This window comes from Bifidobacterium pseudolongum subsp. globosum (assembly GCF_004155535.1).
Classification (GTDB): domain Bacteria; phylum Actinomycetota; class Actinomycetes; order Actinomycetales; family Bifidobacteriaceae; genus Bifidobacterium; species Bifidobacterium pseudolongum_C.
In genome coordinates this window covers 115,343-173,013 of sequence record NZ_RYUH01000014.1, presented here as the reverse complement: position 1 = coordinate 173,013, position 57,671 = coordinate 115,343, and the positions used below count along the sequence as shown (strand labels likewise).

The window sequence follows — 57,671 nt, the reverse complement described above, 5'->3', positions numbered from 1 at the left end:
CGATGCCCACATTCTGGGTAAGGGGAATCATGACGGGCAATGTCATGGCGGCCGCAAGCCAGTAGGCGGCCATGTTTTGCTTGCCGGCCCATATCTGCACGAAATACTGGCCCACCAGGATGAATCCGCCGTAGACATACCAGAAGAGCAGCATCTGGTAACGGCCCAATTGCGTCATCAGCACGGTGAGCTCATGGTTGTCGTCTGTAGTGGCCACAATGCGGTTGATCTTCGGAATGAACACCCCCGAGATGGTGGTGGATAGCGAGAAGAACAGATTCCTGACCTGGGTGGCGATTGAATACGTCGCCACCATGCTTGCGCCGGCCATGGCGCCCAGCAGGAAGTTGGGGACCTGATTGTTGACCAAGTCGAAAATCTGATTCAGCAGGATCCAAAAACTGAAGACCGCGATCGCTTTGAACAGGTTCTTGTCGAGATTGGTGAATACGAACCGCATATGGAGACGGCTGCGCGCGTAATGCGCGTTCAGTACAAGCAGTACCACATTGACGGAGAGGATCGCCAGCGAGACGCCTATGGCCCCGAATCCCATGAGCAAAAGCACCACGGCAAGGGCGGGCTGCGCCAACGTGGTGGCCAGCTGGCGTGTTTGTTGGAAGACGAAGCGCTCCTTGGCGGTGATGAACGATGTGTACGGCGTCGAGAGGAACGTGACCGCGATATTGATGACCATGATGACCATGAGCGAGCGGGCCAGATTGACTTCGGAGGGGTCAAGGCCTTTGGAGAAGAGCTGCTTGACGAATGCCACCAGGAACGCCCCGGCGATGATGCTGATGAGGCTTGCCGCGGCATAGATCAGCATGAACATGCCGTTGAGTTTGTCGATTTTCTCCTCTTCGTTCTGGGTGCGGTGAATCATATAGAACCGCACATACGACCCGGAGAACCCCGCACTGAGCAGCGTGAGCGCAAACACCACCGAGTTGGTCATCTGGAATACACCGTAGTCGTTTTGCCCCAGAAAATGGAGCAGCAACGGTGTATACATGAAATTGACGATGTTCTTGGTCAGGATATTGACGTAACCGAGAAGCGCGCCGGCTTTGCGTTGACTGGCCACCCTTCATCTCCTCTATGCTTGCCTTTATAGTAGCCTTTATTGAACCATAGCAATATGCGATGCCAAAAATCATCTGGAGTAAACCTACGTACATGGTTTTTCTATGATTGGGAATGCACGCCTGTGGACCATGGAGAGGAAGCGGCATGAAAGATATTTCGCGCGTGATGGAGGGGGGATACTGCATTGGATGCGGTGCCTGCCCCTTTGTGGATCCATCGATTTCGATGGTCATGGATGATGACGGAAAGTACCAGGCCAAGCCCGGTGCATCGGAACCTTCGGACAAAGCAAACGCGTGCTGCCCCTTCGCCAATGCCCGGTTGAATGAGGATGTGCTTGGCAAGCGCCTGTTTGGCTCGATTGATGGGATCCAGCACGATTCCGCCACCGGGTATTATCTGGAGAACTATGCAGGCTATGTGACTGCGGATGGATATCGTGACCGCGGCAGTTCTGGTGGCATGGTCAGTTGGCTTGCCGCGAAATTGCTGGAAATCGGCAAGGTGGATGCGGTCTTGCATGTGAAGCCGGCCGAAGACGAATCGATCATGTACGAATACCGCGTTTCCACGTCGGTCGAAGAGCTCAAAGAGGGCGCAAAATCCAAGTATTACCCGATTGAGCTGTCTGAAGTGCTGCAATATGTGGCCGACCATGATGGACGCTATGCGGTCATTGGCATTCCGTGTTTCATCAAGGCGATGCGATTGGTCGAGCAGGAAGACGAGGTCATCGCCGCTCGCGTCCGCTACCATCTGGGATTGGTGTGCGGCCACCTCAAGTCCACGTTCTTCGCCCTTTCGGAAGCATGGGAGAGTGGCATTCCGCTGCAAGACATCCGCATGGTCGATTTCCGGTACAAACTGCCCGGACGCAAGGCGACCGACTACGGCATTCAGGCCACCGGTGTGGTGGACGGCAAGACGGTGACCGTGACCAAGCCGACGCGTGAGCTCTCCACAACCAATTGGGGATATGGCTATTTTAAATACAACGCCTGCGAATACTGCGACGATGTGTTGGCGGAAACCGCCGATATCACATGCGGCGACGCTTGGCTCCCCCAATATGCCAAGGACGGGCAAGGAACCAATGTGGTGGTGGTGCGCTCGCTGGAAATGAAAGAGCTGTTGGAGCGTTTCGCCGATGAAATCCACTTGGAAGCCATCTCGGCAGACGTGGTGGCCCAATCCCAAGGGTCCGGCTTGCGCCACCGGCGTGAAGGAACCTCATACCGTCTGTATTTGAAGGATCAGGCCGGTGAGTGGCGCCCAACCAAGCGAGTGAAGCCCAGCAACCGCATACCGCACTGGCGCAAGGCGGTGTACAGGGAACGCTTGGAGTTGGTGCGGCAGAGCTTCATCGGATTCCACTTGGCCGAGCGTAGCCCCCAAGGCATGCAGGCGTTCAATGAACATATGGCGCCATATCTCAAGCGGTATAAGCGTGCCGACAATCCGTGGTATAGGCGCGTGGGCAAGAAGGCGAAGCAGCTTGTGCGCCGCGTACTGGGCAAGTGACCGGTAAGGGTGCGGCCCGGTGGGCGGGTTCCAGTGATTGTCGCAACACTTTGAGGAATCGGAGGTTGCGACGATGGGCTACGAGTTCGAGGGAGTTGTGTACGGACGGCTGCGTGACATGCAGGCCGCAAGGCGAGCCCGCTATGCGGAGCTGCTGAAGGCGGGCATGAACTTCACGCAGGCCGCGCACGCGGTCGGCGTCTCCAAGCGCACGGGCAAGGTGTGGCGCAACGGGCGCACCCGTTCGACCGGGCGTAACGAGAGGCCACTGGTTGATTGGTACGCTGGCCGCATGGGACCAGAACGAGACAGGCAGGCGGGCACGCGGCGCCATCTGAGCGAGGACGAGCACATCGAGATCGCCGACCTGGTGCAGGCCGGCGAGGGCGTGCGCGCCATCGCACGCAGGCCGGGGCGAAGCCCCTCGACCATCAGCCGCGAGCTTCGGCGAAACGCCCACCCGCGCGACGGCGTCTACCAGCCCCGGCGCGCCCACCAGATCGCCCGGTCGAGAAGGCCGCGGCCCAAGGAACGCAAGATCCGACCCGGCACCGCCCTGTACGACTACGTGGCCGCCGGACTGGAACACCACTGGAGCCCCGAGCAGACCGGCCGGCGCATGCTCCTCGACTTCCCTGATAATGAGGCCATGAGAGCATGTCACGAAACCATCTACCAAGCCATCTACGTGCAATGCAAGGGCGAGCTGCGCAAGGACCTCGCCAAGGCGCTACGCAAGGGACGCGCGGCCAGACGGCCCAGAAACGACGGTCAGTGCCGCCGGCCGCGCTTCCGCGAGCCGATGGTCATGATCAGCGAACGGCCCGCCGACGTCGCCGACCGGGCGGTCCCGGGCCATTGGGAGGGCGACCTGATCTGCGGGACCGCCAACAGGAGCGCCATCGGCACGCTCGTGGAACGCACCACCCGCTACACGCTCCTGCTCGCTCTGCCCGACGGCCACGACGCCGAACACGTCCAGCAGGCCATCATCGACAAGATGGGACGGCTGCCAAGGCCGTTGCTCAACTCGCTGACCTGGGACCAGGGCGGCGAGTTGGCCCTGCACCGCAGGATCACCGCCGCCCTGGACATGCAGGTCTACTTCTGCGACCCGCACAGCCCATGGCAGCGCGGCACCAACGAGAACACCAACGGCCTGCTCCGGCAATACTTCCCCAAGGGCACAGACCTTTCCGGATACAGCCAGGACTACCTCGACGCCGTCGCCGACGAACCCGACGACAGGCCGAGAAAAACCCTCGACTGGGCCAAACCCGCCGAAAGAATCATCGAGCTGTTCAACACCATACAATACGCTCAATAAAGCAAACAATCACAACGACGTGTTGCAACAACCACTAGAATCCGCCCACCGGGCCGCACCCTTACCGGTCACTTCTTGCGCAGACTGTGGATGATCCGGTAGGTGCGGTAATGGCCGCCAACGAGGAGTTTGAACCCCATTTCGTGTGCCAGCGAGTCGCTCGTGAGGTAGCGGTTCTTGCGCCACTGCGGGAAAGCGCGGTTCATCCAATCACGAATCTGTCGCAACTCTGTTCGGGGGAGGGGGCCTTGGTCACGCAGTATGTGACGTGGCTCCCAATACAGCACATGCTCAATGGCCTGCCATTCCACTTCAGGCAGGTATTCCTCTTCTTCGGGCCCCAATACCGCCAGGAGATGATCGAATCCCTGCGTGATGCGCAGGCGGTCCATGGCGGAGGTGGTTTGCATGACGCTATGGGGATTGCATACATAGTGGTATGGGTAGGCGTTGATGCCATAGATGGAAGAGGCCCGGATCAACAACGGAATGACGCTGACCAGGTCTTCGCCCACTGGAATCTCCCCATACAGTGAATCGGCGCGGAAGAGGTCTCGGGCGAAGACCCACGGCCATAGCTGTGCTGCCTTGCGCACCGCCTCGTGCTTGTCCAGCATCTCACTGTTCTGCATGGCCATGCCGTGGCGGAACAGTTCGTTGCCAGTGCCGTCGATGTAGATGTAGTTGTAGCCGTAGATATCCGCATGCACAGTGTGCATGGCCTGCAGCACCTTGTCGAATTCATAGGGGTCGAGATAGTCATCACTGTCCAGAAACGCGATATATTGGCCCTTGGCGTTGTGCACACCTGTCTGCCTGGCCGCGTTCTGCCCTCCGTTGCGTTTGTGCCGGAACATCGAGACAGAGGTCTTCAGGCGTTCCAGAAGTGCATGTACTTCGCGTTGATCGAGGTATTGCGAGGCGTCGTCGACGAGGATGACTTCCATGTCGCTGTACTGCTGATCGATGAAGGGTTGGAGTGCACGGGTAAGCAGGGAGACCGATGTGTTGTATACGGGAACAACCAAGCTGAGCATGGGGTGTTCCACATAGTGCTGCGACGTATAGACCAATTGTGTCATTGCACGACCTTCCGGGTTGTCTCTCGTCTGTATGAATTAATTGCCGAAGACGCTACAGGCGGAAGTCCTTCGGCTGCTCTATTTTTTGATGATAGCAAACGTGATATTGGGCGCGATGGCCGCGGAAAGGGAACGGCGGTGCGCCGTGTATACCAAAGGATACAGCCGTGGCCACGTTGGGCGATATCCCCATCATTGAATGGGGACGGGGGGATTCGGTGAAAAGAACAGAACCCTCGGTATCTTTGGATATATATTTATGGCATGCCAATTCTGCTATAACAGACCACATCTAGAGTTACACTTTATATCGCTATGTGTGCGTAATATGCGTGTGGATGGACGGATGTTGTAGGGGAAAGGCGGTGGCCACATGACCGGCGGCGACGCATGTCCGTGTACCCCATACGGGCGAATCTCCAGGCTTCTGCAGATGGAAAGGGGCACCATGCTGCCTGTGCTCGAGGAGGAATGGAAGTAAGTGTTCCTTTACCTGATAACGTTTGCGGTGGCGATTGGGTTTGCCTTCTGCTCAGACCTGTGCCAGCGGCAAATCTCGATTGCCAGACGTGACCTTGCCGGGCAGGATCTGCGCAATGCCGTTACTGCCGCAAAGATCGGCAGATACGTCTTCATCCTCTGCTCCGCCGCCGTACTGATCCTGCTTTCGGGCTTGCGGTACGACACCGGCGTGGATTACTTCTATTCGTATGTGCCGTCGCTGGAAACCGTACGAGCTGGGTCGGCTTCGCACTACGACCCACTGTTCAACTTCATCATCGCGTGCTTTGCCCGCTTGCAAGACAACCAGTGGTTCTTCGCGGCCATGGCGCTGTATACGGTCGGTATGATCTATTACGGCATCTGCCGGCGTGCCGAGTACATTGCGATTCCCGTCGCGTTGTACCTCGTGTCGTTCAATTACCTCCGTTCCTTCTGTTTTGTGGCGCAATACGTGGCGTTGGCAACGTTCTTTGTGGGGTTCACCGCGCTGCTCAAGAAGAAGTGGATTCCCGCCGGGCTTCTCATCGTGCTGGCTGTGTTGCTGCATCAGAGCGCGATCATCGTCGTGCCGTTCATGCTGATGTACTTCCTACGAACCAGATGGATGACGCTCATCTCGATTCTGCTGCCCATCCTCGCGTTGCTCGGGCAAAGCGCCGTCAGGGTCATTTTCGTGATGTTCGGGTCCAGCACCCGTTTCGATTACTACTTCGGCAGTGAATACGACATGGGGTACATGGACAACACATTGATCCTCATCAATTTTGCCGTGTTCGCAATGTTCCTGTTCGTGTACTACATGACCCAGGCTTACCAGGAGCATGACCGCAACCTCTCGTTCTACATGCTTGCACAGTCCCTCGCGCTGTCATTCTCGCTGCTGCAATCTGCCATACCGCTGGGGTACCGGTTCGTCTGGTTCTTCATGTTCCTGCAATGCCTCTCCATACCACTGTTCCTCAAGCGGATGTTCTCTGGTGCGGAGTATTACGTGATCAATACCGTCGTGATTGTGCTGTTCCTGGTGTGGATGATTCTGTACCCGCTGCAGGGCAGCTCGAATGTACTGCCATACCACCCCATTTTTGACCCGATGAGTTCATATTGAGCCTCATACAGAACATAGTGTGCATTATTTAGAATGTGATGAGGAAAGAAAAGGACGGGTACATGAGCAACAGCAAGATTCGCGTGGTGCAGGTCGTGGGCCAGATGAACGGCGGCGGTGTGGAATCGACCATCATGAGTCATTTCCGGTTCATCGACCGGGACCGATTCCACTTTGATTTTGTTGCGAATGCCGATTCCACGCACATCCCGTACGACGAGATAGCGGAACTGGGCGGCACCGTGCACACGGTGCACCCGTACCGGTCGTTCAGCAGATACAATCAGGACTGCGTGCGGCTCTTCGGAGAGCTGCGCCCGACGATTGTGCACGCAAACGTCAATGCGTTGAGCGTATTCCCCCTGCATGCGGCCAAACAGGCGCATGTGCCGATTCGCATTGCGCATAGCCACAGCACCGCCAGCCCGAAAGAGGTTTCGAAGACGGTCGTCAAAGACCTCTTGCGGCCGTGCTCCCGCATGTTCCCCACCCATTTGGCGGCGTGCGGTGAACTGTCTGCACGCTGGCTGTTTGGAAACACCGCGGTGAACAACGGGCGTGTGAAGCTGATCCGCAATGCCGTCGATCTGGAACGGTTCTCTGACGATGAAGGCCTGCGTAGGCGGATTCGAGAGGAGCTCGGGGTCGGCGACGCGTTTGTCATTGGGCAGATTGGGCGCCTGTGCTACCAGAAGAACCAGGGGTTCTCGCTGCGCGTGTTCGCTGAACTGCTGAAAATCCATACAAACGCCGTGCTGGTGTTGGTGGGAGGCGGCTCCGAACGTGAACAGCTCGAGCAGGAAGCCCGGTCGCTGGGCGTGTTTGACAAGGTGAAGTTCCTGGGGATTCGCAAAGATGCGCCGGCGCTGTACAACGCATTCGACGTGATGGTGTTCCCCTCCCACTACGAAGGCCTGCCGGTGAGCCTGATTGAGGCGCAGGCTTGTGGCTGCCCATCCCTGGTCTCCGACGTGGTGACGAAGGAAGTGCAGATTGTGCCGGGCATGATCGAATCGTTGCCTCTGAATGCCGGTGCCGCCATGTGGGCCAAGGCGTTGCTTTCCCTGGGGCTGCGGACGCGCGATGCAAGGTCGGCCGGTGGCCGGTTCCTGAAGAACGCAGGGTATGACATTCGCGACAGCTCGAAGGACCTGGGCGATTGGTATGAGACGTTGCTCCACGACATTGCCAAGTGAGGTGCGGTATATGGGCATGCAGGCGCAGGGTGGCAAACCCTCTGTTCTGGTATTTGAGGCCAGTGAGAATTGGGGTGGCGTCGAGTCGTTCATAGCCAACGAAATCTACCCGCTGCTTGGCGATTATGCCATTGATGTGGTAGTGCAGAACCGTGACTCGAATGTCAGCAAACGTTTGGAACGCATGGGCATCCGCACCGTGGAATGCGCCGGCAGTGTATTCTCGCCATCATACAAAAAGAATGTATTGAATATATTCAAAAACAATTACGACATTATACATTTCAACAAGAACTCATTGCTCAAGTTCCCGCCGATTCTTTGGGCCAAGCGGTATACGCAGAGCAAGGTGATCATTCATTCCCATAACACACAGCCCTCGTCGTCGACCCCCGTGGCGCACGTGCATTACCTGCTGCGCCCGTTCATTGTGCGTAAAGCGGATTGCCTGCTTGCATGCTCGCAAGCGGCTGGCGTGTACATGTTCGGCGATCAGCGGCAGTTCGAGCTGATTCCCAACGGTGTGGATGTGGAACGGTATGCGTTCAATGCGCAAGACCGCGAACGGATGCGCTCGGAACTGGGGATTGCTCCATCCACACATGTCTTCACCCATGTCGGGCGATTCAGCGATCAGAAGAACCAGCGGTTCCTCATTGAGATATTCGCCAAGTACCATGTGCACGACGCCGATTCGGTGCTGTTGCTTGTGGGCAACCACAGTGGCATGCTCAACGAGATGCAGCAACTGGCTTCGACGCTCGGGGTGGGCAGTAGCGTGCGTTTTCTGGGTGTCCGCTCAGATATTCCGCGACTCTACAGTGCGTCGGATCTGGCTGTCTTCCCCTCCAAACACGAAGGATTGCCTGTCACTTTGGTGGAGGCGCAGGCCAACGGGCTTCCCATCCTGGCTTCGCAAGCCATTACGAAAGAGACGGATATCGCCAATCTGATTCGGTTCGAATCCTTAGATCAAAGTGCCGAGCAGTGGGCCGCCCGCATGCAGCAGGAAATCCAGCAGCCAATTGCGCTTGAGGCGCGTAAAGGCTATGCGGACACTGTGCGCGAGGCCGGTTATGACATGGCTGACGGCATACGCCGGATGAAGGCGATATACAACCGCCTTGCACAATAGCCTGTGGTTATGGCTGAGGGGGGCGTCCCGGGGAATTCCCCGGGGCGCCCCCCCTCAGCCATAACCGGAACCTCAGGACTTGCGTAGATAGGTATACATGCGGTGCAGGAACACCGCCATATCTTGCCTGTTGAGGCTATTCCTGCCACGGAAGGTGCCGTCCGGGTTGCCTTGGGTGATGCCGGTGGAGGCGAGCCAGAGGATCTCGGTGGCTGCGAAGCTGCCCTTCTTCACGTCCTTGAACTTGGCGTAATCCTTCTCGGTCGGTTTGAATGATACGGCATTCTTATCGCCGGCCAAGTAGGCAAGGCGATAGAGGTAGATGGCCATATCTTGCCTGGTGAGCTTGTTGGTGCCACGGAAGGTGCCGTCCGGGTTGCCTTTGGTGATGCCGGTGGAGGCGAGCCAGAGGATCTCGGTGGCTGCGAAGCTGCCCTTCTTCACGTCCTTGAACTTGGCGTAATCCTTGGCGGATGGCTTGAATGTGGCCGCGGAGCCAATATTCTGCAGTGTGGCAAACCGGTACAGGAAAATGGCCATGTCCTGGCGCGTGAGCGTCTGCCCATACCCGTAGGTGCCGTTGCTGTTGCCCTGCGTGATCCGCATGGACGTGAGCCAGTCGATGTCGCTCGCGAACAATGCGCTCGTGGGCACATCGGTGAAGCGCTGGCGAACGGTCAACTTGAGTGAGGCCGTTTTGCCGCCCGCTGTGGCCATGACTTCGGTGGTCCCCGGCTTGATGGCGGTGACAGTGCCTTTCTGATCCACCGAGGCGATGGAAGCATCCTTCACCGACCATGTGATGGTCGGTTCCTTGGCATCGGCCGGAAGCGTGGAAGCCTTCAACGTTGCCTTCGCTTGCGTGTTGAGCTGTAGCGATCCATTGATGATCTGGTCGCCGCTGATGGCCACGGAATCGATCGGAATGCCTTTCTTCTCCACATAGATCGTGGTGGTGACGTTCTTGCCGCGGGACTTGCCTTGCACGGTGAACGAACCCGCCTTGCTGTATCGCTCGGCTGGAACGCTTTCCCACGTCACGCCCTCGTAACTGGTCTTCCCATCGCTCCATGTCGCCTTCGCATAGATCGGGAGTGTGGGCGCAGTGCCGACTTTGGTGGTCACGGAATAGGAGATGAGCGAAGACAGTGTGGCGTTGGTCACGGTGACCTTGCGGCCGCTCCACGTCTTGTTCTGCGCGTTGTCTTCCACATAATACTGGATGGCGTAGGTGCCCAGCGTATGGATATCCAGCGTGTTCTTGGGAATCTGGATGCGGTCTGTGATATCACCGTCCACGTTGTCGGTGGCCTTCACCCCATCCATCCAATCATAAGGCTGGCCGATGGTGGAATAGGTGTCGTACACGCCCGTGATGACCGGGGCGGTCTTGTCGGTCTGATTGACCGTGACCGGCTGGCGCACTTTGCCAGAGTACAAATAATTCCGGCTATCCGATTCACTGAAGGTGAAGGAGTACTTGCCGCTCCGAGACACGTTCGTCCAGGTCACGGTCCCGGTGGCTGGGTCGTATGTGCCGCCGGCCGGCGAAATGTCTTTTGGTGTGAGGTATTGCCCCATGCGGCCCTTGGCGGTGCGCACGCTCACCGTACCCCCGACGTTCACGGTGACGGGGTCACGCCACACGCTCTGCCCGTCGTTCATCGAGTATTCCGTGGGTTCCAGTTTCTGGAACGCCGACATGTCGTCGATGCCGTTGGATTCGAGCTGCAGCCTGTGCAGACCCGTGACATCGGCGATGGGGCTGACATCCGTGAAGAGGTTGCCCGAAACCCACAGGGCGTTCAGTGTGGGCCACTGCCGCACAACGGAGAAATCGGTGATGTTGTTCGAATAGATGTCTACCCACGCGAGCTTGGGCACGTTGGTGATGGTGGAGATGTCTTCGATGTAGTTGTTGCCCAATCCGAGGCCCCACAGGTCGGGTTTGTTGGCCAAGGCACTGACATCCACCACACGGTCGTTGTAGAACTGCACGTCGTAGAGCTTCGACAGCGAGGCCAGCGGGGAGATGTCGCTGATCGGATTGTCTGACATATGGATGCTGCGCAGGTTGACGAGATGCTCCAGACCCGAAAGGACCTTGATGCCGGTGTTGTTGGCGAGCACCTTGGTCACCTTCCCCAACTCACCAGCGGCCACCACATCGGAGGATGTGCGTCCAAGTTCCTTGGAGACCGCCGTGGCAAGGGCGGCGTCGGGGAAGCATTGCGCGAACGTGGAGGTGCCTTCCTGGCAGGTTGTCTTCGTGGCCTTCGTGCCAGCCGGGGCTTCACGCCATGCAGGGGGCGTGGCGGTATCTTCCGGCTCCACGTTTTCGGCGCCTGTATGCGTCACATTGGCCCGCACGATTCCGGAGAACGGCATGTCGCCGGACTGGCCGCCGCCCTGCGACTGGTATACGGCAATCAGACCGATGCCGCTGTACTGGTCCGCCTTCCACGTGATCTTTCCGGTGGAAGCGTCATAGGTGCCATTGCTGGCAATGGACATGGGCTTGATGTGTTTGCCGTCGTACCCGATTGGGGTGTCAACGCTGAATGTGGCACCAAAGTCGACGGTGACGTCGTATTCGATCACCTGGCCGGTCATCACCAAATACTGGGGAGGGTCCAACGTGATGTTAGCCGCGCTGAATACCTGGTTGCGGCTCAGATCGGCCCCCTTCATCTGCGTGAAGTTATTGATCACATCAACATTGGTCAATTGGTTTGAAGAGGCCCACAGGTATTCAAGATTCTTCGCACCGGCCAATGGATCGATCGAGGTGACGGAGTTATGGGCCAGATTGATGGTGGTGAGCTTCGTCAGGCCGCTGAGCGCGGAGACATCGCTGATATTGTTGTCTCCCAAACCGAGTTCCCGCAGATTGACAAGCGGGGCGAGGGGGCTCAGGTCGCTGATGTTGTTGTTGTACAGCCGCAGGTTCTCCAATGCGGAGAATACGCTCAAACCGGTCAGATCGGTGATGCTTGCATTGCGGGCATCCAAAGAGGTCAAAGCGCGCACATGGTTCTGCGTAATGGTGGTGGCTCCATTGGAGACCTTCAGCGTGTCCATCACGGCCTTGCGCAATTTGGCGTCGGGCAAGCATTGAGCAAAGCTGCTACTGCCCACCGTGCAGGTGCTGGCGGTGCCTTTGGCTTCTTCTGCGAAGGCCGGCGGCACGGCTGGGGTGGCGACAAGCGCAACGGCAAGCAGCATCCCCAGCAGAAGAGACAGCCGTCGAATCGTTTTGGTATACACGAGAATCCCTCCTTAATCTACAATCGTGCACACAGCGGCGCCGCGATTCTCGTTGTGACAGCGCATGCTGTATGGTTGTGCCTGAATCAATATGCAAGAAACCATTCTAATACAGTGGGATATGCGCAACAGCCTTTGTTTTGGAGGTGTTGTGAAAGAATGGCAGAAGAGAAAGGGCGGGGTCGAACAATGAGCCGGAACACCCCCTTAGTCAGTGTCATTGTGCCGGTCTACAACAGCTCGGCATATGTGCGCACGTGCTGCGATAGCGTGCTGCAGCAGTCGTACACCAATCTGGAATTGGTTCTGGTGGATGATGGATCCACGGATGAAAGCCCGGCTATCTGCGACGAATACGCCAAGCGATATGGCAACGTGCGGGTCGTGCATCAGCCGAACGGCGGTGAGTCGGCCGCCCGCAACACGGGCCTTTCCGTAGCCAAGGGCGAATACATCATGTGGGTCGACAGTGACGATTGGATTGGCCCCGATTGGATCGCCTCGTACATGGACCATGTTGCCAACCAAGCAGTGGATGTTGTGGTGGCGGGGCGCGTGACGGGCCGGTATGGTTACCCCCAGGCGCTGATTCAGTATCTGCTGAACCACATTGAGCACACCATCTGGATCAGTTGCGTTCGCCGAGACGTCTTTGACGGACTGAGCTTCAGCAACCACACCATTGGCTGCGACGCGTTGATGTTGACAAAACTGTTGGCAAAAGCTCATTCCACCTACGTCATGCCACGTCCTGAAGGCTACCATTACATGGACAATGAGGAGTCGGTGACTCGTGTGCACAATATCGGCACGCGTATGGGATGGCCTGCGCGCGCGCAGGACGAGCTGGATTTCATTGCCCACACGGCGCCGGAACTCATGTCGTGCGCTCGCTTTGACGTGATGCGCGGCGCCGGTGTGATATACCGCAATGTGAGGGCATTGCCGCTGCCACCGGAAGAGAAAGGGCGCAAGAAGGCGCTGTTGAAGCAATTGCGCCGCTTCATCATTGACGGTCTGACCCATCTGCCAGTGCGCTACATGTCGTTCAAGGACTATAAACAGGTCGTATTGACCATCCGCGACATGTGGTTCTGAGCCCGGGCCGGCTACTCCGCGTGCTCGGCTTTGCTGGGCTCGAGCGCTTGCGCGATGTCTGCGAATGCGTAGCCAATCTGGTCATGTGCATTCTGGAAGGCAGCGAATTCCTTGCGGTAAGGATCGTCAATGTCTTCTGCGGCAGGCAGCGCGTGCCGCACCATCGAAGCATTGTAGATGACCTCGCGCAAGCGGTTTTCCACGGTGTTGCTCTTGAGCAGATGGTGGTCGTTGAAGTACCTGCACAGGTTGGCGAAATCACTGAGCACGAATGTGCGTGTGCGCACACGTGGCGCCAGCGCGATGATCTTATTGCGCTGGCGCTCGGTGAAGCACAGAATCAGATCACTGCTCATCGCGAGTTGCGGGGTGAGGCGTTTGGACCGGAACCCGCTTGCATCGATGCCGTCGAGTTCCATGAGTCGGGCGCTCGACGGATCGATGGGGTTCTCGATGAGACCTTGCGTACCCGCGCTATCGGTCTCGATGTCGTCATGATGGAAGAACAGCGGGAACATGAGCTCTCCCATGGGTGAACGGCAGATGTTACCTGTGCAAACGAACAGCACCTTCATGTATTGGGCCCTCCTACGAATCCACTCGACTGCGCTTCATTGTGTGGCCGCTGCAGCGTTCTGGTCCTTGTACTTCCATCATCATAGAGCGCACAGCCTACGAAGATGTTTCTCCTCGGCGTACACCACCGACACAATCCTAGTCGTGCATCGCCTCCGCAAGCCACGCGTGCGAGCGCTCGCGGTGCTCTGCGAGCAGTCGATCGACATTCTCATAGTCAATCGTTGGCGCGAGGCCGGCGTCCATCATCACCGATTCGAGGTCGAACAGGCGGAACAGTGTTTCCATTCGCGAATTCATGCTGGATTTGCCGGTCATGTTCGCGCGATTGAATACAGTGAATTGCTTGTGGAACAGCATTGAGAAGCAGCATGCGTGGTATGAGTCGGTAAACACGTATTCGGTTTTGGAGAACAGCTCCACGAAGTCCTGCGGGCCGGCCAGATACGTCTGGGGGTCGCGCATGTCAAGAATGCGGCGGATCTTGCAGCCGTGTTTTTTGGCGTATTCCTGAATGTTCTTCTCCTGCTCGTCGCTCGGGTGGCCGAGGAAGTAGGTGAGTACGTATTTGTCGTCTTTGGGCACAAAACCCTCGGTGATGGCCTTCCAATCATCGGCGGTCAGCATGAGCGTGGGGTCAAGCACCACAGTGGCATCCAGACCTGTCATCTCCTTCACCAGTTCGGCGCCACGGAACTCGCGGACCGAAATTGCCTTGAGCTTCGGCAGATAGCGCTTGAAGATCGCCTGCGCGTCGTCATCGATTGAGGAGACCCCGAAACTCGCGGCATAGCTGATGACGGGGCAGCCGGCTGGCGCGAACGAGCCAAGTGCCAATCCAAGATCGCGCTTGGTAATCCAGTTGTAGTTCCAGATCTGGTCGGAACCAAGGACCACACGGTTGTACGTGGCGCCTTGTTTGGCGGTGAGCCCCTTGTAGTCGGTGAGCGTGAAGCGGTCATCGGGAATGTAGCGTTTGGTGAATGCGACGCATTTGCGGGTGCGCTGCAAGTCGAGCAGTTTCTGCCCTCGCACAATATTTGCGCGTAGACGTTTTGCTGTCTTCTTGCCACTGCGCACGAGCCTGTGTTTAAACGTGGGGAGATTGGACTGGAAACGGGCTGTTGTGGTCTTGCCGTACCCATCTGAGAGGAGCTGAGTCAGCGCATAATTCTGCAGTCTATTGCCGTAGTTTGTGTAATCGCTGATAGTGACGATTAAATTGGTCATAGGTCTCCAATCCTGCGAACGTATAGTGACATAATAAAGCAAACGGTATGAAGAGGGGGCGCCAAGCGGCAATGCGAGCGGAATCTTTACTGATTCCGTGGTTTAGCTGTGGTCCTCATGCATGAGTACGGCGCCGAAGTGGTGTTATATGCTGGGGTCACTTTACTGCATATGCTGCGGCAGCAGTATGGTGGTGGGCTATGAGTATTCCGCTGATTCTCGCTTCGAAATCCAAGCCACGCCGCGACATCCTGTTCCATGCCGGCATCTGCCCCACCATTCGCGTGTCGCATGTGGACGAAGACGCCGTGCTCGCCAGAGCGGCCGACGAACAGGGCGTCTCTGTGGACGAGTTGCCGATCGACACCAAGGTGATGCTGCTCGCGGAAGCCAAGGCGTTCGCCGTATACGAGGCCTATCTTGCGGTCGCCAAGACCGCGCGCGAGGCAACGGGAGAACGTGTGACCGGACGCCCGCTCGACGCCGTGACTGCGGATGACCCGGCCGCGGCGCTCGCCGACGATGCTCGTGCCGAAACACAGACCCGCGATTTTTCCAGTGTGCGGATTCCGCGCACCGAGGAGCCGCTGCAGCAGGCGCTCGCCGCTGAAGGGCGCGGGCTGACTGCAGTTGGGGTGGGACCGCTCATTTTGGGTTGCGATTCGATGTTTTTGCTCGATGGCAAGGCGTATGGCAAACCGCATACGCCGCAGGTCGCGCGCGAACGCCTGCGCCGGATGAGCGGTGCGACCGGAGAGCTGTGGACCGGCCACTGCCTGATTGATTTCACGACCGGCCGCGTGGCGAAGGACGCAAGCAAAGCAACGCTACACTTCAGCGAGTTCTCGGACGCGATGATCGATCGGTACATCGCCACCGGTGAACCACTTGAAGTGGCCGGATCATTCACGCTTGACGGTTTCGGTGGCGCATTCATCGAGGGTATCGAGGGTGACCCCAGCGGAATCATCGGCCTCAGCCTGCCACTTGCGCGCCAGTTGACCGAACAGTTGGGCATCGAATGGACCGACCTGTGGAATGTGACGCGCGATGAGCGTTTTGAAGTGGCTGCGCCGAACAACGGTGGCAAGCTGCCGCCGAAAGAGAACGTGCGCCAGCCTGGCGATGGCTGGGTTGAGTGTGCGTGCGGCCGCAAACATTGGGGCACCAACGGCGCTGCGGGTGTATTGCTCGCACGCAGGGATGCACAGACCGGCGAGGTGACGCATATCGTGATGCAGCACCGCGCGGCGTGGAGTGCAGAGGGCGGCACATGGGGGATTCCCGGTGGGGCCATTGCCGATGGCGAGAATACGATCGAGGGCGCGCTGCGCGAATCGTTTGAAGAGGCGAACATCACACCCGAAGACATCGAAGTGGTCGGCTCGTATTGCGAAGACCATGGCCCGTGGAGCTACACCACGGTGTTCGCGTTCGAGAAGCCAGGCCACGAGGTGCACCCCAAGGCGAACGACGATGAGAGCATGGAGATTGTATGGGTGCCGATCGATGAAGTGCCCGACCGCAAGTTGCTCACCGCGATGCGCACTGACTGGCCGAGCTTTGAGCGGCGTCTGCGTGCGTTGGCGGCGGAATATAAGGGCGAGTGAGATATTACTGGTGTGGTATTGGGAAGTGACCGGTAAAGAGCCACAAGGCTGTTAATCAGCGATGGGGTCAATGATGAGATATGCGAAATGGAGTGTATAAGGTGTACAGCAGCACTTTGTTAAGGGAGAGGTGCTGATATAGTAATCACCTGAATGCTAGGCTGAGGCTGTGCCTTGGTCTATGGGTTGGTAAGAAGCGAGGCAGAGGATGTTAGGTATAGAAGGGGGCGGACGTGCACGACATCACAACTGAGTCGGCGCATTTTAGTGATAATGAAAGTAATTATGTACTGGAATCCCATTCTTCGCATGAAGAGTCTTTTTCTCCTTATAGCGTTCTTATGAGTGTATATGCCAAAGAACGCGCCAGTTATCTTCGTGAATCTTTGAATAGTATGCTGGACCAGACCATGGTGCCCGAACAGATTGTTGTAGTGGAGGACGGCCCCCTCACTTCGCAGTTGACTGAGACACTTGAGCAATTCCAAAAACGGTACCCTGAGGTGTTCACCATTGTGCCTTTACCCCAGAACAGTGGTTTGGGTACTGCGCTGGCACGTGGTATTTTGGCATGCCGAAACGAAATAGTGATCCGCATGGATTCAGATGATTATTCTTTCCCGCAGCGAGCGCAGAGGGAAATAACTGCCATGGAGCAGCAACGGCTTGATATTGTGGGATCCCAGATAGTTGAATTCATCGATAGCCCGACTACTCCGATTTTCGAGTCCAATCTTCCCTGTACGCAAGAGGGTATTACGGCATATTCAAAACGACGTAATCCATTTCGGCATCCTTCGGTGGCATTCCGGAAAACAAAAGTCTTGTCGGTGGGGAATTACAGTAAAGAGTACCTATATTTTGAGGATTGGGATCTCTTTAACCGCATGTTGGCTGCAAATTGCAAAGCCGCCAACATAGATGAACCTCTAGTGGCGATGCGGGTTAGCCCGAACTTCTATGAGAGGCGTGGTGGTTTAGAATATATTGGTCATATCTGGAAATTCAAGTATGCACAGTATCGAAAAGGGTACTTTAGCTTCCTTCAATTCATCACTACAGTAACGCCACACATTGCTGTATGTATTCTTCCCAATGGAGTTCGTTCCCTAATCTATGCAAAACTGCTTCGGAAAGGAGTACGTCGATGACTGAGAACCAGCAGACAGTCGCTGTAATGACTCTGCACAATTCCCCCAACTATGGTTCTTGCCTGCAGACCTATGCCACGCAGACGGTTCTTTCTGACGTAGGCGTGACTCCTCGAATCATTGATTACTATCGCGAGGATGCAATTCCGGAGAACGAAACGGATCGTGCTCTGAATGGGCAATTAGTCAAAAAGATGCCGATATTTCGTTTACCTGGAGTGAAGGCCTTGGCCCGGATCCCGGTGAGCCGGATTGTCGCGCGCCGCGCCGCGCCGTTAAATGAATTCCGTCGTTCGCGCCTCGCTTTGACGGATCACAAGTATTACTCCTACGAGGATTTAGAAGCTGACCCTCCTCAGGCCGATATTTACTGCACTGGTTCAGATCAGGTCTGGAATAGCGTATGGAACAAAGGTTTCAACAAAGCCTTCTATCTTGAGTTTGCGCCAGCAGAGGCAAAGCGCATTGCGTATGCGGCCAGTATTGGGAAGTCATCGTTAGAGGAATGGGAAAAAGCCCCGATGCGCGAGGCTCTTCTGAAGTATTCGCATATTTCAGTGCGAGAAGAAGAAGCTGTGGAACTCTTGGACTCCATCGGTGTTCATGGAGCGGTTCCCGTGATAGATCCCACGCTTATGCTTGACCGAAGTGCATGGGGTCGTATCGCGAGCAAGGAGTCCGTGCCCGAACAGCCCTATATCCTTATCTACCAGCTCAATAAGAATCCAGAATTCGACCAGTATGCGCAAAAGTTGAGCAAGAAGTTGCATCTACCGTTGTACCGCATTGCATACGGGGTCCATGAGAAAAGAAAAGGTGAACATACCATTGTCTGCCCTAAGGTGGAGGAGTTTCTTGGGCTCTTCATGAATGCTGAGTATGTTCTCACTGATTCATTCCACGGTACTGCATTTTCTTTGAATCTTGGACGTAAATTCGTCTCCATCAGTCCAGGACGTTTCTCTGGCCGCATCATGAACCTGCTCAAAATGACAGGGGTCACAGATCATTATCTTGAGGATTATCGCGATGTAAAGATTGCTGACAATCCTATTGATTTTGGCTATGTTCAGAGTGTATTCAAAGACAAGCGGCTCAGAGCGGAAACATTCCTTCGTAATGCAATCAAGGAATGACTATGACTAGTTGTGGGAGAATACATGTATACAGAAATTAAATCTTATCAAATCATCATTCAATTGCTCAAAGAGCATGGAATTCGCCATTGTGTGCTTTCGGCGGGTTCTCGAAATGTGCCATTTGTGCATTCCGTGGAAGAGGACCCATTTTTCACCTGTTATTCCATCACAGATGAGCGTAGCGCTGGGTATTTTGCGTTGGGGCTTTCGCAGCGTTTAAACGAGCCTGTAGTCATTTCCTGCACTTCTTCAACGGCCACGTGCAATTATTGGCCACCAGTTGCCGAAGCCTTTTACCAGAAAGTTCCATTGATTGTTCTGACTGGTGACCGGGATTACGAGATGCTGGGACAGTGGGAAGATCAAATGATCGATCAGGTTAATATGTTTGATCGTCATGTGCGCAAATCGGTGAATTTGCCAGTCATTCGAGATGATGATGATTATCTGTATTGCTGCCGCTTGGTCAACGAGGCATTACTGGAGTTGGACCATAACGGTACCGGCCCGGTTCATATCAATGTACCAATGAAGTATTATAGCACGTCTTTCCCATTGCGACGGCTTCCAGAAGTTCCTGCTATTGAAAGGTTGGACTGGGACTCCTCCCGGGATGATTGGATGAAGAAGGTTAGGAAACTGGAGAAGGCTAAGCGCATTCTTGTTGTTTGTGGTCAGGAGAATTGCGTATCCCCTGAACAGCAAGATCAGATGAGTGAGTTCTTCCATGCGTTCAACAGTGCTTTAGCTGTTGATTACATGTCGAACGTGGAATGTGAAGGCATGTTTAACCCATCGGTCTGCATGGATACGCGGTTCATCAGTGATAAGAAATTCAATGAACTGCTGCCTGACATCGTTATATCATATGGCGGGATGATTTTCTCTGGCTTGAAAACTATGCTACTGAGGAACCATGGGAAATTCGAGCATTGGCTGATTCAGCCTGACGGAATGGTGTGCGACCCGTTCAAAAGTTTAACAACCATATTCGCGTGTAAACCTGACTATTTCTTTGATTTCTTCGTGGAAAACACGATCGAAGAAACCGTTAATGACAGGAAGTACTATCAAGAGATCATGTCTTATGCTCAGACAGTAAAAGACTATGATTTCCCTTGGTCCAATGTATATGCAATAAAGAACATGGTAACCCGAATTCCTTCTGGTTCGTTGCTGCATCTGAGTATTAATAGTTCCATCAGAATAACGAATTTCTTTACACTTAATCCAGATATTAGCGTATATGCAAACATTGGTACACATGGGATTGATGGCTGCTTGCCCTCCTTCCTAGGGCAGTCGGTGGCAAATGTTGATACACCAAGCTACCTTATCATCGGGGATCTTTCGTTCTTCTATGGCATGAATGCGCTCCGCTCTCGTCATATTGGCAATAATGTGCGAATTCTGTTGTTGAATAATCGCGGTGGTGAAGAATTCTATTACAACGGTATGTGGAGAAACGCCGCTAGTGATTTGCATACGACCGCAAGACATTCCACCAAGGCGGAAGGCTGGGCAAAGGAATGCGGGTTTACATACTTATCCGCATGCGATAAGAAATCATATGATGAGGCGATTGGCCAGTTCATGGGTAGTGATTCCAAGAATCCAATGCTTTTCGAAGTCTTCACCGAGATGAGCACCGATGCCCAAGCTATATATGATTTTTATGATGCTAGCCGCCCCCGCGATCTCGTGTCTGAAGCCAAGAGAAAAGGAAAAGAGCTTGTGAAGAACACTGTGGGCAAGGAGAAGGTGCTTAAGGTGGCACAAACTCTTGGGATCTCACTAAAGTGATCATCTTCGGAATGGACAATGAATCCACGATTCAAAAATGCAAATGGAAAGCGCTAAACAGGCCCTCTCCATCCTATAAGCATTCTGTAGAGGAGGCATGAGAAGCGATATGGCCGGTTCCACCCCTATTCGAGTTTTACAGGTTGTTCCATCGCTTAGCTGTGCTGCAGGTGTGGCAAACTTTGTGTATAACATGGAGTACTACCATGATGAAAAGCGCGTGCATTACGATTTTCTGCATCATGCCATCAGTGATGGCAGATACTTCCATAGCAAACGATACGACGACGAGCTTGAAGCGCATGGGAGTGCCGTATATACGGTGAACTACGCGGGTGACGGTTTGTTGCGGTTTACCCGTGAAGTGCATGCCCTTTTTGAAGAGATAGGTGCATCCTATGATGTAGTGCATTGTCACATGCCCAATTCAGCTTTCACGGTACTGCGAGAAGCGAGGAATCATGGCGTGGAACATCGAATTCTACACAGTCATTTGAATAATTCGTCTGATGTGTTTCTGCATCGCTTACGGAATATGCCACTGAATGCATGGGGCAAGAGGTATGCAACTGATAATATTGCTTGCTCGCAGGAGGCAGGACGTTTTCTGTTCGGTATGAAATCCTTTACGGTAATCAATAATGGCATACCCATAGACAAGTATCTCTACAGCGATGCGGATCGGCGGGTGTTGCGTGCACAGCTCGGGATAGCACCTGAGGAGATAGTAATTGGTAGTGTAGGCAGGTTCGTCAAGCAAAAGAACTATGGTTTTGCGATTCATGTGTTTGCAGAGTTCCATCATTCACACCCGCAATCAAAATTACTGATTCTCGGTGATGGTGAGGAACGAACTGCTCTCGAAGCTTTGTCCATAGAAAAAGGCCTTTCCGACTCGGTCATATTTCCTGGAGTGCGAAATGACATCAATCGCTTTTACTCTGTAATGGATGTATTTTTCATGCCCTCGTTGTATGAGGGACTTCCCGTATCTGCAGTGGAAGCACAAGCTGCTGGGTTACCATGTGTATATTCGGAGAGTGTGCCTCGAGAAACTGACATCACTAATAACGGTATCTTTATCCCTCTTACGTCGCCTGTAAGCGAATGGAGCAAAGGGCTTGACGATAGTATTATGCGAGGTAGGTCGGATAAGAATAATGTAGCGTTGCTTGAGGCGTGTGGTTATTCTGCCGAAGCGAATGCTGAGCTGCTCATGCAACATTACGAAGCGATGATCCGACAGGTTTGAGATGCTCCCATATTTAGCAATTCTCGCTTTTATCCCCCTTGCGGCAGTGACGCTCAGGCCTCAAGAGAGTAAGGGGACTCGTCTTTTATTTTGCTGGTGTATTTTTGGACCCCTAGCTTTTCTGGCGATGGTACGCAGTTATACTGTTGGTATTGATACGTCCCAGTTTGTAACCGCATATAGAGAAATTGGTGAGGATAGAAATTTCTCATTTTCGTCTTATCGGTACGAGCACGGTTTCACATTATTATGTAAAATCCTGAATATGATTTCACCGGAGAGTCAGTTACTGCTTCTGGTTACTGGATTTTTTATAATTTTTTCTGTCGGATATACTGTTTATAAAATGTCTTCGGATGTCGCGTTAAGTGCATTTCTTTTTGTCGCGATGACAAATTATACACTATATTTGAACGCAATGCGACAGGCGATTGCTATTGGATTCATATTACTGGGATATTGTCAAGTAATACAGCGGAAATGGTTCTCCGCTATTTTTTTGTTCGTCTGTGCTACTGAATTTCATCAATCTGCATGGCTAGTGCTACTTTGTTTCGTTATCACTTTGCTTCCATTTTCTTGGAAAACATTTACAAGTTATATAGTGGTTACCGTAATCTGTTTTGTTGGATCAGCACAGTTGTCCGCATCGCTCTCTGCGATTCTTGGAAAGGAACATCTGTATGATCCAACGTTTATGGGTGCAAATTACTTTGGCGCGTTGATACGGCTATTATTTACACTGTCCATTGTGCTCTTATGTTTCCTTTATCTGCCTCCCCGGCGGCCAGCCTGTGGGGGCCGAAGTAATCTAACGAGAACTGCAAGCTTGTACCAACATATCCTCATGCTATGGCTTCTCTTTGTTGCTTTGGGAGTACGAGTTGAAATATTGGCACGATTATCGTATTACTTCGGTGCCATGGTTATTCTGATAATCCCCTTTGCCCTCCGGTCGGTGCCTCAACCAGAGAGAAGCTATGTTCGTGTAGGATTTTGCGCTGTATGTCTTGCTTACTTCTTGATTATAGGTATTGCGAGGCCGGAATGGCATGGCGCTATCCCCTATCATACTGATTTCTCGAGTGTGGCTAATATTTTCAGGAGTATATTCTGTTAGTTTGGAGTTAAAGTGAAAAAAGATTATGTAGGAATAGGCATACGCAAAATTAGAGAAAAGACGAATCCCTACCTTTCCTCTGTTAGAAGGCGGAGGCTGCAGCATAGTGATTTCACGATAATCTCGAATAATTGTTGGGCGGGTACGGTGTACCGTTATTATGGGTTACCTTATCGATCGCCTACAGCAGGCTTGTATTTCTTTGCGGCGGATTATCTAAAATTCGTGTCTGATCTGCGGAAGTATGTCAATTCTCGGCTTTGCTTCATCTCTGCCAGTGAATCTCGCTACGCTGACATTCTTATGCAACGAGGCGAATCGAGTAAAGTAATTGCGCAGCTTGATGATATCGAAGTCGTTTTTCTACATTATTCAACTCCTGAAAAGGCTGCAGAGAAATGGATCCGCAGGTGTAAAAGAATTAATTGGGATAATATATTTATCAAATTTAGTGAGATGAACGAATGCACATATGAAGATCTTCGTATCTTTGACTCTCTGGACTTTGCGAATAAAATTTGTTTTACTTCTCATTATAGTCCAGAAATCAAATGTAGTGTAGAATATCCATATATGATTTCAAGTGATAATCAACTACTTGTGGATACTGATCGATTCCAACACGGTTTCAGTGTGACAGATTGGTTGAATAATCGACCACTATCCTATCCGTTCTAGCTCTAGCGGTTCGTATGGGGACCATGGCGCAATCTAGTTTAGGTGCAGTGAATCTAAACGTATGGTTTTGCAAGGAAGGAAATATTGCAAACTGTATACTACATAAAGCAATAATCAATATACTGTATTGAAATCTATATAATCGTATTATCAATACACATAGATGTGTATATTGGCGTAGTGAGTAAAGGAATGAGAGTGGGAAAATATAAAGAACTTTTGTTAAATATTGCTTTATTTGCATTAAACACTATTTCGACAAAACTTATTACTTTTTTACTTGTTCCTCTTTATACATATTTTCTGACAGCCGCACAATTCGGAATCACCGATATGTCCCTCACCGTTTTGGGCCTAATTTCACCGATTGTGACTCTTTCTGTCGGAGATGCAGTTACACGTTATGTTATTGATGATTCAAGAGAGAAAGAGCGGTATATATCAGTAGGATTTTGGGTTACAGTAATTGGTTGCGTGGTAATGTTGGTGATTCTGCCCATCTTGGATTTGCCCCTATTCGGAGGATTGGGTGACTATAAATGGTATTACATGATATATTTTATTACTTTGAATTATAATGGATATTTAGGTAACGTCGCTCGTGGCTTAGATCGTATCAAACTAATGGCGGCGGCATCTATTGCATCGTCGTTGGTGTCGGCGTCTTCGGCCAGTGTGTTGATTGGGGTACTTGGGTGGGAAACCGAGGGGTATTTTGTGTCCTTGGTGCTGGGCGGTTTGACTTCAATCTGTATGTATCTATTGATTGGTCATTTTGGTCGCTATGTTGGTGTTCCGAAATATAGAAACGATGAAAAATATATAAAGAGAATGTTGCTGTATGCTATACCACTTATTCCAAACTCTATTTTTTGGTGGGTTGGAACCGGTGTTAATAGATTCTTTATTACGGCCATGTTGGGTATTGGCTCCTCAGGTTTTTTTGCTGCGGCGAGCAAAATCCCGAATATTTTGAATTTGGTGTCGTCGACTTTCTGGCAAGCGTGGAGCTTGTCTGCGTTTCAGCAATTTAAAAAAGACGATACAAGTAAATTCTATAGTAATGTCTTTGTTGTATTTCGATCTTTGTGTTTTGTTGTGGCGTCAGGTCTTGTCCTTGGCGCTCCTTGGTTGGCCTCCCTATTATTGCAAAAAAACTTCTACGAGGCATGGATAATTGTGCCACCACTTATTCTCGCGTTCTTATTTAATGCTTTTGCTGGTTTTTATGGCACTGTCTTCACGGCAAGCATGAAAACGACTTATCTTTTGACCTCTACGGTAGTGGCGTCTATGGTTGTGGTTGTCATGACATGGTTTCTTATTCCAATTATAGGTTTATCTGGCGCGGCTTGGGCGCTTGTCGCTAGTAATTTTGTCATGTATATTATGCGAGTATTTCGCTCGAGTACTGTGATTATAATTCATGTCAACTGGCCTCTGATGATCTCCAATACATTGTTATTAATTCTTCAAATATGTGCCATGGTCAATAGGGTAAATAACTATATGACTTTCTCGGCCGTAGTGTTCATTGGGGTATGTATACTGTCGTTTCTTGACTTTTATCCTTCTTTTAAGGTGATATTGAATATTGCTAAGATGAAAAGTAAGAAAAGATAGTCATTAATGAGTTGAAAATATAAATAAACAGAATATACAAAAACTTTCATGTATAGATTGAGCAACGCACTTTCTCTACTGCTTCATCGCGTAGATATCCTTGTCGATCTCCGGCGCAAACACCTCATTCACCTTGGGCCGCACAACCTTCATCGAAGGCGTGAGGCACTTGTTGTCTTGTGTGAACTGCACGGGCAGCACGATGAATTTGCGCACTGATTCCGCACGCGAGACGTCGGCGTTGGCGCGATCCACATACCGCTGGATCTCGGCGTGCACTTCAGGCAACGTGGCGGCCTCCTCGAGGCTGAGATCCGCGGCGAGTTTCTGCGTTGGCAGCCACTGTGCCAGCCCTTCGGGGTCGAGCGTCACCACGGCCGCCACAAACGGCCGGTTGTCGCCGACGACAACCGCATGCTCTACAATCGGGCATTTCGCGATCTCCTGCTCCATCGGGATCGGCGCCACGTTCTTGCCGCCTGCCGTGATGATGATGTCCTTGGCGCGACCGGTGAGCGTGATGTGCCCCTCATCGTCTATCGATGCCAGGTCGCCGGTGCGCAGCCAGCCGTCTTCGGTGAACACCTCGGCGGTTTTCTCGGGCAGGTGGTGGTAGCCCACAAACACGTTCTGCCCGCGCACTTCGAGCTCGCCACTCGATGCGATGCGCACCGACGACCCCGGTACGGGCTGCCCCACGGTGCCGATCGTGTTGTCGGTCACGCGCGTGAACGTGAACGGCGCCGCCGTTTCGGTCAGGCCGTAGCCCTGGATCATCGTCAGTCCAATGCCGTTGAAGAAGTGCAGCAGGTCAAGCGTGATCGGCGCGCCACCTGAAGCGAGGTACTTGATCTTCGGGCCGAACGCGCTGCGGATCGTGCGGTACACGCTTGTCTCGTACATGGCGTGTTCGGCGCGCTGTTTCGCGCTCGGGCGTTCACCCGCCTGCCGCATCGTCGACCATTCGATCGCCGCCTGTGCCGCCTTGGTGAACATGCGGCCTTTCCATCCGGTGCCGGCTTTGCGGGAGGCCGCGTTGTACACTTTCTCGAACACGCGGGGCACACCGAGCAGGAACGTCGGCTGGAACACCTGCATGTCACGCGGCAGTGTCTTCGTATTGGGTAGATACCCCACCACGCCTTCTGCGGAGCCGATCGTGAAGTACTGGATCATGCGCGCGAAGCAGTGGGCGAGTGGCAGGAACAGCAGTAGGCGCGCCTCGCCGGTGATCACCTCCGGCACACAGTTCTGGGCCGCGCGCGTGATGCTCGTGAAATTGCGGTGGGTGAGCTCGGCGCCCTTCGGCGCGCCGGTCGAACCGGAGGTGTAAACGATCGTCGCCAGATCGTCGGCGTGCACGGAGCCGATCCGCTCGTCGAGCTCTTCGTCCGAGACCATGACACCGAGTCCTTCGAGCGCGTTGACGGCGTGCGCGTCGAGCATGAGGATGCGCTCGAGCGCCGGGCACGCGTCAAGCACGGAGTCGAGCCGATCGAAGCGCTCCTGGTTGTCGGCGATCGCCAGTTTGACCGCGGAATCGTTGAGGATGCGCTGGGCCTGCGCTGCGGAATCAGTGTCGTAGATCGGCACGGACACCGCGCCGATGGCCGCGAGCGCGAAGTCAAGCAGGCCCCATTCGATGCGCGTCGCCGAGAAGATGCTCACGGCTTCGCCTTTGCCGATGCCGAACTGGATGAGGCCTTTGGCGATCGCGCGCACATGGTCGTTGAACTCCACGGCGGTCATGGTGCTCCACGAACCGTCGGCCTCCTTGTTCTGCGCAAGTGGCGCGTTCTCCGCGCTGGATTCCAGACGTGTGGTGAGCAGCGAATAGATGGTGGCATCGTCGTCCACGGTGAGTGCGGGGCCGGGCGTGGTGAATTCAGTGAGCATGGGCGGGTGTCCTGTCGATGTATACGGATGCGTAGCCTACGCCATCGTAACCGCGTGCGCTGTGCGCCGCGTTGTGCAAAGAGACAAGACACTCGAAGCGCGCTTTGTAGTTCCATACAACACAATGCCCCCTTTGTGTCTAATGCTGTGGCGTTTGCCATAGGGGTCTGTTGCTCGCGCTGGATTCCTGCTAGATTGGCCGCTGGATTCATGGTCACCGAGATGTCCGGCATGTGGACTGTAGGGATGGAATGAGGCGCAATGGTAGACAAACGGCTGTTCTCGCTCGTGCCCGGCGTACGCGGGCTCGTGGTGGGCAAGATCATCTGCCTGTGGATCGGACTTGTGGCGGACATCGCGCTCGCAGGTGCGGTGACGGTGCTCGTCGCATCGCTCTTCCCGCAGGCGAGTGTGCGCGGCGCGCTGCGGTCGATTGGCATTGCCGGGCCGTCCGATGTCATGCTGATTGCCATCGCTACGCTTGCCATCGCCGTCGTGCGGTTCCTCGCGCATCATTTCGCCACCAGACTCGGCACCGAAGCGGCCGAGCGCGTGAAGCTCGGGCTGCGGTCTGAGCTCTACCGCAAGATGCTGCGCCTCGGCCCGTCGTATGCGCAGCGCGCACGCACCGCCGACGTGGTGCAGCTCACCGGCGAAGGCGTGGACCAGATCCAGAGTTTCTTCGAACTGTTCCTGCCGCAGCTTGGTTTCGCGATCCTCGCGCCGCTCACCCTGTTTGCGGCGATCGCCCCGCTCAACATGCCCACCGCCGTGGTGTTGCTCGTCTGCGCGCCGCTGATCATCGTGATCGTGGGCGCCATCGCCATGACCACAGCAAAGACCTTCAAGAAATACTGGGGCAAATACACCGACATGGGGTCGGTGTTCCTCGACGATCTGCAGGGGCTCGAAACGCTGAAGACCTTCGACGCCGACGCACGCGCCGCCGAACAGATGCACAAGAACGCCGAGGACTTCCGGGTGATGACGATGCGCGTGCTGCAGATCCAACTGCGTTCGCTCACCGCGATGGATGTGGTGGCGTACGGAGGCGCCGCGGCCGGCATCGGCACAGCACTCTGGCAGTATGTGCATCAAGGGCACACCGCCTTCGCTGCCTCAGCGCCGTTCCTGCATGTGTTCAACGGGCCGACGCTCGGCGTGGCGGGTGTGCTGTTCGTGATTCTCGTCTCGGTGGATTTCTTCCTGCCGTTGCGTCAGCTTGGATCGTATTTCCATGTGGCGATGAACGGCATGACCTCCACTAAACGCATCTTCGCACTGCTTGACGAGCCGGACCGCGCCTATGGCGATCGCCGGCTGCCGCGGGGCGCGCTCGATGTGACAGCGCGTGATCTGGGGTTCACGTATGCCGAATCCAACACGCCGGCGTTGCGCGACGTCACGCTGTCGATGCCCGCGCGTTCGCTCACCGCGGTCGTCGGTGAGTCGGGCTCAGGCAAATCCACCTTCGCCGCGCTCATCGCCGGCGAGATCGAAGGGTACGATGGCGCGCTGCGTATCGGGCAGGTGGAAATGCGCGATCTGAGCGAGCGCGCGCTGACCAGTGCCGTCTCCATCGTCGGCGCGCGCAGCCATCTCTTCGCAGGCACGTTGCGCGAGAATCTGCTGATGGCTCGCCCCGGCGCGTCGGAGGGCGAACTGCGCGATGCGCTTGCGCGCGCCCATGTGCTCGATATGGTGGATGCCCATCCGCAAGGACTCGACATGCGCATCGAACAGGATGCGGCGAATCTTTCCGGCGGTCAGCGCCAGCGTGTCGCCGTGGCGCGCGCGTTGCTGCATGACGCGCCGATCATGATCTTCGACGAGGCCACGAGCAGTGTGGACGCCGAAAGCGAGCGGCTCATCATGCGCACAGTGCATGAGCTGGCCGAGCGCAAAACCGTCATCCTCGTGACGCACCGACTTGCGGACGCCGTGGACACTAACGCCATTGCCGTGTTCGACCACGGTGCGTGTGTGGAAACGGGCACGCACGCCGAACTCATGGCGCAAGGAGGCCAATACGCCGCGATGTTCCGCGCGCAGGCGTCGGTGGAGCAGGTGGGGCGGCGTGCGCGCAACCGCGGCATCGCCTATGCGCCTGCACCTGCGCTGGATACTGTGGAACACGGTGTGAAACAGCCGGAGAGCGTGAACACGCAGCGCGCGCCGATGACGACCTTCCAGCTCGTGCGCCGGTTGCTGGGACAGGTGGGCGATCTGCGTCCGCTCATGGTGCTGGCGTGCTGCTTCGGCGCACTCGGGCATCTCGCCGCGACGTTCCTGCCGGTGTTCGGCGTCATGGCGTTGTGTGCGGCGGCCGGGCGGCCGGTCTGGGGCCTGTCCGTGGGCTGGTCTGTGGCGCTCATGGTGGTCTGTGCGCTGATCCGCGGCGCCATGCGGTATTGCGAACAGTACATGAACCACAATCTGGCGTTCCGCTTGCTCGCGCTGTTCCGTGGGCGGATGTTCGCGGCGCTGCGCCGCCTCGCCCCGGCAAAACTGGCAGGCAAAGGCAAAGGCGACCTCATCTCCATGGTCACGACGGACGTGGAACTGCTTGAGATCTTCTTCGCACACACCATCTCGCCAACCGTGATCGCGTTGGCTACCACAGTCGTGTATGCCATCGCGCTGCTGTTCCTGAGCCCGTGGTTCGCGGTGTTGCTTGTGGTGGCGCATCTGCTGATCGGCGTGGCTGTGCCGGCGTGGTTCGCCCGCGCGCTGCACGGGGTCGGCGCGCGCATCCGCAAACAGAGCGCGCAGCTCGACGATGCCGTGCTCGACGATATGCGCGGCCTCGGGCAGATCATCCGCTTCGGGCAGGGCCGAGAGCGGCTTGCGCGCATCGACCGGCGTTCGCGCGCGTTGTGGGGTCAGCGCGTGGAGTTGAGCGCGCGCAATGGCGTGTTCGGCGGGTTCGACCATGTGATCATCGTGGTGGTCACCGTATGCGCGGCGTTGTTCGCTGTGTGCGCAAGCCGCGGCGATATGGGCATGGTCGCGCGCAATGTGACGGCGATGGTGCTCGTCGTCAGTTCATTCGGACCCACGCTCGCGCTGAGCGCACTGCCAGCGAGTCTGACGCAGACATTCGCGTCGGCGCGCCGTCTGTTCGCGCTGGTGGACGAGGAACCGGCGGTCGAGGAACTCGGCACGCTCGAACCGGAGTACAACGGCATGCGCATGGAGCAGGTCACGTTCGCGTACGGCGCGCGCACGCCTGTGCTACGCGACGTAACGCTCGACGTGCCGGTCTCTGGCATCCTCGGATTGCAGGGGCCGTCTGGGCGCGGCAAGTCGACGCTGCTCAAGCTGCTCATGCGGTACTGGGACCCGCAGCAGGGCGTGGTGGCGCTGTCCGGCGACGCACTGCCAGGTGTGGACGCGCACACGCGGCGCCGGTTGCAGACGATGATGAGCCAGGAGGCATACCTGTTCGACGGCACGATTGCGAGCAATCTGCGCATCGCCAACGAACAGGCGGGCGATGACGAGCTGCGCGAGGCGTTGCGCAAGGCGTCGATCCTGCCGCTCATCGAGAGCCTGCCGCAGGGCATGGAGACGCCCGTGGGCGAGCTTGGCGGCCGGCTTTCGGAAGGCGAGCGGCAGCGCATCGGTTTGGCGCGCATGTTCCTGCGGCATGCGGACCTGTATCTGTTCGATGAGCCGACGAGCCGTCTGGACGCGCTCAACGAGGCGTACATCCTGCAGTCGATCAACGAGCTTGTGTCGGAGCGCGATGCCGCCGTCGTGCTTGTCTCGCACCGGGAGTCGACGATGAAAATCGCCGATGAGGTGCTGCACATGTAGTCATGCAGCATAAAGGGTGGGGGTGTCTGCAGCTGCAGACACCCCCACCCTTTATACGCTGTCTACAGGCTGAGGAAATACTCGTGGATGCGCGGGTCGTCGGTGATTTCCGGATGGAATGCTGTGGCGATGATATTGCCCTGTTGCAGGGCCACCGCGTTGCCACGGGTCGAGGCCATCACGCGCGCGCTGGGGCCGACCTCGGCCACGAATGGGCCGCGGATGAACACGAGCGGAAAATCGGCGATCTCTCCCCTCTGTTCGCGCTGCGCGTCGAACGTGCGTACCGTCTCCTCCGCGGCGAACGACCCGAGCTGACGCCCGTACGCATTGCGGCGCACGGTGGCGTCGAGCGCACCAAAATACACATTGGCGTCGTTCTCGAGTCTGCGGGCGAGCAAAATCATGCCGGCGCACGTGCCGAAGACCGGTTTGCTGGCGGCGATGTGCGCGGCGATCGGTTCGAACAAACCGGTGGAGTGCAGCAGTTTGCCCTGTGTGGTGCTTTCCCCACCGGGCAGGATCACGCGGCCGATCGACTCGTCGAAATCCTCGGCCGCGCGCAACAGGCGCCATGGGGCGCCGAGCTGGTCGAGCATCGCGGCGTGCTCGGCGAATGCGCCCTGCACGGCGAGGATGCCGGTGACTGAGCCGGGGGTATTGCCAAGGTCGTCGGAATGCTCTTTCGAGATATATGCAACGTCAACAACCATGGGTCACTCGCCGCGCTGGGCCATGATGATGTCGATCTCTTCCTCATTGATGCCCACCATCGCCTCGCCGAGGTCCGCGGACAGGCGTGCGAGCAGATCGGCGTCCTGCCAGTTGGCGGTCGCCTGCACGATCGCGGCGGCGCGCTTGGCCGGATCGCCGGACTTGAAGATGCCCGAGCCGACGAACACGCCTTCGGCACCGAGTTCCATCATGAGCGCCGCGTCGGCGGGCGTGGCGACACCGCCGGCGGCGAAGTTGACGACCGGCAGACGGCCGTTGTCGTGCACATACTTCGCGAGATCATACGGCACGGCGAGCTGCTTCGCTGCTTCGTACACCTCGTCGTCGCGCAGGGACACGAGCTCGCGGATCTGGCGGTTCATCGTGCGCATGTGGCGCACGGCCTGAATCACGTCGCCGGTGCCCGGTTCGCCCTTCGTGCGGATCATCGACGCGCCTTCCTCAATGCGGCGCAGTGCTTCGCCCAGGTTCTTCGCGCCGCAGACGAACGGCACGTCGAACTGGGTTTTGTCGATGTGGTAGACGTCATCGGCGGGGGAGAGCACTTCGGACTCGTCGATGTAATCGATCTCGATCGCCTGCAGGATGCGCGCTTCGGCGATGTGGCCGATGCGCACCTTCGCCATGACCGGGATGGAGACGGCCTCCTGGATGCCGCGGATCATGGCGGGGTCGCTCATGCGGCTCACGCCGCCGGCCGCACGGATGTCTGCGGGGATGCGCTCGAGCGCCATGACGGCGCAAGCGCCCGCGTCTTCCGCGATGCGCGCCTGCTCGGGCGTCGTGACGTCCATGATGACACCGCCCTTGAGCATCTGGGCGAGGTTCTTGTTGAGTTCGTTACGGGTAGTCTCCATGAGCTGTTCTCTCTGGTTCCTTCTGTGCGCCTATGTGAACTTACATGCCGCGCGGTGCGTGGCACTGTTTCGAGAGATACCACAACGGTGCTGCGCCGCATGTTTCATGTTCTGATACTGAACGGGGAATGTACGTGGGCGCACACTATTCGGGAGACTGGTAATAGTATCTATGTGAAGTGAAGAAACAATGTGAGAGAAGGTGCATCAGTGCTGGAGTGGTTCTCGAATTTGGACAGTGTATGGAAATACTGCATCGCGGGGGTCGGCATTATTGCCGTGTTGGCCTTGGCGATATGGGTGGTGGATGCCATCCGCCAAATGGTGTTTCGTTCGAAGTTCCATAAGCAATATGGTGTGAATCTACCGCATAGTGTGCGTATCAAGCGGTATCACCATGAAGACGACCCAATAGGCACGTTGGTGCTGCGTTTCCCGTATTGGTCCGCTGCCAAACGAGACGGCACACGTGACCAACGTACGAAGAATACGACCATTTGCTACCAGAAATCCTTGATTGACATTGGGCCATGGGGGCTGAGCGATAAGAACCCGTTGGTGATGTATCGCATTGCGCTTGACTTGCGCGCTCAGGGCCATGCCGTTGGATACTGCCAGGAAGAGAAAATCAAGCGCCAGAGCGTAATGGAGCAGGTAAATGCGCAACGCTCCGCCACCAGCATCGCTAACATTGTGGCTCAATTCAGAAGTCAGCCCACGGATTTCGAGCCGTTCTGCGCTGATGTGTTCCGGAATCTCGGCTGGAGCGCGGAAGTGACCCCTCCAGTGCGGGATGGCGGTTTTGATCTTAAACTCTATGATCCCCAAGGTGTGAGTTTCATCGCGGAATGCAAATGCTATGAACCCAAGCATCGTGTAGGGCGCCCGATTATCCAGAAATTGCAGGGCGCAAACACCACTGTGGGAGCGCAGGGCATGATGGTGATCACGACCAGCGGATTCTCGCGTGATGCCGTGACGTATGCGAATCAAGTGGGTGTACAGCTGATTGACGGCGATATGCTCGTTCGTTTATGCGCGCAGGCGTTTGGGGAATCGGATGCGCAGCCGGTACCGGCGTCGGCTTTTGCGTTGACACGTAATGACATCATGCAGCATATACCCGCAGACATGTGGAACATGTTTTAACAACTGATGTTGTTTTGACCCGGGGGGGGGGGCGTATTTCGTAGTCTGGCATTGAGTCCGCCGCACAAATCGATTTTTGGGGTTGAAATTCGATTTGTGCGGCGGCGTGAAAAGGGCACTTGTGCGGTGTGTGTGAAAATGTCTGAATTTGGATGGAAGTAGTGGATTCTAGGGCTGGTTTGAGTGGAAATGTGCAGTTGTGAGGAGCCGGAGGAGGGTAGATGATCTGTGCTACCGGTCCCACGCCGCACAAATTGACAATATGGGTGAAAAATCGATTTGTGCGGATGAGGGGGGAGTGGAGCAGGGATAGGTAGGGCAATAACCGGGGGAGAGAAATACTGTTGGGGCAGCGCGGGAATCCACATTTCCACAATAGTGCCGAGGTGAATTGCGCATTCGGAGTGGTGACGATACGGTGAGTGGATTCAAACCGCAGTAAGGAGCGAGCGCAATGGATGAATTCTATGAGGAATGGGACGCAATTCCGGTGGATATACACGAGAGCCGACGAAACTCGCATCCGCTGTTGCAGTCGCATCTGCGGCAGACCGCCTCGCAGATGATGTGCCGTTGTGCACGCGCCCACATTCCGTACGTGTACTGCGGGTCGACAGCTCTGCGCCTGCTCGGTGTGGAGACGCCGGAAGATCTTTCGGGCCCGGGCAATGCGTGGGACAATGCGCCACCACGCTCCAACAAACACCCCAGAGATGTATTGCACGTGGTTGTGCGCACAGCTGGTGAACGTCATGAATTGTCGGGCGTTCGCATGCACGTGTGGAAGGGTTTGGCGCCCGATTCCATACAGCAGTTCGCGAACGGCGTGCAGTGCTTGAGGCCGGCGGCTGCGTGGGCATCGGTGGCGATGGACGCGACGATGTTGCAGCTCATCCAGATTGCCGAATCCATGGAGCGGTACGGACTGGCCACGCTCGCCGATTTGCGCGCGTTTGCCGGTGCCCATCGTTTCCAGGGCAAGCGCCGGTGTTTGCGCGCATTGTCGATTGCGAGGACGGGGAGCGCCTCGGTCAAAGAGACTGAATTGCGCGTGCGGTTGGAGTTGCGCGGGCTGCCGGCATTTGCGATTAATTATGCGGTGACAGGCTCGGCATATGACTCACGCGCGGAGCACACGGTGGATCTGGCCATTGCGCAATACCGTGTGGGATTGGAATATCAGGGTGATCAACACCGCTCCGATTACAGGCAATACCGGCGCGACCGTGACAAGCTGGGCGCACTGGCCGCGCTGGGGTGGACCGTGTTCGAGGTGACTCAGGCTGACCTGAATTCCGAAGAGGCGCTGGATCGGCTTGCCATGCGCGTTGCATGTGTGATCGCACAGCAGACGGGTAGAGACCCCCATGTTGCGCGCCTGACCTATGCGCGCATAGGCAGGGCGCGGTGAGGGGATATGCAATCTGGCTTGCGCTACTCCAGATCAGCGCGAGTTGCCCCTTCAGGAGTGGAAGAATCCGTCATCAGTTTTGGTAGCGACTGGACCCACGACCACCGGGCCACTGTATTCCACAGGGCCTCGAACCAACGTCCTGGATGCCGGTCCACGGTGAGTGCGAAGAGTCCCCGGCGGGCGAAATCACAAAGTGTGCAAGCGGCATATACGCCAAGCATGATGACGATGATGCGAAGCAACGCGAAGGGTTTGCCGTAGATGTCCTTGAGATTGAACAAGGTGAACCACAGCAGGTTGCGCATGGGAGGATACTCGGAAATCAGATAGACGGCGAATGCCGATTTAGCAATGAAGTTGATGGTTTTGTTGTAGAAGTGCAGCCGGTCAAACAGCAAGAAGATCGGAATGCCGACCATAAGCGAGGGCAGCGTAGTGAAGTCATAGAATGGGGTGTATGTCACCAGCTTTGTGGGCGCGTTATCAGCGAACATAAGCGCAATGCCCGCATCTTTCAGTGCAGTGATCGATATGCCTATGAGCAGGCCGCCCGCAAGGAGCATCCAGAGCTGTTTGACATTGCATTGCTTGAGATACAGTTTGTAGCACGACAACAGGATGAACAGATACATGAATCCTGCCACGTTGGTGAGGTAGGTGCCGAATATGGTGGGGTAGGGCACCAGGCTCAACGGTCCGAAAACAAGCAGCAGTATCAGGGCCAATTTTGTGTGGAGCTTGGGGCCCATTGCCAGTAACGCATACTGCAAGAAGGGCAATATGGCGAGGAACGAGGCGTAGGCCGAAGCGTACCACCACAAGTTGGTGATCACGGGAAATACGCTGCTGAGCATCATTGTGGGAGACAGCAAGGATTTCTTGGCGATGGTGAACGCCACGAGCAGTGTAAGGCCCCAGAACAGGAGTTCACGTTCCATGATCCATATGCGCTTGAAATTATGCTTGATCGACTGTTCCGAACTGATGAGGAACCACGTGGAGATGGAGAAGAAGATAACAACGCCAATCTTGCCAGCGCCGAGGAAGATGAACGAAAGAATCTCCCTGCCGGGAGTCATGGGGAAACTTGCAAGGGCGCCCCTGTTGTGAAAGACGAAATGATGCGACAGAATCATCAGCATGGCAATGATGCGCAGTAATTCGATACTCGAATTGCGTTGCCTCCGAATCGGTTTATGTCGTGCTTGTGTTGTGGCAACGCCGTGCGCAGTCATAAGTTGCTCTCCCCAGTAGTGTTTAATCACTGTTATCTTGCCAAACTCCACCGACCGCCTGCATATACGGTGATTTACGTGCGCGCACCGGTCAGCTTGATTTTCCGCACGATTCGCGCGACAGTAGAGCGCATGACTCGTAGACGTTCCAAGCATTTCGGCCGCAACTACTTCAACAGTTCCAGTGTGGCTGAGCGCGTGTTGATCCTGCTCGTGATCGCCATAGTGATCGGCGTGACGATCGGGGTGATTCTGCCGCGCATCAGCCCGAAATTCGCGGAACTGACCGGGCAGTACCATGCCACGGGTACGGCGGCGGAGACACTGCAGAAACTGCCGGTGAATGACGACGTCTCCACAGCAGGCTACGACCGCGAACTGTTCGGCTACCGCGAAACAGACGACGACGGCAATGGCTGCGATGTGCGCGAAGACGTGCTCGCACGCGACCTGACCGGGGTGAAATACACGAAGCTCGGCGGGTGCAAAGTCAAATCGGGTGTGCTCGCGGACCCGTACACCGGCAAGACGATCCATTTTCAGCGTGGGCAGACCACCAGCTCGGCCGTGCAGATCGACCATGTGGTGGCACTGCAGAACGCGTGGCAGTCCGGCGCGCGCGACTGGAGCCAGCAGAAGCGGTTCCGGTTCGGCAACGACCTCTACAACCTGCTCGCGGTGGACGGCCCGGCGAACCAGGAGAAAGGCGCCGCCTCAGCCGCATACTGGCTGCCGACGAACGGCGACTACCGGTGCGATTATGTGGCGCGCCAGATCGGCGTGAAAGACAAGTACGGACTGAGCGTGACGACGCAAGAGAAGCGCGCAATGCTCAGTGTGCTGCACTCATGCCCGGGGCAGGCGATTCCGAACGATTGAGCGGCGCGCGAAACCACGATGATTCGACACAATGGAATCCGAAAATAAGCTGCGGTAGTCGAGGAGTCGTGATGCATGATGAGCGAAGGCAAACAACAGAGCACGTCGCCAGCGGACATTGACTCGCTCGCATTGCAGGCCGAGGCGGACCAGGACATTGCGATTGAGCGTATAGCGGACGGCAAACCGGAGAAACCCACGCATGCGCTCGCCAGCATGCTGGGGCCGGCGTTTGTGGCGGCGGTGGCCTATGTCGATCCGGGCAACGTGGCGGCGAACCTTACCTCGGGCGCCAAATACGGCTATCTGCTGGTGTGGGTACTCGTGGTGGCCAACTGCATGAGCGTGCTGATCCAATACCAGGCGGCCAAACTCGGCATAGTCACCGGCAAAAGCCTGCCGCAGATCCTGGGGGAGCGCATGGGCACCGCCGGGCGCTTCCTGTTCTTCATGCAGGCCGAGGTCATCGCCATCGCCACCGACCTCGCCGAAGTCATCGGCGGTGCCATCGCACTGAATCTGCTGTTTGGTGTACCACTGCTCGTGGGCGGCTGCATCATCGGCGCCGTTTCGACCGTGCTGCTGCTGTTCCAAGGTGGCGAGACGCACAAGATCTTCGAACGGCTCGTGATCGGGTTGCTGCTGGTGATCACGTTTGGGTTCATCGCGGGCCTGTTCATCGACCCGCCCAATCCGCTTGCGGTGGCGGAAGGGCTGATTCCGCGGTTCACCGACGGGTCGTCGGTATTGATGGCCACATCGATGCTCGGCGCGACGGTGATGCCGCACGCGATCTACTTGCACTCCACGCTTGTGAACGACCACTTCGGCAAAGGCTCCGACCGGCCGAGCATACGCCAGATGATGCACGGCAGCCGCATCGACGTAGTGTGGGCGCTCGCCATTGCCGGCACCGTGAACATCGCGCTGCTCGTGCTCGCCGCGAATTCGCTCTACGGCATGACCGGCACCGATACGATCGAAGGCGCGCAGCATGCCATCACACAGGTGCTCGGACCGGTCGTCGGCACGATTTTCTCAATCGGCCTGCTCGCGTCGTCACTCTCATCCACGTCGGTCGGCACGTACGCCGGCTCGGAGATCATGAAAGGGCTCCTGCGTGTGAACGTGCCGATGTGGGCATGCCGCGTGGCCACGCTTGTGCCGGCGCTCGTGGTGCTTGCGCTCGCCAACAACCCGACCGAGGCGCTGATTGTTGGGCAGGTGGTGCTGTCGATCGGCATTCCGTTCGCGATCATTCCGCTGATGCGCTATACGCACGACCGCTCGCTTATGGGCAAATATGTGGACGGGCGGATCAAGCACATCGTCTGTATGGCGGTCGTGGCGCTGATCATCGCGCTCAACGCCGTGCTCATCGTGCTCACGCTGATGGGCAAGGCGTAATTATTACTACGCGGATGCGGCCTCGGCCTTTTCGCGGTGCAGCGCACGGCGTACGGCACTGCGTGCCGAGCCGGCGTCTTCGCCCTTGACACCGAAGACGACCATCAGGATCATGATGAAGTTGATGATCGCGCTGATACGCAGCGCCCATTCAATGCCGATGACACTCGCTTCTATATCCGGGCGTCCGGCGCCCATCTGGGCTGCGGCGATCGAATACATGATGAGGATCATGACAGGGGACCCGATCGCACCGGCGATCTGCCTTACCGTGTTGGTGACGGCTGAACCGGCCGATACTTCGGCAGGCTTAAGGCAGTTGAGCGACCACGTGGTGACCGGCATCATGACGAAGCCCATGCCGATCTGCCGGATGAACTGGCAGATCGAGATGTACCAGATCCAGGTGCCCATGCCGATCATGCTCATCATCGTCGTACCAAGGCACAGCAGGATGGTGCCGACCATGGCGACAGGGCGTGCCCCGAACCTGTCGAGCGCGCGGCCGCCAAAGAACTGGGCGATGGCCTGGGCGATTGCGCCGGGGAGCATGACAAGACCGCTTATGGTGGCTGTGTAGCCGCGGCAGTTCTGGATGTAGAGCGGGATGAGCACGACGAGCGAGCTGAACGCGAAAAAGCTCAACGATGCAATGATGGTGCCGACGGAAAAATGCGCATTACGCAACACGGAGAGGTCGAGCAATGCGGGGCGGTCCGTCTTGCCGGTCTTGAAGCGCCGCTCATTGCGGAACTGACGCAGTACGAACCATACGATGCCGGCGAGGCCGATGATCATCGGAAGCCATACAACGGGCGCCGCCAGCGGGTATGCCTGGATGTTCGTGAAGCCGAACATCAGCCCACCGAAGCCGATGATGGACAGCCCGACTGAGAAGAAGTCCGCGTGCGCAGCTTTGTCTGACTCACCGAAGTTATGCAATCCGAACACAGCGAGCAGGATCGAGATGCAGCCGATGACGGTGAGCGTCAGGAAGATGGACCTCCATCCGTTCATATCCGTCTGCAGGCCGCCGAGCGTGGGGCCGATCGCCGGTGCGACCGCCATCGCCATGCCGACGATGCCCATCGCCATGCCACGCCTATCGAGCGGGAAAATCGAGAATACGGTGATCTGCAGAACCGGCCACATGACGCCCGTACCGACTGCCTCAAGGAAGCGGCCGAACAGCGCGAGCGGGAACGTGGGGCTGAGCCATGCGAGCACCGAGCCAACCGTGAACACGACCATCGAGGCGATGACGATCTGACGCGTTGAGAACCGTCGCGTCAGGTATGCGGTGAGCGGCACCATCACGCCCATCGTCAGCTGGAAGATCGACGTCATCCATTGGCCGAGCGTCACGGAAATGCCGAAGTCGTCGACGAGCGTCGGCAGGGCGGCGCTGAGCTGCAGCTGCGTGAAGTTGCCGACGAAGGTGATGAACGTGAGGATGGCGAGCGAGATGAACGCCGGACGTGTCAGATGGTCGTTGCGGTATGACATCTCACCGGTGAGCACGGTGGATAGGCCGGCTATGCGGCCCTCGTGCCCGGCCGGTTCGGGGCTGTGGTGCACGTCACGCGTGTAGGGGCGCCCTGGCTGTGGTGGCTTCGGAAGACTCATTCTGTTGGCTGTTCTGCCGCTTCCTCGGCGTTGACCGCAGGCGTTTCTCCGGTCGGCGTATCATCCGCCTGCCGTGCGCTTTGGTCTTCCGGGCTGTATTCCACCACGTTGAGCACGGCGATGCCATCCGCCGTGCGGACGAACACGTTGGCGCGGCCGCCGATTTCCTCAATGCCTTCAAGCAGATGCGAAATCGGTTCGGAATCGAGCACGGGGAGCACCTGTGCCACGCCTTCGGCGTCGATCACGCGCAGTGTTTCGTCAAGTTCGCCGGTTGAGAGAATGTCGTCGATGCGCTTTTCGAATTGGCGCAATTCCTCGTCGGCAATCGCCCCGCCATCGCTTTCCGTCTCGGTCACGGCGAACTCGCCGGTGACGGTGTCATCGGACGAAACAGGTGCAGCCGGATCGGGCATCACGGCATTGTCGGGCGTGACCGCGGCGGTCAGTGGGTCTGTGTTGAGTGCACATGGCTCCGTGAGCTCATCGGTCTTGAGCGCATCATGCTCGGCATCCCGAGCGGCTTGCCCTGGGCCGTATTCCACGGCATTGAACGAACCGGTGTTGCCTTGTGCCTGTTCCATCACGAATCTCCTTTGGAAAGTGCCTCGTCGTACATACGATGGTCATGAACCTATACTTCGCCCAATTCATATTGTAAACGGAGCACATCGTGCTTCACCTACTGAGAAACCATGACGAACATGCAAGCATGTGCCATGATGTGCAGTTTGCGGCAGGGGGCAAGGTAGTATTGGCTTGTTATGCGCAAAGCGGGTACCGCCACGTGCGGTGAGGGAACAGGCCTGAGTGCTGTGTGGGCAGGCGAGAAGGAGAACCATGACACAGGAAAAGAGTGATGCACAGCTCGTGCAGAAGGTGGAACATCAATCCGCCAAAGTGCTGCATTGGCGCCTTGTATTGAACCTCGCTTTGATGGCATTCGACGCGGTGGTGTATTTCTGCGTTGGTCTTCTGGTGATGTTCCTGAGCAAAGAGATGGACCTGTTCACCACACGCCTGCAGCTCAACCTCCCGATCAGTGTGTACCTATATGTGGCGGTCTGTGCGATCATCTGGGTGTTCTGTGCCCATTCCTCCGGTGTCTACCACAGGCATGTGTTCGCTGATGGCTATCAGCTCAACATTCTGCTGTTCAAGGCCTCGGTGTTCTGCTGGGTGTGCGTGTGCGCACTCAACTTCATCATTCAGACGAATGTCTCGTTTTTCTCGGTGTGCATGACGTCGTTGTGCGTGTGGGTGGCCGAGATGATCGTGCGCTTTGTAGCGCGCCGCTTCCTCACCTACCGCCACCGCAAAGGCGATTATGCCTATCCCACGGTCATTGTGGGCTCGCCCGAAGGCATTGGACAGATTCTCAAATTCCTTGGGCAGCGCAAGCAGCTCAATTACAAACCGGTACGTGTGTGTCCGATCCGTGTGAACCGTGAAACAGGGCTCATCGAAGCGGATCCAAACGTCGATGTGCTTGACAGGATGGTGCGCGAATCCTGGGGCGAGCCGATCGAGATGATCGAATACGGCGACCATCTGGCCGGCCGCATCGCACAGACCGGCGCGCAGACCGTGATGGTGACGGATGTGCTCGACCGTTTCTCCGACAATCTGAGCACATTCGCCGTGCAGATGGAATCGCTCAATCTGGAGATTGCGTTGATCACCTCGGCGCTTGACATTGCCGAGCATGCCACGCAGCTGCGCAACATCCAAGGCATGAGCATCATGACGATCAGTCTGCCGCAGTATTCGCAGGTGGCCAAGGTCAAGAAGCGTATCTTCGACATTGTTGTCTCATCGCTCGCCATCGTGCTCTCGTCGTGGATCATGCTCATCGTGGCAATCGCCATCAAGATTGAAGACGGTGGTCCGGTGCTCTACAAACAGGAACGCATTGGTCTGCGTGGCAAGCCGTTCTATATCCACAAGTTCCGCTCAATGCGCGTGGATGCGGACCAACACTTGAAAGAAGTGCTTGCTGCGAATGGACAGGAGATGGGTGCACGGTACAAACTCAAGCATGATCCTCGCATCACGAAGGTCGGCAACTTCATCCGCAAGACAAGCCTTGACGAGCTGCCGCAGTTCTTCGACGTGTTCATGGGCAGCATGAGTGTGGTCGGACCCCGCCCGCAGCGTGACTTCGAGGTACAGGAATACGATCCGGTCTACGCTACGCGCCTGCTCGTCAAACCCGGCATCACCGGTCCGTGGCAGGTATCCGGGCGCAACGACCTTGACGAAGAGGAAAGCCGTCAGCTCGACGTGAGCTACGTGCAGGATTGGAGCGTGATGGGAGACATCGTGTACATCATGCGCACCATCGGCACGGTGCTGCACCCGAGCGGTGCGTACTGATGCTACGGTGTGATGGAGCGGGTTGCTAAGCTGAGTGCCATGACCGAATCGTTCACCCCCAAGAACATCATCGTGACCGGCGGCTGCGGCTTCATCGGGTCGGATTTCGTGCATTACGTGGTCAACAACCACCCTGATGTGCATGTGACGGTGCTCGACGCGCTCACCTACGCCGGCAACCTCGAGAACATCAAGCCGCTGCTCGGCGACCAGGTGGAGTTCGTCCACGGCAATATCTGCGACGCGCAGCTGCTCGACGAGCTTGTGCCCGGCCATGACGCCATTGTGCACTACGCGGCCGAATCGCACAACGACAACTCAATCGCCGACCCTGAGCCTTTCCTTAAGACGAATGTGGAAGGTACGTTCCGCCTGATTGAGGCGGCGCGTAAATACGACGTGCGTTTCCATCACGTGAGCACCGACGAGGTCTATGGCGACCTCGCGCTCGACGACCCCGCGAAGTTCACCGAAGAGACGCCGTACCGCCCGTCAAGCCCGTATTCGTCCACGAAGGCGAGCTCCGACCTGCTTGTGCGCGCATGGTTCCGCACGTATGGCCTGCGCATGACGATTTCGAACTGCTCGAACAACTATGGGCCCTACCAGCATGTGGAGAAATTCATCCCGCGTCAAATCACGAACATCATCGAGGGTATTCGCCCCAAGCTCTACGGTGATGGCCTCAATGTGCGCGACTGGATTCATACTGAAGACCATTCGAGCGCGGTGTGGACAATCCTGACGCAGGGCCGCTTGGGCGAGACCTATCTGATTGGTGCGAACGGTGAGCGTAACAATTTGACCGTGCTGAAAGACATCCTGCGTGTGATGGGCCAGCCCGAAGATGCATTCGATTGGGTCAAGGATCGCCCGGGCCATGACCGCCGTTATGCGATTGACTCGACGAAGTTGCAGACCGAGCTCGGTTGGCGCCCGACGCACACCAACTTTGAATCCGGTCTGCGCCAGACTGTGCAGTGGTATGTGGACAACCCGCAGTGGTGGGAACCAGCGAAGGCCGCCACCGAGGCGAAATACAAGGCTCAAGGGCAGTGATTATATGACAGGTGCGATGTGTCTGGCGAACCTCCCTATTGTGGTGAGTCATGACAATTGACTAAAATAGGCTGGTCAGTGTCCGGTCTATGGAGTCCTACTCGCACATACCAGCTTGGGCACCTTCAGCCGCACAATCGAGACAGGAGAGACGGTCAGTATGACGTCGCGCGACAAGCAAACACGGCAAGAGCAAGAGAACCATTCCCGAGTTGAAGGTGCAGCACAGGTGGATTCAGCTGCAGTCCAGGATGATGTGTCGGGTGAAGCCGTGACACACATAGCGTGGTACCTCCGTATTCGGTGGTGGGGATGGGTGCTCATCGCGGTCGCTGCGGTATGTGTGGTTTTTGCCGGTACCATCGGCACACAGGCACTGCTCGTCAAGCATCATGAGGATACCGCAATTGCGGTTGTCAAGGATGCTGTCAAAGAGCAGAGGCTCAATGACCTCGATGGAGTCGTTGCGGATATGCAGAAGGAGACGCGTGCCGCACGCAATATTACGAACGGTGCATTGTGGAGATTCACTGAGAAGCTCCCCGGCATCAAAGGCAGCATGCGTGTTGTACGCATGATGACCGATGTTGCAGACGATATGGCACAGGATACGGCACCGAAATTCGCGGATGCCGCGCAGGCCATCGATTTCAAATCAATTTATACGAACGGCAGTATCAACGCAGAACCAATCATCAAAGCACTGCCGGAATTGGAAACTGCCTCGCAATCGCTGGAACGGTACACCGAGGAATTCGACAGGATTCCCATCCCGCGTATCAATATTGTGGCGAATACGCTCAACAGCAGTCGCGTCGTGCTTGACAAAGCCAACTATTACATGCAGGCAGCTGTGGACGAATACATTCCAAAACTGCCTGAATGGCTCGGTTACGAGGGAAAGCAGACGTATGCGATTCTTGCGATGACGCCGGGGGAGATGCGTGCGAGTGGTGGCCTTATTGGTGCAGTCGGTACGGTGACGATTGACGATGGCAAGATTGAAATCGGGGATTTCCGGTCCAATCTGGGATTCGCGGATTCAAATATCACTGCACGCAACCTGTCGGAGGATGAAAACCGCCTCTACAGGGAAGAGGGGCCGATGAACATGAACTATGATGTGCGTGATATCGCGAATTCACCGGATACTGTGCGCGTCGCCGACTACTTCAAGGCCATTTGGAAGCAGACGAAGACAGGCAAGCATACCGAGCTCAATGGCATCGTGCTCGCCGATCCACTTGTGGTGCAGAGTTTGGTGAAGGTGTTCGGCGATGTGACACTCCCCAACGGTACGGTATTGACCGGTGCGAACACCGCGGACTTTCTGATCAACACCGCATACAAGGACTACCCAGCCGAGGAAACCGATGCGATGTTCGGCACCGTGGCGAAGGCATGCGTCCAGCGGCTTATGGGCGATCTGGATGCTGGCAAGATGGCCAAGCTGGCCAGTGAGATGGTCACGCTCGCGCACAACCGCCATCTCTCCGTGTATTCCTTTGATCCGACGATGCAGCAGCTTTTCTGGGATACCGAGCTGACGTCCACATTCCCGCTCGATGAGGCCAAGCCGAAAATCGGCATCTACATCACCGAGAACAATCCATCAAAAATGGGGTGGTACATCAAGCGGTCCACGAAGATCACGCAGCTTGACTGCTTGGAGGACGGCCCGGCAAAATACCATGTGGAGTACACGATCCGGAACACGATGACCGACGAGGAATCCAAGACGTTGCCACAGTACATCACCGGCATCCGCACCGAATTCCCCGACAGCCACGGCACCAGCTTTGAAAAGATCGTGTTCATGCCGCCGGCGGGCGGTACGATGAGCGACTTCGAAGTCACGGGCAATGGCGCTGACCCGGTCGCTGATTCGCTCAATTACCGGCTCATTTACACCACCATCACACAGGTGCAGCCGGAGAGCGAGGTCACCTATTCCTTTGATGTGACGGTCTCCCCGGATGCCAGGCAGAGGCTTGGTGTGGACGAGACGCCAACAGCCTCGGAGAAGCCTGACGTGACCTATGTGAAGCAATGCCCGGTGGGGTAGAAGCATCCTCGGCCGCACGGATTTTTCAATAAAGTAATTACACTTGCGTCAAAATCAATTTGTGTTTGTACCGGCATTATTTTATAGTAGTAAGGCATCATTCATTCCTCGACGTAAGGAAGTTCGTATATGTCGATTTTACAAGGTTTTGAAATGGTCAACCCAGCAGCTCCGGCAGGTAAGTCCATTCTGACTATTACGCCTCGCTATATTCGATTCAATAAGAATTCCGTACTCGAACTTGGTTCGCCACGGTTTGTGCAGATCCTGACGAATCCGCACACCAAGCAGATTGCGATCAAGGCTTGCAATAGCGGCGACACCAACGCCATTGAGTTTGTGAAGCCCACCAAGCGTACTGCTTCGGTCACGCTGAACATGCCGATCGTGATGGATACGGTGCTCAAGTTCTTCGATTTCCCAGAAGTCGCCGATGACGAGGTGGCCTACGCTCATTTGCACGGCAATCCGTTCATCGATGACAAGACCATCATCTACGACGTGGCCAGCAAGAAGACCGGCGTGATGAAGAAGCGTGGTCGCAAGAAGCAGAAGCGCACCGAAGAGCTGGCTCAGGCATTCTGATTCTGTGCGGTACGTGTTTGAAGCGTGAATACCACATGAATTGAATAGAGTGGAGGGGCAAGCATCATGCTTGCCCCTCCACTCTATTGGCGCTGACCGTGGTGCCTCTTTAATACCAATGGTTGGCCTGCCAGAATGCGTATGCGCCCTGAATGGAGCCATAGCGTCCCTTGCAGTAATCCCAGAACCACTTGAGCTGCGTTTGGTAGTTGGTGGCCCAATCGGCGCCATGCGAGGCCATCTTGCTGCCCGGCAGTGCCTGGGCAAGGCCATATGCACCCGAAGACGCGTTGGTCGCGGTGACCGACCAACCGGATTCACGGCTGATGATGTACACCGTGGCGGTGAAATCGGCTTCCGAACCGCCGTTGGCCAGCAGATAGTCATGCGCCCACTGTTGCATGTCTCCAACCGGAACCGTGGTGCCGATGGATGCGGATGCCGAGCCGTTCCCCTTTTTCTGCGCGGTGGAAGGCTGCGACTGCTGGGTGGGAGCGGGCTGATCCACACGGGTGCCCACGAGAATCACCTTCTCGACAGGGGCTTTCTTCACGTAGGAGGTGAACGTGTTCGACGAAATCACGGTGTCCCCCGAGCGGGTGACGAGGTTGGTCTTCTCAAGGATGCCCTCTTCGCCTTCGGTCTGTACCTTTTCGGTGCCCTTGGGCAGGTCGGCGGTCTCTTTCTTCACCGTGTTGAACGGAATCTTCGACTCCTCGGTCTCCATTGTGGCGCCTGCGCGCGTGATCTCGATGGTGGTCGATTCGTCGACCGGCGTGCGCAGGTCGGGCTTCACGGTGTCGCCCGATTCGAGTGTGATGTCACCGGCGTCGAGTACGGACTTCACATCGGTGAAGTTGGTGCCCAGCACGCTACGGGTCTTGCCATTGATCGAGACGTTGACATAGGTGGCATCGCCGTCCAGTGCCTCGCGGGCGTTGCCACGGGAGGCGGCATGGGAATCGGAAACGGAATACGCGGTCGGCTGCGGCGCCGCCTCGGGCTTTGCGTCCGCGTAGATGCTACGCGTGGCCAAGCCGCCGGTCACAACCAGGCCAACACCTGCGGCCGCCGCGGCAATGCGCATCCACTGGCGCTTGCTCAGCGATCGAAGGGTGGGGTTGTTCGACTTATGTTGGGCCGACATTATGCTCCTCTGACTACGTCCACTAATCCTCGGTGGTATTGCTCAAGACTGATCCGCGCCGCACAAACACCCACTCGTTGGGCGCGTGCCAATCCTCGGTGCGCTCGGCCACATCCGTGGCCGCCGCCGGAATGCACACTGCGGCCCATTATACCGCGTACAATCACCCTTATATAGAAATGTGCCCGAATCTTCACACTCCACAAGCTGCGGAGTGTGAAGATTCGGGCACATCACCGGGGAAAGGGGGTCAGACTCAGGCCTGGATCTCCTCTTCCTCAAGCACCTCATGCGGGTCGGCCCCGTTCTTCTCGGCTTCGGCGAGCGCGGCCGCCACGTCGAGCTTCTTGGCCTGGTCGATGATGTCGTCGAGGTCCGGAGCGCGCAGGGCGCCGGCTTCCTGGTAGATGATGTGGCCTTCCTTGACGATCATCAGCGTCGGCACGGCCTGCACGTTCGCCTGGTTGGCGAGGTTCTGGTTCTTGTCGATGTCGATCTTGCCGAAGAAGATGTCGGGGTTGGCTTCCGAGGCCTTGTCGAAGATCGGGCCGAAGGCGCGGCACGGGCCGCACCAGGTGGCGTAGAAGTCGAAGAAAGCGAGTGTGTTGTCTTGCACCGCCTGTGCGAAAGTCTCTTCTGTGATTTCTTGAACTGCCATAGTTTGCTCCTTCATGACGTCCGTTCGGTTCACCAGTACTATGGTCAACCGGATTCCACTCCCCAGCATTCCATACTCACCCCGGCGCGCCGGGAAATCAGCCACGGGGATAATCCGCGCGGTGTGTACGGCTGGAGTCGGCGCGTGGATTGCGCCATAATGGGGGCATGCCAGTGCTGAATGATGAAGTGCCAGACAACGACGACTACGATGCCGGCCGCCGCCGCGGTGAGTTCGACAACATCACGCCGGAGGATTTCACGCGCGACCATGGTTCGGGGCGCGCCACGCCTCCCGGCTGGCTTGACGGCGAGAGCCTGGGGCGGATCCGCCGCCAGATGCCGATCGCGTATGTGGAGGTCGTGCCGGTGCGCGCGGACGAATTCGGGCGGGTCACGCAGATCGGGTCGCTGTTGCGCGTGTGCGACGACGGCTCGATTGTGGAACGCACACTCATCGCCGGCCGTGTGCTGTACCACGAGACGATTCGCGAGGCCATTGCGCGCAATATCTCGAAGGACCTGGGCGACATCGCGCTGCCACAGCTGCCGCAGGGGTTGATGCCGTTCACCGTGGCCGAATTCTTCCCCACGCCGGGGGTCTCGCCATACCACGACGCGCGTCAGCATGCGATTGCGCTGTGCTACATGGTGCCGATCGCGGGCGATTGCAAGCCGCAGGACGAGACGCTCGACGTGGAGTGGGTCGACCCGCGCACGGCCGCGCTCGACTCGTTCCTTGAGCAGATGGCCGACGGCCACGACTACATTGTGCGCCAGGCGCTCGCCTGGGCCGGCCTGTGATCGGCGGTGGTGTTCTAAGGTGGTGCGTGGACGTTGCGTGACGCACGCGCACAGGAACTGAGGAGCTGCAACCATGGCACTGACGATTGAAAACCACGTCTACCGCGAAGGCGAGGGGATCCCGCTGATCCTGGTGCACGGGTTCCCCGTGGACCACCGCATGTGGGACCGTTGCGCCACCGCGCTCATGGAGATGTCCGACGCGCAGGAGTGCACGCAATACCCGATCTGGGCCCCTGATATGCCAGGCGCCGGCGCGAGCCCGGTGCCCCGGCTGGAGGACAGCGGTGCGCGCGCCGAGGACGGGGCGCTTCCCGATGCGCTCGACCTGATGGCCGACGCCTACGTGGACCTGCTGCACGCCGCCGGCTATGGGCAGGCGATCTGGGCGGGGCTGTCGATGGGCGGCTATCTTGTGCTCGACGTGCAGCGGCGCCACCCTGAGGCCGTGGCGGGCATGGCGCTGCTCGACACGAAGGGCGACGCCGATGCGCCGGCCTCACGCGCGCACCGCATCGAGATCGCACGCGAATGCGTGCAACGGCACACGACCGACCCCGTGATGTTCTTCACCGAGGTGCAGCCGGGTGATTCCACCATCAAACAGTCCCCGGAATACATCAGCCAATTCTCCACATGGATCCGCGAACAGCAGCCTGCGGGCATCGCATGGCGCGAGCTGATGGCGGCCGGCCGACCCGACCTCAACGACCAGTTCGCGCGCATCACCGCACCGGCGGCCGTGATCTGCGGCGAGAACGACCCGTCGAGCGCGCCCACCGTGATGGAGCCGATCGCGCGCGCGATGACCGGCACCGATGTGGCAATGACCGAAATCGAGGACTGCGGCCATTTCAGCGCATGGGAGCGCCCCGACATCGTGGCACAGGCGCTGCACGGGCTGATCGCACGCGTGCCGCGCGCCATCGCAGCGGAATAATCATCCATCAACGAGGGGGAATCATCATGTTCGCACCATTGGCACTCACCCAGGCATTGCCGTATCTGCCGCTCGCGCAGGGCTCCATCGACTATCAGGTGGAGCGGCGCGCGGACCCGGGGCTGATCGACCGCACGCTGCGCGAAGTGGGCGCGCGCGTGGTCCTGACGCGCAACGGCCTGCTCGCCGTGCCGCTCGGCCAGCGCAATGCGGCCGCGCGGCCGAACGCGCGCATGCGGCTCGCCACGCTGCCGGGTGCGTATGTGGCCGACGCACTGGCGAGCCACCCGCATGTTGTGGCGATATATCTGGGCGAAGTCGCCGGCGCCCACCCCGAGCGTATTGTGGCGCTCGACATCAGCGCGGTGGACGCGGTGCCACCGGCCGGCCGCGCGGTCGACGCGGCGTTCGACGAGCGCGGGGACGCGGCCGGCGGCCCGGGGGTGCTCGAATCGGCCGTGCAGCGCTTCGACTGGGTCGACCTGCGCGCGTTCGTGCCGCACGCGTCGGGCCGCGACATCGGCGTGGCCACCACCATGCTTTCGCTCGTCAACTGGTTCGCCTACCAAACGCACTGCCCGGCGTGCGGCGCGCCGACACGGCCCGCGATGAGCGGCTGGGCGCAGCGCTGCACGAACGGCGACGACGGGCACCGCCTGCTGTTCCCGCGCGTGGAGCCGGCGGTGATCATGACGGTCGTCGACGCGCAGGACCGCCTGCTGCTGCAGCACAACCGCGCATGGGCCGACCCGACGCTCTACTCGGTGAGCGCGGGGTTCGTGGAGGCCGGTGAGAACCTCGAGCACGCTTGCCGTCGCGAGACGATGGAGGAGACCGGCATTGAGGTGGGCGAGGTCAAATACCTGGGCTCGCAGCCGTGGCCGTTCAAGATCTCGCTGATGATGGCGTTCAAGGGGCAGGCGCTCTCGACGCAGATCCACGTGGACGGCGAGGAGGTGGCCGACGCGCGATGGGTGACCCGCGACGAGTTCACCGACCTGCTCGTGACCGGCCGCATCAGCGCGCCCGGCAAAGCCACGATCGCACGCTACATGATCGAGGAATGGTACGGCCGCAGCCTGGACTGAAGATGGCCTAGACTGGGGGAAGCACACGTAAGGCATACAAGAACGGAGCAAGACGATGAACGACGCAATGGAACCGGTGGACCGACTCGACATTCCCAAGTACCTGCAGTATTCGGAAGACCACGTGTGGGTGGACGACACGAAGGAGCCGGCGGTCCTCGGCATCACCGAGTACGCGGCCGAACGCATGGGCGACATCGTGTTCGTGGACCTGCCGTCGGTGGGCACGCGTGTGGAGGCCGGTGACGAACTCATGCAGGTCGAATCGTCGAAGGCGGTGGAACCGGTGATCAGCCCGGTGGCGGGCACGGTGAAATACGTGAACCATGAGGCGGAGGACGACGCCGCGATCGTGAACGACGACCCGTATGGCGAAGGCTGGCTCGTCAAGATCGACCTTGACGACGACCGCCCGGATCTGCTCAGCGCGGAAGAGTACGCGGAGAAGATCGCCGCATGACGGACAGGGATGACATCCGGCATGTGCCGCAGCAGGTCAAAAGCATTCTGCAGCACGCGCTGATCCAAGCCGAAGAGGAACAGCACCGGCAAGGCCGTGTGGTGAGCAGTTCGCCGAACATGTCTGCGGCGGGGCCCGACGCGCCGGCAGCGGCCGTGGCGCTGCGCACGACGAGCGCCGCCACATCGAACAGCGACATGCCCACCGTGGCGGTGCCGATCGGCGCGGTGTCCGCGGGCGCCGCGCTGCCGGCGGCGAGCGAGCGTCTCGCACGGCGCCGGCGGTTGCAGTGGAAGAACCCGCTCAAGCAGTTGGTGCGCAAAAGCATCATCGGTGTGTTCGGCGTGTGGCTCAAGCTCTCGACGAACCTCGTGAAGCACCTCAACTGGTTCCCGAGCGTCAAACCGTATGTGGGCTATGGCACCGAGGAATATTCGCGCCTCGTGTGCCGCACGATCTACGCGCCGACGCGCGCCAAACCGCACACGCCGATGCGCGGCATCCACGCGATGCTCGAGGTGCCGGCGGCGCACGAACGCGTGAGCATCACCATCGACGGCGTGCCGCTGCGCACCGTGCAGGTGGGCACGATGGAGGTGTACGACCGCAACGACCCGGCGCGTGCGCAGACGATGGCGTATTCGGTCTCCGACTCCGCGGGCTATCTGGACCTGCTCGCCGAGCACCGCCTGCAGCCGGGCGTGCACCGCTTCAGCTGCAAGGTGCCGCGCCGCGGGCCGGTCGAGGCAGAACTGTTCACGATCCCGAGCGACGCGAAGGTCGGTGTGATATCCGACGTGGACGACACGATCATGGTGACGCAGGTGCCCACGCTGTGGAAGGCGGCATACAACATGCTGCTGCTCTCGCCGCGCAAACGTGCCTCGGTGCCGGGCATGGCGGTCATGTACAACGACATCCGGCGCATGTTCCCGGACGCGCCGTTCTTCTACCTGTCCACCTCGCCGTGGAACGTGGAGAGCTCGATCCGCAACTTCATCTTCGACTACGGGTTTCCCGACGGGCCGCTCCTGCTGCGCGACCTGGACCCGCGCCCCAAGACCTTCGTGCCCTCCGGCGTGCAGCACAAGCTCGAATACGCCGAGCAGCTCATGGAGGATTTCCCTGACATGAAGTTCATCCTGCTGGGCGACGACGGGCAGAAGGACCCGAGCACGTACGCCGAGATCGCCAAGCGCTACCCGGGGCGTGTGCTCGCGATCGGCATCCGCCAGCTTTCCGCGCGCGAATCGGTGGGCGGCCTGGCCTCGGTGGCCGGGTTTGCCGCCACGCAGCCGATGCCGGTGACCGACGTGCCGGTGTTCACCGGCGCCACGGGTTCGAACATCCGCAAGACCATGCTGCCGTATCTGCAGCAGTTCGTATAGGCGCGCGCCGCATGCCGTGAGGCGTGCCTATAATCGGCGCATGACCAACGAACAGCACGCACCACAGCCGCCGCGCGCCCGGCGCACGCCCACCACCCGCACATTCCACAACGACGTGTTCGTCGACCCGTACGAGTGGATGCGCGACAAGGAATCGCCGCAACTGCAGCGGTTCGTGGAGGAGGAGAACGCATACACGGCCACGCGCATGGCCCATCTCGAACCGTTGCGTGAGCGGCTGTTCGACGAGTTCAAGTCGCGCGTGCAGGAGACCGACATGTCGGTGCCGACGCGCATGGACGGCTATTGGTATTACGTGCGCACGCAGGAGGGACTGCAGTACGGTACGCAATGCCGCCTGCCGATCCGCGGCGCGGACGACTGGGACCCGCCGGTGATCGACGCCGCACAGGCGCCGGGCGAGCTCGCGGGGGAGCAGGTCATCTTCGACGCGAACGTGGAAGCGCAAGGGCACGAGTTCTTCGCGCTCGGCGGCATGGACATCAGCAAGGACGGCCGCTGGATGCTCTTCGGCGTCGACACGCGTGGCGACGAACGCTATGATTTCACGATCCGCGACCTCGACACCGGCGAGGAGCTGCCCGAGCGCTTCGACGGCATCGCCGCCGCGTGCTTCACGCCCGACGCCCGGTATGTGTTCTACACGGTGCTCGACGACGCGCAGCGCCCGTACCTGATCCGCCGGCACAAGGTCGGCACGCCGGTCGAATCCGACGTGGACGTGTACGAGGAGCGCGACGAGCGGTTCTGGACCGGCGTCGGCATGTCGTTCGACGACCGGCACATCGTGATCGGCACCGGCTCGAAGACCACGAGCGAAGTGCTGATGCTGCCTGTGGATGATCCGGAAGGCGAGTTCACCCCGGTCATCCCGCGGCGGGAGGGCATTGAATACGACGTGAGCTTCGGCGTGTTCGAGCATGCGGGCGAGCAGGGCGAGGACATCCCGATCGCGGTCGTCTACCACAACGCGGTCAATCCCAATTTCGAAATCGACGTCATCGACATGCGCGCACACAAACCGCCGTACCGGTTGGGCGACGGCGTGACGATCGCGGTCGGCTCGCCGTACGGCACCGAGCTCGGCGACCGTGTGGCGCCCGGCGCGCAGCGGACGCCGGTCGGCACACCGTTCACCGATGCGCGGAACCCCGCCCTGTTGCAGGGCGTGCGCGGGCTCGCGATCGAGGGCATCGCGTTCCACAAGAACTTCGTGGCGCTCTCGTACCGCGGCGACGGCCTGCCGCGCCTCGCGATCACCACGAAGGGCCAGGCGGCGCGCGATTTCCTGACTGGCTGCCCGTGGAGCTTCACCGAGCTTGTGCCGCCGCCGCTCGCCGGCGACGACGACCCGGCCGACGTGCCGGCATTGCGTGGGTTCGAGGGCACGGCCGGACGCATGTATTCGATCGGCACGGCCGGCAATCCCTCGTACGAGGCGCCGCGCATGCGCTATTCGTTCACGAGCTATACGCGGCCGGGCGAACTGCGCGAGATCGACCCGGCCACGGGCGAGGACACGCTGCTCAAGGCGGCCACCGTGCTCGGCGGGTACGACGCGCGCGCGTACGCCGAACGGTCGATCTGGGTGCGTGCGCGCGACGGCGAATCGATCCCCGTCTCGCTCGTCTACAAGAAAGGCGCGCCGCTCGAGTCGATGCCGATGTTCATCACCGGGTACGGCGCGTACGAGATCAGCACCGACCCCGCGTTCTCGGTGGCGCGCGTGAGCATGCTCGACCGCGGCGTGCTCTATGCCGTGCCGCATGTGCGCGGCGGTGGCGAGATGGGGCGAGCATGGTACGAAACGGGCCGGCGCCTCAACAAAAAGCACACGTTCGAGGACTTCGTGGACGCCACGGCCGCGCTGCAGGACTGTGGGCTCGCGGACCCGGCGCGCACGGTGGCGAACGGCGGGTCCGCCGGCGGCCTGCTGATGGGCGCGGTGGCGAACCTGGCGCCGGAACGCTATGCCGGCATCGAGGCGGACGTGCCGTTTGTGGACGCGCTGACGACGATGCTCGACCCGGGCCTGCCGCTCACCGTGACCGAATGGGACGAATGGGGAGACCCGCTGCACGATGTGGAGGCGTACCAGTACATGCGCGGGTATTCGCCGTACGAGAACTCGCCGATGCCCGCGGATGACGGGCGCGTCGACGAGCCAGCGATCCCCGAGCCGGCGGCCGCGCAGCCGGCGCACGCCGTGTGGCGCGATGGCGAGGCGGTAGAAGCCTACCCGCGCATCTTTGTGACGACGTCGATGAACGACATGCGCGTGCTTGTGGTGGAGCCGCTCAAATGGGTGGCGCGCCTGCAGGCGGCCGGGCTCGACGCCGTGATCAAGGTCGAGGTGGAGGCCGGGCATGGCGGCGGCACGGGCCGCTACAAGCGTTGGCGCGACGTGTGCTACGAGAACGCGTGGTGCCTCGATGTGATGCGCGCGACCGAGCTCATGTAGCGCGTGCGGCCTGCGGGTGTCTTGCCATGTGGATGTTTTGCGAAGAGCTGTCCAAGAAATGAGCCGCATGGGTTCGCCATGCGCGCGCCGCGTGTACGCTCGCGTCCTATGAGTGAAAACAAGACGCAGTACACGATCGCCGTGATTCCCGGCGATGGCATTGGCAAGGAAGTCACGCCGTGGGCCCAGCAGGCGCTTGAGCAGGCGGCTGGCGATGCGGCGCAGTTCACCTATGTGGACTTCGATCTGGGCGCGGAGCGCTACCTGCGCGACGGCGAGATCCTGCCCGACGAGGACCTGGAGCGCATCAAGGGCACCGACGCGATCCTGCTCGGCGCGGTCGGCGACCCGCGCGTCAAGGCGGGCGTGCTCGAGCGCGGGCTGCTGCTCAAACTGCGCTTCGCGCTGGACCAGTATGTGAACCTGCGCCCGTCCAAGCTGTACAAGGGCGTCACCTCGCCGCTCGCCGAGCCGGGCGAGATCGACTTCGTGGTGGTGCGCGAAGGCACCGAAGGCCTGTATTGCGGCGCCGGCGGCGCGATCCGCAAGGGCACCGAGCACGAGGTGGCCACCGAGGTCTCGATCAACACGGCGTACGGCGTGGAGCGCGTGGTGCGCTACGCGTTCGACCTGGCCATGAAGCGCCGCAAGCATGTGACGCTCGTGCACAAGAAGAACGTGCTCGTGAACGCCGGCGACATGTGGCAGCGCATCGTGGACAAGGTGGGCGAGGAGTACCCCGAGGTCACGCACGACTACAACCATGTGGACGCCGCCACGATCTACCTGGTCAACGACCCCTCGCGCTTCGACGTGATCCTGACCGACAACCTGTTCGGCGACATCCTGACCGACGAGGCGGGCGCCGTGGTGGGCGGCGTGGGCTATTCCGCGTCCGGTTGCATCAACGCGATCAACGAATACCCGTCGATGTTCGAACCGATCCACGGATCCGCCCCCGACATCGCAGGCCAGGGCATCGCGAACCCGACCGCCGCCATCCTGTCGGCGGCCATGCTGCTGCGCCACCTTGGATTCGACGATGCCGCCGCGCGGATCGACGCCGCGGTCGAGGCCGACATCGAAGAGCTCGGCTCCACCACACGTTCCACCGCGGAAGTGGGCCGCGACATCCTGGCCCGCATCTGACACGGGCCGTGCCACACCCCGCCGTACATCGTGGCTCGGCTGTAGACTGAGCTGCGAACACGCACGATTCATGGCGCGCACACCGCGCGCCCAACCAGCGAAAGAGGTACAGCTATGTGCTGCAATTGTGAAGAAGCTTCGATGAACTACAGCAACGGTTTCCAGACCTACGCGCGCCCGACCGCCGGCCCGTACATCGCCACGACCCACGTGCCGAGCGAATACGGCCCGACCTACGTGGCCTGAGCCTCGCGCTTGATCCCTACGGCGGCCGGCATGCCCACATGGCATGCCGGCCGCCGTTTGCGTTATGGGCGCACGGCCGGCCGGCCGCCGGCAAGCCGTGTAGAGTGGGCGGTGGCAGGAAAACCAGCCTATATGGCTGTGGCATCAACCAGAACCACATACGAAACGAGAGAACATGACCGATCCAATGAACCCAATCAACCCCACGGCATCGAACGACGATGCAACGCCCGCGGGCGGCGAGACGACGCCTGCAAGCGAACCACATGTCGTGGAGGTGACCGAGACCTTCGCCTCCACCACGCCGCAGATGCCCGATCTGCCGCCGGACCCGAACGCGGCGCCGGCCACGGCCGACCAGCAGCCCACCATCGCGATGCCGGGCTATGCCGACCCCATGGCCCAGCAGAGTGCGGCCGGTGCGCCGCAGTACGGCCAGCCGGCATCCAACCCCACCACGCAGCCGACCGCCGACCCGTATGCGCCGCCCGCGGCGGACCAGTACGCGCAGCAGTACGCCCAGCCGCAGTATGGCCAGCTGCAGTACGGCCAAGCCGCCCCCGGCACCCCGGCGTATGCGCCGGTGCCGGCGGGCTATGTGCCGCGCAACAAGATCCTCGCGGGCCTGCTCGCGCTGTTCTTCGGCGCCCTGGGCATCCACAACTTCTACCTCGGCTTCACCGGCAAGGCGATCGCCCA

44 protein-coding genes (2 of these 44 running past the window's edge) are annotated in these 57,671 nt (G+C 58.0%); 31 read left to right on the top strand and 13 right to left on the bottom strand.

Annotation, left to right across the window (positions count from 1 at the left end):
* Positions 1 to 1,087, bottom strand: partial view of a lipopolysaccharide biosynthesis protein gene (locus tag PG2093B_RS07655; protein ID WP_129880828.1) — the 5' portion only. 419 nt of this gene lie to the left of the window's left edge; 1,087 of the gene's 1,506 nt are visible here — the first part of the coding sequence; the start codon lies at positions 1,085 to 1,087; the stop codon falls past the left edge of the window.
* Positions 1,088 to 1,233: 146 nt separating this feature from the next.
* Between PG2093B_RS07655 and PG2093B_RS07650 the strand changes: the two genes are divergently transcribed.
* Both PG2093B_RS07650 and PG2093B_RS07645 read left to right on the top strand, forming a co-directional pair.
* Complete coding sequence (locus PG2093B_RS07650) at positions 1,234 to 2,610, top strand: Coenzyme F420 hydrogenase/dehydrogenase, beta subunit C-terminal domain (RefSeq protein ID WP_165369745.1); 1,377 nt, start codon at positions 1,234 to 1,236, stop codon at positions 2,608 to 2,610.
* A gap of 73 nt (positions 2,611 to 2,683) precedes the next feature.
* Complete coding sequence (locus PG2093B_RS07645; protein ID WP_242502886.1) at positions 2,684 to 3,937, top strand: IS30 family transposase; 1,254 nt, start codon at positions 2,684 to 2,686, stop codon at positions 3,935 to 3,937.
* 68 nt (positions 3,938 to 4,005) lie between these two features.
* Here the strand turns inward: PG2093B_RS07645 and PG2093B_RS07640 are convergent, their stop codons facing one another.
* On the bottom strand, positions 4,006 to 5,019 hold the full coding sequence (locus PG2093B_RS07640; RefSeq protein WP_129897978.1) for a glycosyltransferase family 2 protein: 1,014 nt from the start codon (positions 5,017 to 5,019) through the stop codon (positions 4,006 to 4,008).
* A 508-nt stretch (positions 5,020 to 5,527) separates the two neighbouring features.
* Here PG2093B_RS07640 and PG2093B_RS07635 point away from each other — a divergent pair.
* The 3 genes from PG2093B_RS07635 to PG2093B_RS07625 all read left to right on the top strand — a co-directional run bounded on the left by PG2093B_RS07635 (position 5,528) and on the right by PG2093B_RS07625 (position 8,962).
* Complete coding sequence (locus PG2093B_RS07635; protein WP_165369744.1) at positions 5,528 to 6,631, top strand: EpsG family protein; 1,104 nt, start codon at positions 5,528 to 5,530, stop codon at positions 6,629 to 6,631.
* 62 nt (positions 6,632 to 6,693) lie between these two features.
* Entirely contained in the window at positions 6,694 to 7,827 is a 1,134-nt protein-coding gene (locus tag PG2093B_RS07630; protein ID WP_207215008.1) for a glycosyltransferase family 1 protein, read from the top strand.
* 10 nt (positions 7,828 to 7,837) lie between these two features.
* A complete protein-coding gene (locus PG2093B_RS07625; protein ID WP_160199510.1) occupies positions 7,838 to 8,962 on the top strand; it encodes a glycosyltransferase in 1,125 nt (374 codons plus the stop codon).
* Between the two features lie 72 nt (positions 8,963 to 9,034).
* Here the strand turns inward: PG2093B_RS07625 and PG2093B_RS07620 are convergent, their stop codons facing one another.
* Positions 9,035 to 11,983, bottom strand: a complete 2,949-nt coding sequence (locus PG2093B_RS07620) for a leucine-rich repeat domain-containing protein (RefSeq protein ID WP_165369743.1) — start codon at positions 11,981 to 11,983, stop codon at positions 9,035 to 9,037.
* Positions 11,984 to 11,992: 9 nt separating this feature from the next.
* Here PG2093B_RS07620 and PG2093B_RS07615 point away from each other — a divergent pair, with 9 nt between their 5' ends.
* On the top strand, positions 11,993 to 13,327 hold the full coding sequence (locus tag PG2093B_RS07615) for a glycosyltransferase family 2 protein (protein ID WP_242502865.1): 1,335 nt from the start codon (positions 11,993 to 11,995) through the stop codon (positions 13,325 to 13,327).
* Positions 13,328 to 13,338: 11 nt separating this feature from the next.
* Here PG2093B_RS07615 and PG2093B_RS07610 read toward each other — a convergent pair whose 3' ends face one another.
* On the bottom strand, positions 13,339 to 13,902 hold the full coding sequence (locus PG2093B_RS07610) for a low molecular weight phosphatase family protein (RefSeq protein ID WP_120359712.1): 564 nt from the start codon (positions 13,900 to 13,902) through the stop codon (positions 13,339 to 13,341).
* Between the two features lie 139 nt (positions 13,903 to 14,041).
* Complete coding sequence (locus tag PG2093B_RS07605) at positions 14,042 to 15,133, bottom strand: polysaccharide pyruvyl transferase family protein (RefSeq protein WP_129897974.1); 1,092 nt, start codon at positions 15,131 to 15,133, stop codon at positions 14,042 to 14,044.
* Between the two features lie 200 nt (positions 15,134 to 15,333).
* On the opposite strand from PG2093B_RS07605, the gene PG2093B_RS07600 reads away from it, so the two are divergent.
* The 8 genes from PG2093B_RS07600 (at position 15,334) to PG2093B_RS07565 (ending at position 25,509) form a co-directional block, all read left to right on the top strand.
* The gene (locus tag PG2093B_RS07600) at positions 15,334 to 16,743 is read left to right on the top strand and encodes a Maf family protein (RefSeq protein ID WP_129897973.1); all 1,410 of its coding nucleotides are present in this window, start codon (positions 15,334 to 15,336) and stop codon (positions 16,741 to 16,743) included.
* Between the two features lie 233 nt (positions 16,744 to 16,976).
* Complete coding sequence (locus PG2093B_RS07595) at positions 16,977 to 17,894, top strand: glycosyltransferase (RefSeq protein ID WP_129897972.1); 918 nt, start codon at positions 16,977 to 16,979, stop codon at positions 17,892 to 17,894.
* On the top strand, positions 17,891 to 19,030 hold the full coding sequence (locus tag PG2093B_RS07590; protein WP_120359370.1) for a polysaccharide pyruvyl transferase family protein: 1,140 nt from the start codon (positions 17,891 to 17,893) through the stop codon (positions 19,028 to 19,030). The genes PG2093B_RS07595 and PG2093B_RS07590 overlap by 4 nt, the downstream gene beginning before the upstream one ends.
* A gap of 24 nt (positions 19,031 to 19,054) precedes the next feature.
* The gene (menD, locus tag PG2093B_RS07585; protein ID WP_129897971.1) at positions 19,055 to 20,836 is read left to right on the top strand and encodes a 2-succinyl-5-enolpyruvyl-6-hydroxy-3-cyclohexene-1-carboxylic-acid synthase; all 1,782 of its coding nucleotides are present in this window, start codon (positions 19,055 to 19,057) and stop codon (positions 20,834 to 20,836) included.
* A gap of 109 nt (positions 20,837 to 20,945) precedes the next feature.
* A complete protein-coding gene (locus PG2093B_RS07580; RefSeq protein ID WP_129897970.1) occupies positions 20,946 to 22,088 on the top strand; it encodes a glycosyltransferase family 1 protein in 1,143 nt (380 codons plus the stop codon).
* A gap of 1 nt (position 22,089) precedes the next feature.
* On the top strand, positions 22,090 to 23,208 hold the full coding sequence (locus PG2093B_RS09170) for an EpsG family protein (protein WP_129897969.1): 1,119 nt from the start codon (positions 22,090 to 22,092) through the stop codon (positions 23,206 to 23,208).
* Between the two features lie 12 nt (positions 23,209 to 23,220).
* Positions 23,221 to 23,886 (top strand): DUF1919 domain-containing protein, encoded by a 666-nt coding sequence (locus PG2093B_RS07570; protein ID WP_129897968.1) that lies wholly within the window; start codon positions 23,221 to 23,223, stop codon positions 23,884 to 23,886.
* Positions 23,887 to 24,066: 180 nt separating this feature from the next.
* Positions 24,067 to 25,509, top strand: a complete 1,443-nt coding sequence (locus tag PG2093B_RS07565; protein ID WP_242502864.1) for a lipopolysaccharide biosynthesis protein — start codon at positions 24,067 to 24,069, stop codon at positions 25,507 to 25,509.
* Positions 25,510 to 25,584: 75 nt separating this feature from the next.
* Here the strand turns inward: PG2093B_RS07565 and PG2093B_RS07560 are convergent, their stop codons facing one another.
* Positions 25,585 to 27,405 (bottom strand): AMP-dependent synthetase/ligase, encoded by a 1,821-nt coding sequence (locus PG2093B_RS07560; protein WP_129897967.1) that lies wholly within the window; start codon positions 27,403 to 27,405, stop codon positions 25,585 to 25,587.
* A 261-nt stretch (positions 27,406 to 27,666) separates the two neighbouring features.
* On the opposite strand from PG2093B_RS07560, the gene PG2093B_RS07555 reads away from it, so the two are divergent.
* On the top strand, positions 27,667 to 31,224 hold the full coding sequence (locus PG2093B_RS07555) for an ATP-binding cassette domain-containing protein (protein WP_129897966.1): 3,558 nt from the start codon (positions 27,667 to 27,669) through the stop codon (positions 31,222 to 31,224).
* A gap of 62 nt (positions 31,225 to 31,286) precedes the next feature.
* Here PG2093B_RS07555 and pdxT read toward each other — a convergent pair whose 3' ends face one another.
* Positions 31,287 to 31,937 carry a pyridoxal 5'-phosphate synthase glutaminase subunit PdxT gene (pdxT, locus tag PG2093B_RS07550; RefSeq protein WP_129897965.1) on the bottom strand — a complete coding sequence of 217 codons (651 nt, stop codon included), beginning with the start codon at positions 31,935 to 31,937 and terminating at the stop codon, positions 31,287 to 31,289.
* Between the two features lie 3 nt (positions 31,938 to 31,940).
* Positions 31,941 to 32,816 (bottom strand): pyridoxal 5'-phosphate synthase lyase subunit PdxS, encoded by an 876-nt coding sequence (pdxS, locus tag PG2093B_RS07545; protein ID WP_129854751.1) that lies wholly within the window; start codon positions 32,814 to 32,816, stop codon positions 31,941 to 31,943.
* A 210-nt stretch (positions 32,817 to 33,026) separates the two neighbouring features.
* Here pdxS and PG2093B_RS07540 point away from each other — a divergent pair, with 210 nt between their 5' ends.
* Both PG2093B_RS07540 and PG2093B_RS07535 read left to right on the top strand, forming a co-directional pair.
* Positions 33,027 to 33,965, top strand: a complete 939-nt coding sequence (locus tag PG2093B_RS07540; RefSeq protein WP_129897964.1) for a restriction endonuclease — start codon at positions 33,027 to 33,029, stop codon at positions 33,963 to 33,965.
* A 454-nt stretch (positions 33,966 to 34,419) separates the two neighbouring features.
* A complete protein-coding gene (locus tag PG2093B_RS07535) occupies positions 34,420 to 35,376 on the top strand; it encodes a hypothetical protein (RefSeq protein WP_129897963.1) in 957 nt (318 codons plus the stop codon).
* Positions 35,377 to 35,399: 23 nt separating this feature from the next.
* Here PG2093B_RS07535 and PG2093B_RS07530 read toward each other — a convergent pair whose 3' ends face one another.
* Positions 35,400 to 36,614, bottom strand: coding sequence for an acyltransferase family protein (locus PG2093B_RS07530; protein ID WP_129897962.1), 1,215 nt, complete (start codon positions 36,612 to 36,614; stop codon positions 35,400 to 35,402).
* 132 nt (positions 36,615 to 36,746) lie between these two features.
* Between PG2093B_RS07530 and PG2093B_RS07525 the strand changes: the two genes are divergently transcribed.
* Both PG2093B_RS07525 and PG2093B_RS07520 read left to right on the top strand, forming a co-directional pair.
* Positions 36,747 to 37,493: an HNH endonuclease family protein gene (locus PG2093B_RS07525; protein WP_129897961.1), complete on the top strand. Its 747-nt coding sequence runs from the start codon at positions 36,747 to 36,749 to the stop codon at positions 37,491 to 37,493.
* A 75-nt stretch (positions 37,494 to 37,568) separates the two neighbouring features.
* Positions 37,569 to 38,900, top strand: coding sequence for an Nramp family divalent metal transporter (locus PG2093B_RS07520; RefSeq protein ID WP_277985348.1), 1,332 nt, complete (start codon positions 37,569 to 37,571; stop codon positions 38,898 to 38,900).
* 6 nt (positions 38,901 to 38,906) lie between these two features.
* Here the strand turns inward: PG2093B_RS07520 and PG2093B_RS07515 are convergent, their stop codons facing one another.
* Both PG2093B_RS07515 and PG2093B_RS07510 read right to left on the bottom strand, forming a co-directional pair.
* Positions 38,907 to 40,526, bottom strand: a complete 1,620-nt coding sequence (locus tag PG2093B_RS07515) for an MDR family MFS transporter (protein WP_129897960.1) — start codon at positions 40,524 to 40,526, stop codon at positions 38,907 to 38,909.
* Positions 40,523 to 40,885, bottom strand: a complete 363-nt coding sequence (locus tag PG2093B_RS07510) for a hypothetical protein (protein WP_431520222.1) — start codon at positions 40,883 to 40,885, stop codon at positions 40,523 to 40,525. Before PG2093B_RS07510 ends, PG2093B_RS07515 begins: the two co-directional genes overlap by 4 nt.
* Before the next feature lie 481 nt (positions 40,886 to 41,366).
* On the opposite strand from PG2093B_RS07510, the gene PG2093B_RS07505 reads away from it, so the two are divergent.
* From PG2093B_RS07505 to PG2093B_RS07490, 4 genes are all read left to right on the top strand, one after another.
* The gene (locus PG2093B_RS07505) at positions 41,367 to 42,902 is read left to right on the top strand and encodes a sugar transferase (protein WP_129897959.1); all 1,536 of its coding nucleotides are present in this window, start codon (positions 41,367 to 41,369) and stop codon (positions 42,900 to 42,902) included.
* A 39-nt stretch (positions 42,903 to 42,941) separates the two neighbouring features.
* Positions 42,942 to 43,961, top strand: a complete 1,020-nt coding sequence (rfbB, locus tag PG2093B_RS07500) for a dTDP-glucose 4,6-dehydratase (RefSeq protein WP_129897958.1) — start codon at positions 42,942 to 42,944, stop codon at positions 43,959 to 43,961.
* Between the two features lie 115 nt (positions 43,962 to 44,076).
* On the top strand, positions 44,077 to 46,026 hold the full coding sequence (locus PG2093B_RS07495; protein WP_165369742.1) for a DUF4012 domain-containing protein: 1,950 nt from the start codon (positions 44,077 to 44,079) through the stop codon (positions 46,024 to 46,026).
* A 129-nt stretch (positions 46,027 to 46,155) separates the two neighbouring features.
* Positions 46,156 to 46,611: a hypothetical protein gene (locus PG2093B_RS07490; protein ID WP_129897956.1), complete on the top strand. Its 456-nt coding sequence runs from the start codon at positions 46,156 to 46,158 to the stop codon at positions 46,609 to 46,611.
* Between the two features lie 109 nt (positions 46,612 to 46,720).
* Here the strand turns inward: PG2093B_RS07490 and PG2093B_RS07485 are convergent, their stop codons facing one another.
* Together PG2093B_RS07485 and PG2093B_RS07480 are read right to left on the bottom strand one after the other, a co-directional pair.
* Positions 46,721 to 47,758, bottom strand: coding sequence for a G5 domain-containing protein (locus PG2093B_RS07485; RefSeq protein WP_129897955.1), 1,038 nt, complete (start codon positions 47,756 to 47,758; stop codon positions 46,721 to 46,723).
* Positions 47,759 to 48,014: 256 nt separating this feature from the next.
* Positions 48,015 to 48,416 (bottom strand): thioredoxin family protein, encoded by a 402-nt coding sequence (locus PG2093B_RS07480; protein ID WP_022858827.1) that lies wholly within the window; start codon positions 48,414 to 48,416, stop codon positions 48,015 to 48,017.
* A 167-nt stretch (positions 48,417 to 48,583) separates the two neighbouring features.
* Here PG2093B_RS07480 and PG2093B_RS07475 point away from each other — a divergent pair, with 167 nt between their 5' ends.
* From PG2093B_RS07475 to PG2093B_RS07440, 8 genes are all read left to right on the top strand, one after another.
* A complete protein-coding gene (locus PG2093B_RS07475; protein WP_022858828.1) occupies positions 48,584 to 49,219 on the top strand; it encodes an NUDIX hydrolase family protein in 636 nt (211 codons plus the stop codon).
* Between the two features lie 73 nt (positions 49,220 to 49,292).
* Positions 49,293 to 50,159, top strand: coding sequence for an alpha/beta fold hydrolase (locus PG2093B_RS07470; protein WP_129897954.1), 867 nt, complete (start codon positions 49,293 to 49,295; stop codon positions 50,157 to 50,159).
* A gap of 26 nt (positions 50,160 to 50,185) precedes the next feature.
* On the top strand, positions 50,186 to 51,247 hold the full coding sequence (nudC, locus tag PG2093B_RS07465) for an NAD(+) diphosphatase (RefSeq protein ID WP_129897953.1): 1,062 nt from the start codon (positions 50,186 to 50,188) through the stop codon (positions 51,245 to 51,247).
* A 55-nt stretch (positions 51,248 to 51,302) separates the two neighbouring features.
* Positions 51,303 to 51,707, top strand: coding sequence for a glycine cleavage system protein GcvH (gene gcvH, locus PG2093B_RS07460; RefSeq protein WP_129897952.1), 405 nt, complete (start codon positions 51,303 to 51,305; stop codon positions 51,705 to 51,707).
* A 119-nt stretch (positions 51,708 to 51,826) separates the two neighbouring features.
* Positions 51,827 to 53,095 (top strand): App1 family protein, encoded by a 1,269-nt coding sequence (locus PG2093B_RS07455; protein WP_165369752.1) that lies wholly within the window; start codon positions 51,827 to 51,829, stop codon positions 53,093 to 53,095.
* Positions 53,096 to 53,135: 40 nt separating this feature from the next.
* Positions 53,136 to 55,577 (top strand): S9 family peptidase, encoded by a 2,442-nt coding sequence (locus PG2093B_RS07450; RefSeq protein ID WP_129897950.1) that lies wholly within the window; start codon positions 53,136 to 53,138, stop codon positions 55,575 to 55,577.
* Between the two features lie 108 nt (positions 55,578 to 55,685).
* Positions 55,686 to 56,726 (top strand): 3-isopropylmalate dehydrogenase, encoded by a 1,041-nt coding sequence (locus PG2093B_RS07445; protein WP_129897949.1) that lies wholly within the window; start codon positions 55,686 to 55,688, stop codon positions 56,724 to 56,726.
* A gap of 421 nt (positions 56,727 to 57,147) precedes the next feature.
* Positions 57,148 to 57,671: the 5' portion of a TM2 domain-containing protein gene (locus PG2093B_RS07440; RefSeq protein WP_242502863.1), read on the top strand. It continues 151 nt past the right edge of the window; 524 of the gene's 675 nt are visible here — the first part of the coding sequence; it begins with the start codon at positions 57,148 to 57,150; its stop codon lies beyond the right edge, outside the window.

Coding starts and splice junctions, on each gene's coding strand:
- PG2093B_RS07650 (WP_165369745.1), top strand. CDS start 1,234: ATGAAAGATATTTCGCGCGTGATGGAGGGGGGATACTGCATTGGATGC.
- PG2093B_RS07645 (WP_242502886.1), top strand. CDS start 2,684: ATGGGCTACGAGTTCGAGGGAGTTGTGTACGGACGGCTGCGTGACATG.
- PG2093B_RS07640 (WP_129897978.1), bottom strand. CDS start 5,019: ATGACACAATTGGTCTATACGTCGCAGCACTATGTGGAACACCCCATG.
- PG2093B_RS07630 (WP_207215008.1), top strand. CDS start 6,694: ATGAGCAACAGCAAGATTCGCGTGGTGCAGGTCGTGGGCCAGATGAAC.
- PG2093B_RS07625 (WP_160199510.1), top strand. CDS start 7,838: ATGGGCATGCAGGCGCAGGGTGGCAAACCCTCTGTTCTGGTATTTGAG.
- PG2093B_RS07615 (WP_242502865.1), top strand. CDS start 11,993: ATGGTTCTGCGTAATGGTGGTGGCTCCATTGGAGACCTTCAGCGTGTC.
- PG2093B_RS07610 (WP_120359712.1), bottom strand. CDS start 13,902: ATGAAGGTGCTGTTCGTTTGCACAGGTAACATCTGCCGTTCACCCATG.
- PG2093B_RS07605 (WP_129897974.1), bottom strand. CDS start 15,133: ATGACCAATTTAATCGTCACTATCAGCGATTACACAAACTACGGCAAT.
- PG2093B_RS07600 (WP_129897973.1), top strand. CDS start 15,334: ATGAGTATTCCGCTGATTCTCGCTTCGAAATCCAAGCCACGCCGCGAC.
- PG2093B_RS07590 (WP_120359370.1), top strand. CDS start 17,891: ATGACTGAGAACCAGCAGACAGTCGCTGTAATGACTCTGCACAATTCC.
- menD (WP_129897971.1), top strand. CDS start 19,055: ATGTATACAGAAATTAAATCTTATCAAATCATCATTCAATTGCTCAAA.
- PG2093B_RS07580 (WP_129897970.1), top strand. CDS start 20,946: ATGGCCGGTTCCACCCCTATTCGAGTTTTACAGGTTGTTCCATCGCTT.
- PG2093B_RS09170 (WP_129897969.1), top strand. CDS start 22,090: ATGCTCCCATATTTAGCAATTCTCGCTTTTATCCCCCTTGCGGCAGTG.
- PG2093B_RS07560 (WP_129897967.1), bottom strand. CDS start 27,405: ATGCTCACTGAATTCACCACGCCCGGCCCCGCACTCACCGTGGACGAC.
- PG2093B_RS07555 (WP_129897966.1), top strand. CDS start 27,667: ATGGTAGACAAACGGCTGTTCTCGCTCGTGCCCGGCGTACGCGGGCTC.
- pdxT (WP_129897965.1), bottom strand. CDS start 31,937: ATGGTTGTTGACGTTGCATATATCTCGAAAGAGCATTCCGACGACCTT.
- pdxS (WP_129854751.1), bottom strand. CDS start 32,816: ATGGAGACTACCCGTAACGAACTCAACAAGAACCTCGCCCAGATGCTC.
- PG2093B_RS07535 (WP_129897963.1), top strand. CDS start 34,420: ATGGATGAATTCTATGAGGAATGGGACGCAATTCCGGTGGATATACAC.
- PG2093B_RS07530 (WP_129897962.1), bottom strand. CDS start 36,614: ATGACTGCGCACGGCGTTGCCACAACACAAGCACGACATAAACCGATT.
- PG2093B_RS07525 (WP_129897961.1), top strand. CDS start 36,747: ATGACTCGTAGACGTTCCAAGCATTTCGGCCGCAACTACTTCAACAGT.
- PG2093B_RS07520 (WP_277985348.1), top strand. CDS start 37,569: ATGATGAGCGAAGGCAAACAACAGAGCACGTCGCCAGCGGACATTGAC.
- PG2093B_RS07515 (WP_129897960.1), bottom strand. CDS start 40,526: ATGAGTCTTCCGAAGCCACCACAGCCAGGGCGCCCCTACACGCGTGAC.
- PG2093B_RS07505 (WP_129897959.1), top strand. CDS start 41,367: ATGACACAGGAAAAGAGTGATGCACAGCTCGTGCAGAAGGTGGAACAT.
- rfbB (WP_129897958.1), top strand. CDS start 42,942: ATGACCGAATCGTTCACCCCCAAGAACATCATCGTGACCGGCGGCTGC.
- PG2093B_RS07490 (WP_129897956.1), top strand. CDS start 46,156: ATGTCGATTTTACAAGGTTTTGAAATGGTCAACCCAGCAGCTCCGGCA.
- PG2093B_RS07485 (WP_129897955.1), bottom strand. CDS start 47,758: ATGTCGGCCCAACATAAGTCGAACAACCCCACCCTTCGATCGCTGAGC.
- PG2093B_RS07480 (WP_022858827.1), bottom strand. CDS start 48,416: ATGGCAGTTCAAGAAATCACAGAAGAGACTTTCGCACAGGCGGTGCAA.
- PG2093B_RS07475 (WP_022858828.1), top strand. CDS start 48,584: ATGCCAGTGCTGAATGATGAAGTGCCAGACAACGACGACTACGATGCC.
- PG2093B_RS07470 (WP_129897954.1), top strand. CDS start 49,293: ATGGCACTGACGATTGAAAACCACGTCTACCGCGAAGGCGAGGGGATC.
- nudC (WP_129897953.1), top strand. CDS start 50,186: ATGTTCGCACCATTGGCACTCACCCAGGCATTGCCGTATCTGCCGCTC.
- gcvH (WP_129897952.1), top strand. CDS start 51,303: ATGAACGACGCAATGGAACCGGTGGACCGACTCGACATTCCCAAGTAC.
- PG2093B_RS07455 (WP_165369752.1), top strand. CDS start 51,827: ATGTCTGCGGCGGGGCCCGACGCGCCGGCAGCGGCCGTGGCGCTGCGC.
- PG2093B_RS07450 (WP_129897950.1), top strand. CDS start 53,136: ATGACCAACGAACAGCACGCACCACAGCCGCCGCGCGCCCGGCGCACG.
- PG2093B_RS07445 (WP_129897949.1), top strand. CDS start 55,686: ATGAGTGAAAACAAGACGCAGTACACGATCGCCGTGATTCCCGGCGAT.